This window comes from Mycobacterium sp. MAA66 (genome assembly GCF_041261665.1).
Taxonomy (GTDB): domain Bacteria; phylum Actinomycetota; class Actinomycetes; order Mycobacteriales; family Mycobacteriaceae; genus Mycobacterium.
Genome location: NZ_JBGCCC010000002.1, coordinates 576,716 through 631,325 on the forward strand (window position 1 = coordinate 576,716; position 54,610 = coordinate 631,325).

General features: G+C 65.8%; 65 protein-coding genes (2 of these 65 cut by a window edge). 23 read left to right on the forward strand and 42 right to left on the reverse strand.

Annotated features, from left to right (window positions below; genetic code table 11):
• From ABIA30_RS09275 to ABIA30_RS09285, 3 genes are all read left to right on the forward strand, one after another.
• Positions 1 to 625: the 3' portion of a CynX/NimT family MFS transporter gene (locus tag ABIA30_RS09275; protein ID WP_370064372.1), read on the forward strand. 632 nt of this gene lie to the left of the window's left edge; only the last 625 of its 1,257 coding nucleotides appear in the window; the start codon falls outside the window, past its left edge; its stop codon occupies positions 623 to 625.
• Between the two features lie 44 nt (positions 626 to 669).
• Positions 670 to 1,122, forward strand: a complete 453-nt coding sequence (locus ABIA30_RS09280) for a nitroreductase family deazaflavin-dependent oxidoreductase (RefSeq protein ID WP_370064374.1) — start codon at positions 670 to 672, stop codon at positions 1,120 to 1,122.
• Positions 1,123 to 1,244: 122 nt separating this feature from the next.
• Positions 1,245 to 2,486 carry a GNAT family N-acetyltransferase gene (locus ABIA30_RS09285; protein ID WP_370064376.1) on the forward strand — a complete coding sequence of 414 codons (1,242 nt, stop codon included), beginning with the start codon at positions 1,245 to 1,247 and terminating at the stop codon, positions 2,484 to 2,486.
• A gap of 60 nt (positions 2,487 to 2,546) precedes the next feature.
• Here ABIA30_RS09285 and ABIA30_RS09290 read toward each other — a convergent pair whose 3' ends face one another.
• A complete protein-coding gene (locus ABIA30_RS09290; RefSeq protein WP_370064378.1) occupies positions 2,547 to 2,816 on the reverse strand; it encodes a hypothetical protein in 270 nt (89 codons plus the stop codon).
• Between ABIA30_RS09290 and ABIA30_RS09295 the strand changes: the two genes are divergently transcribed.
• The 5 genes from ABIA30_RS09295 (at position 2,815) to ABIA30_RS09315 (ending at position 6,406) form a co-directional block, all read left to right on the forward strand.
• Entirely contained in the window at positions 2,815 to 3,750 is a 936-nt protein-coding gene (locus tag ABIA30_RS09295) for a 1,4-dihydroxy-2-naphthoyl-CoA synthase (RefSeq protein WP_370064380.1), read from the forward strand. The two genes, ABIA30_RS09290 and ABIA30_RS09295, sit on opposite strands and share 2 nt — an antisense overlap.
• A 180-nt stretch (positions 3,751 to 3,930) precedes the next feature.
• Positions 3,931 to 4,458 (forward strand): hypothetical protein, encoded by a 528-nt coding sequence (locus ABIA30_RS09300; RefSeq protein WP_370064382.1) that lies wholly within the window; start codon positions 3,931 to 3,933, stop codon positions 4,456 to 4,458.
• A gap of 19 nt (positions 4,459 to 4,477) precedes the next feature.
• A complete protein-coding gene (bluB, locus tag ABIA30_RS09305) occupies positions 4,478 to 5,128 on the forward strand; it encodes a 5,6-dimethylbenzimidazole synthase (RefSeq protein ID WP_370064384.1) in 651 nt (216 codons plus the stop codon).
• Positions 5,129 to 5,139: 11 nt separating this feature from the next.
• The gene (locus ABIA30_RS09310) at positions 5,140 to 6,012 is read left to right on the forward strand and encodes an SDR family oxidoreductase (RefSeq protein WP_370064386.1); all 873 of its coding nucleotides are present in this window, start codon (positions 5,140 to 5,142) and stop codon (positions 6,010 to 6,012) included.
• A 4-nt stretch (positions 6,013 to 6,016) separates the two neighbouring features.
• On the forward strand, positions 6,017 to 6,406 hold the full coding sequence (locus ABIA30_RS09315) for a VOC family protein (RefSeq protein WP_370064388.1): 390 nt from the start codon (positions 6,017 to 6,019) through the stop codon (positions 6,404 to 6,406).
• Between the two features lie 26 nt (positions 6,407 to 6,432).
• Here ABIA30_RS09315 and ABIA30_RS09320 read toward each other — a convergent pair whose 3' ends face one another.
• Genes ABIA30_RS09320 through ABIA30_RS09330 form a run of 3 tightly spaced genes read right to left on the reverse strand, consistent with a single transcriptional unit; the run spans position 6,433 to position 8,323 of the window.
• Positions 6,433 to 6,741, reverse strand: coding sequence for a DUF3349 domain-containing protein (locus ABIA30_RS09320; RefSeq protein WP_370064390.1), 309 nt, complete (start codon positions 6,739 to 6,741; stop codon positions 6,433 to 6,435).
• 1 nt (position 6,742) lies between these two features.
• Positions 6,743 to 7,042, reverse strand: coding sequence for a hypothetical protein (locus tag ABIA30_RS09325; RefSeq protein ID WP_370064392.1), 300 nt, complete (start codon positions 7,040 to 7,042; stop codon positions 6,743 to 6,745).
• A gap of 36 nt (positions 7,043 to 7,078) precedes the next feature.
• Positions 7,079 to 8,323 (reverse strand): anion permease, encoded by a 1,245-nt coding sequence (locus ABIA30_RS09330; protein WP_370064394.1) that lies wholly within the window; start codon positions 8,321 to 8,323, stop codon positions 7,079 to 7,081.
• A gap of 286 nt (positions 8,324 to 8,609) precedes the next feature.
• Here ABIA30_RS09330 and ABIA30_RS09335 point away from each other — a divergent pair, with 286 nt between their 5' ends.
• From ABIA30_RS09335 to ABIA30_RS09345, 3 genes are read left to right on the forward strand one after another with little or no spacing between them, the layout of a single operon-like run.
• On the forward strand, positions 8,610 to 8,942 hold the full coding sequence (locus ABIA30_RS09335; protein WP_370064396.1) for a DUF3349 domain-containing protein: 333 nt from the start codon (positions 8,610 to 8,612) through the stop codon (positions 8,940 to 8,942).
• Positions 8,943 to 8,989: 47 nt separating this feature from the next.
• Positions 8,990 to 10,105, forward strand: coding sequence for an o-succinylbenzoate--CoA ligase (gene menE, locus ABIA30_RS09340; RefSeq protein ID WP_370065477.1), 1,116 nt, complete (start codon positions 8,990 to 8,992; stop codon positions 10,103 to 10,105).
• A 59-nt stretch (positions 10,106 to 10,164) separates the two neighbouring features.
• Positions 10,165 to 11,874, forward strand: coding sequence for a DUF4407 domain-containing protein (locus ABIA30_RS09345; RefSeq protein WP_370064398.1), 1,710 nt, complete (start codon positions 10,165 to 10,167; stop codon positions 11,872 to 11,874).
• 1 nt (position 11,875) lies between these two features.
• Here the strand turns inward: ABIA30_RS09345 and ABIA30_RS09350 are convergent, their stop codons facing one another.
• From ABIA30_RS09350 to ABIA30_RS09360, 3 genes are read right to left on the reverse strand one after another with little or no spacing between them, the layout of a single operon-like run.
• Positions 11,876 to 12,994 carry an NAD(P)H-dependent flavin oxidoreductase gene (locus ABIA30_RS09350; protein ID WP_370064400.1) on the reverse strand — a complete coding sequence of 373 codons (1,119 nt, stop codon included), beginning with the start codon at positions 12,992 to 12,994 and terminating at the stop codon, positions 11,876 to 11,878.
• A 49-nt stretch (positions 12,995 to 13,043) separates the two neighbouring features.
• Positions 13,044 to 13,817, reverse strand: coding sequence for an S-methyl-5'-thioadenosine phosphorylase (locus tag ABIA30_RS09355; RefSeq protein ID WP_370064402.1), 774 nt, complete (start codon positions 13,815 to 13,817; stop codon positions 13,044 to 13,046).
• Positions 13,818 to 13,825: 8 nt separating this feature from the next.
• Complete coding sequence (locus tag ABIA30_RS09360) at positions 13,826 to 14,086, reverse strand: hypothetical protein (RefSeq protein WP_370064404.1); 261 nt, start codon at positions 14,084 to 14,086, stop codon at positions 13,826 to 13,828.
• 102 nt (positions 14,087 to 14,188) lie between these two features.
• On the opposite strand from ABIA30_RS09360, the gene ABIA30_RS09365 reads away from it, so the two are divergent.
• Complete coding sequence (locus ABIA30_RS09365) at positions 14,189 to 15,064, forward strand: 1,4-dihydroxy-2-naphthoate polyprenyltransferase (protein ID WP_370064406.1); 876 nt, start codon at positions 14,189 to 14,191, stop codon at positions 15,062 to 15,064.
• Here ABIA30_RS09365 and ABIA30_RS09370 read toward each other — a convergent pair.
• On the reverse strand, positions 15,061 to 15,363 hold the full coding sequence (locus ABIA30_RS09370) for a DUF4229 domain-containing protein (RefSeq protein WP_370064408.1): 303 nt from the start codon (positions 15,361 to 15,363) through the stop codon (positions 15,061 to 15,063). The two genes, ABIA30_RS09365 and ABIA30_RS09370, sit on opposite strands and share 4 nt — an antisense overlap.
• A gap of 50 nt (positions 15,364 to 15,413) precedes the next feature.
• Between ABIA30_RS09370 and ABIA30_RS09375 the strand changes: the two genes are divergently transcribed.
• On the forward strand, positions 15,414 to 15,572 hold the full coding sequence (locus ABIA30_RS09375) for a hypothetical protein (protein ID WP_370064410.1): 159 nt from the start codon (positions 15,414 to 15,416) through the stop codon (positions 15,570 to 15,572).
• 69 nt (positions 15,573 to 15,641) lie between these two features.
• Here ABIA30_RS09375 and ccsB read toward each other — a convergent pair whose 3' ends face one another.
• The 8 genes from ccsB to ABIA30_RS09415 all read right to left on the reverse strand — a co-directional run bounded on the left by ccsB (position 15,642) and on the right by ABIA30_RS09415 (position 23,478).
• On the reverse strand, positions 15,642 to 16,610 hold the full coding sequence (gene ccsB / locus ABIA30_RS09380; RefSeq protein WP_370064412.1) for a c-type cytochrome biogenesis protein CcsB: 969 nt from the start codon (positions 16,608 to 16,610) through the stop codon (positions 15,642 to 15,644).
• Positions 16,611 to 16,647: 37 nt separating this feature from the next.
• Entirely contained in the window at positions 16,648 to 18,183 is a 1,536-nt protein-coding gene (locus ABIA30_RS09385; protein ID WP_370064414.1) for a cytochrome c biogenesis protein ResB, read from the reverse strand.
• The gene (locus ABIA30_RS09390; RefSeq protein ID WP_370064416.1) at positions 18,180 to 18,959 is read right to left on the reverse strand and encodes a cytochrome c biogenesis CcdA family protein; all 780 of its coding nucleotides are present in this window, start codon (positions 18,957 to 18,959) and stop codon (positions 18,180 to 18,182) included. The genes ABIA30_RS09385 and ABIA30_RS09390 overlap by 4 nt, the downstream gene beginning before the upstream one ends.
• Positions 18,956 to 19,534, reverse strand: coding sequence for a TlpA disulfide reductase family protein (locus ABIA30_RS09395; protein WP_370065479.1), 579 nt, complete (start codon positions 19,532 to 19,534; stop codon positions 18,956 to 18,958). Before ABIA30_RS09395 ends, ABIA30_RS09390 begins: the two co-directional genes overlap by 4 nt.
• Positions 19,535 to 19,560: 26 nt before the next feature.
• On the reverse strand, positions 19,561 to 20,142 hold the full coding sequence (locus ABIA30_RS09400) for a histidine phosphatase family protein (protein ID WP_370065481.1): 582 nt from the start codon (positions 20,140 to 20,142) through the stop codon (positions 19,561 to 19,563).
• Positions 20,143 to 20,165: 23 nt separating this feature from the next.
• A complete protein-coding gene (gene hemL / locus ABIA30_RS09405; RefSeq protein ID WP_370064418.1) occupies positions 20,166 to 21,470 on the reverse strand; it encodes a glutamate-1-semialdehyde 2,1-aminomutase in 1,305 nt (434 codons plus the stop codon).
• A 290-nt stretch (positions 21,471 to 21,760) separates the two neighbouring features.
• Positions 21,761 to 22,147: a nitroreductase family deazaflavin-dependent oxidoreductase gene (locus ABIA30_RS09410; protein ID WP_370064420.1), complete on the reverse strand. Its 387-nt coding sequence runs from the start codon at positions 22,145 to 22,147 to the stop codon at positions 21,761 to 21,763.
• Between the two features lie 2 nt (positions 22,148 to 22,149).
• On the reverse strand, positions 22,150 to 23,478 hold the full coding sequence (locus ABIA30_RS09415; RefSeq protein WP_370064422.1) for an aspartate aminotransferase family protein: 1,329 nt from the start codon (positions 23,476 to 23,478) through the stop codon (positions 22,150 to 22,152).
• A 115-nt stretch (positions 23,479 to 23,593) separates the two neighbouring features.
• Here ABIA30_RS09415 and ABIA30_RS09420 point away from each other — a divergent pair, with 115 nt between their 5' ends.
• Positions 23,594 to 23,974, forward strand: a complete 381-nt coding sequence (locus ABIA30_RS09420) for a nitroreductase family deazaflavin-dependent oxidoreductase (RefSeq protein ID WP_370064424.1) — start codon at positions 23,594 to 23,596, stop codon at positions 23,972 to 23,974.
• Here ABIA30_RS09420 and ABIA30_RS09425 read toward each other — a convergent pair.
• The 4 genes from ABIA30_RS09425 to ABIA30_RS09440 form a co-directional block, all read right to left on the reverse strand.
• Entirely contained in the window at positions 23,904 to 24,542 is a 639-nt protein-coding gene (locus ABIA30_RS09425; RefSeq protein WP_370064426.1) for an NTP transferase domain-containing protein, read from the reverse strand. The genes ABIA30_RS09420 and ABIA30_RS09425 overlap by 71 nt on opposite strands.
• 87 nt (positions 24,543 to 24,629) lie before the next feature.
• Complete coding sequence (locus tag ABIA30_RS09430; RefSeq protein ID WP_370064428.1) at positions 24,630 to 25,256, reverse strand: maleylpyruvate isomerase family mycothiol-dependent enzyme; 627 nt, start codon at positions 25,254 to 25,256, stop codon at positions 24,630 to 24,632.
• Positions 25,253 to 25,873, reverse strand: coding sequence for a TetR/AcrR family transcriptional regulator (locus ABIA30_RS09435; RefSeq protein WP_370064430.1), 621 nt, complete (start codon positions 25,871 to 25,873; stop codon positions 25,253 to 25,255). Before ABIA30_RS09435 ends, ABIA30_RS09430 begins: the two co-directional genes overlap by 4 nt.
• Positions 25,860 to 26,714 carry an oxygenase MpaB family protein gene (locus ABIA30_RS09440; protein WP_370064432.1) on the reverse strand — a complete coding sequence of 285 codons (855 nt, stop codon included), beginning with the start codon at positions 26,712 to 26,714 and terminating at the stop codon, positions 25,860 to 25,862. Before ABIA30_RS09440 ends, ABIA30_RS09435 begins: the two co-directional genes overlap by 14 nt.
• 38 nt (positions 26,715 to 26,752) lie before the next feature.
• Here ABIA30_RS09440 and ABIA30_RS09445 point away from each other — a divergent pair, with 38 nt between their 5' ends.
• Positions 26,753 to 27,166, forward strand: coding sequence for an ester cyclase (locus ABIA30_RS09445; protein ID WP_370064434.1), 414 nt, complete (start codon positions 26,753 to 26,755; stop codon positions 27,164 to 27,166).
• 4 nt (positions 27,167 to 27,170) lie between these two features.
• Here the strand turns inward: ABIA30_RS09445 and ABIA30_RS09450 are convergent, their stop codons facing one another.
• The 10 genes from ABIA30_RS09450 to ABIA30_RS09495 all read right to left on the reverse strand — a co-directional run bounded on the left by ABIA30_RS09450 (position 27,171) and on the right by ABIA30_RS09495 (position 35,393).
• On the reverse strand, positions 27,171 to 28,382 hold the full coding sequence (locus ABIA30_RS09450; protein WP_370064435.1) for an acyl-CoA dehydrogenase family protein: 1,212 nt from the start codon (positions 28,380 to 28,382) through the stop codon (positions 27,171 to 27,173).
• 10 nt (positions 28,383 to 28,392) lie between these two features.
• On the reverse strand, positions 28,393 to 28,623 hold the full coding sequence (locus ABIA30_RS09455; RefSeq protein WP_370064436.1) for a hypothetical protein: 231 nt from the start codon (positions 28,621 to 28,623) through the stop codon (positions 28,393 to 28,395).
• Entirely contained in the window at positions 28,620 to 29,102 is a 483-nt protein-coding gene (locus tag ABIA30_RS09460) for a DUF3093 domain-containing protein (RefSeq protein WP_370064437.1), read from the reverse strand. Before ABIA30_RS09460 ends, ABIA30_RS09455 begins: the two co-directional genes overlap by 4 nt.
• On the reverse strand, positions 29,099 to 29,491 hold the full coding sequence (locus ABIA30_RS09465; protein ID WP_370064438.1) for a hypothetical protein: 393 nt from the start codon (positions 29,489 to 29,491) through the stop codon (positions 29,099 to 29,101). The genes ABIA30_RS09460 and ABIA30_RS09465 overlap by 4 nt, the downstream gene beginning before the upstream one ends.
• Before the next feature lie 71 nt (positions 29,492 to 29,562).
• Positions 29,563 to 29,991, reverse strand: coding sequence for a hypothetical protein (locus tag ABIA30_RS09470; protein ID WP_370064439.1), 429 nt, complete (start codon positions 29,989 to 29,991; stop codon positions 29,563 to 29,565).
• A complete protein-coding gene (gene hemB / locus ABIA30_RS09475; RefSeq protein WP_370064440.1) occupies positions 29,979 to 30,959 on the reverse strand; it encodes a porphobilinogen synthase in 981 nt (326 codons plus the stop codon). The genes ABIA30_RS09470 and hemB overlap by 13 nt, the downstream gene beginning before the upstream one ends.
• 10 nt (positions 30,960 to 30,969) lie before the next feature.
• Positions 30,970 to 32,646 (reverse strand): uroporphyrinogen-III synthase, encoded by a 1,677-nt coding sequence (locus ABIA30_RS09480; RefSeq protein ID WP_370064442.1) that lies wholly within the window; start codon positions 32,644 to 32,646, stop codon positions 30,970 to 30,972.
• 3 nt (positions 32,647 to 32,649) lie between these two features.
• On the reverse strand, positions 32,650 to 33,603 hold the full coding sequence (gene hemC, locus ABIA30_RS09485; RefSeq protein ID WP_370065483.1) for a hydroxymethylbilane synthase: 954 nt from the start codon (positions 33,601 to 33,603) through the stop codon (positions 32,650 to 32,652).
• 9 nt (positions 33,604 to 33,612) lie between these two features.
• Positions 33,613 to 34,956, reverse strand: a complete 1,344-nt coding sequence (locus ABIA30_RS09490) for a glutamyl-tRNA reductase (protein ID WP_370064444.1) — start codon at positions 34,954 to 34,956, stop codon at positions 33,613 to 33,615.
• Positions 34,957 to 35,123: 167 nt separating this feature from the next.
• Positions 35,124 to 35,393, reverse strand: a complete 270-nt coding sequence (locus ABIA30_RS09495) for a glutaredoxin family protein (RefSeq protein WP_370064446.1) — start codon at positions 35,391 to 35,393, stop codon at positions 35,124 to 35,126.
• Positions 35,394 to 35,557: 164 nt separating this feature from the next.
• On the opposite strand from ABIA30_RS09495, the gene ABIA30_RS09500 reads away from it, so the two are divergent.
• Together ABIA30_RS09500 and ABIA30_RS09505 are read left to right on the forward strand one after the other, a co-directional pair.
• Positions 35,558 to 36,397, forward strand: coding sequence for an HAD family hydrolase (locus ABIA30_RS09500; RefSeq protein WP_370065485.1), 840 nt, complete (start codon positions 35,558 to 35,560; stop codon positions 36,395 to 36,397).
• Between the two features lie 42 nt (positions 36,398 to 36,439).
• Complete coding sequence (locus ABIA30_RS09505; RefSeq protein WP_370064448.1) at positions 36,440 to 36,970, forward strand: MaoC family dehydratase N-terminal domain-containing protein; 531 nt, start codon at positions 36,440 to 36,442, stop codon at positions 36,968 to 36,970.
• Between the two features lie 95 nt (positions 36,971 to 37,065).
• Here ABIA30_RS09505 and ABIA30_RS09510 read toward each other — a convergent pair whose 3' ends face one another.
• The 9 genes from ABIA30_RS09510 to ABIA30_RS09550 all read right to left on the reverse strand — a co-directional run bounded on the left by ABIA30_RS09510 (position 37,066) and on the right by ABIA30_RS09550 (position 44,544).
• The gene (locus tag ABIA30_RS09510) at positions 37,066 to 38,139 is read right to left on the reverse strand and encodes a lysophospholipid acyltransferase family protein (protein WP_370064450.1); all 1,074 of its coding nucleotides are present in this window, start codon (positions 38,137 to 38,139) and stop codon (positions 37,066 to 37,068) included.
• A 21-nt stretch (positions 38,140 to 38,160) separates the two neighbouring features.
• Entirely contained in the window at positions 38,161 to 39,270 is a 1,110-nt protein-coding gene (locus ABIA30_RS09515) for an SDR family oxidoreductase (protein WP_370064452.1), read from the reverse strand.
• A 41-nt stretch (positions 39,271 to 39,311) separates the two neighbouring features.
• Complete coding sequence (locus tag ABIA30_RS09520; RefSeq protein ID WP_003402602.1) at positions 39,312 to 39,413, reverse strand: 30S ribosomal protein bS22; 102 nt, start codon at positions 39,411 to 39,413, stop codon at positions 39,312 to 39,314.
• A 233-nt stretch (positions 39,414 to 39,646) separates the two neighbouring features.
• Positions 39,647 to 39,898 (reverse strand): helix-turn-helix domain-containing protein, encoded by a 252-nt coding sequence (locus ABIA30_RS09525; RefSeq protein WP_370064457.1) that lies wholly within the window; start codon positions 39,896 to 39,898, stop codon positions 39,647 to 39,649.
• A gap of 146 nt (positions 39,899 to 40,044) precedes the next feature.
• Positions 40,045 to 40,890, reverse strand: a complete 846-nt coding sequence (gene proC, locus ABIA30_RS09530) for a pyrroline-5-carboxylate reductase (RefSeq protein WP_370064459.1) — start codon at positions 40,888 to 40,890, stop codon at positions 40,045 to 40,047.
• Between the two features lie 36 nt (positions 40,891 to 40,926).
• Complete coding sequence (locus ABIA30_RS09535) at positions 40,927 to 41,757, reverse strand: thioesterase family protein (RefSeq protein WP_370064461.1); 831 nt, start codon at positions 41,755 to 41,757, stop codon at positions 40,927 to 40,929.
• A 16-nt stretch (positions 41,758 to 41,773) separates the two neighbouring features.
• The gene (locus tag ABIA30_RS09540) at positions 41,774 to 42,619 is read right to left on the reverse strand and encodes a sugar phosphate isomerase/epimerase family protein (protein ID WP_370064463.1); all 846 of its coding nucleotides are present in this window, start codon (positions 42,617 to 42,619) and stop codon (positions 41,774 to 41,776) included.
• Between the two features lie 24 nt (positions 42,620 to 42,643).
• Positions 42,644 to 43,561, reverse strand: coding sequence for a hypothetical protein (locus ABIA30_RS09545; protein WP_370064465.1), 918 nt, complete (start codon positions 43,559 to 43,561; stop codon positions 42,644 to 42,646).
• The gene (locus tag ABIA30_RS09550; protein ID WP_370064467.1) at positions 43,558 to 44,544 is read right to left on the reverse strand and encodes a hypothetical protein; all 987 of its coding nucleotides are present in this window, start codon (positions 44,542 to 44,544) and stop codon (positions 43,558 to 43,560) included. The genes ABIA30_RS09545 and ABIA30_RS09550 overlap by 4 nt, the downstream gene beginning before the upstream one ends.
• A gap of 34 nt (positions 44,545 to 44,578) precedes the next feature.
• Between ABIA30_RS09550 and ABIA30_RS09555 the strand changes: the two genes are divergently transcribed.
• Both ABIA30_RS09555 and ABIA30_RS09560 read left to right on the forward strand, forming a co-directional pair.
• Positions 44,579 to 45,391 (forward strand): hypothetical protein, encoded by an 813-nt coding sequence (locus tag ABIA30_RS09555; RefSeq protein ID WP_370064469.1) that lies wholly within the window; start codon positions 44,579 to 44,581, stop codon positions 45,389 to 45,391.
• 510 nt (positions 45,392 to 45,901) lie between these two features.
• Positions 45,902 to 47,455 carry a sugar transferase gene (locus ABIA30_RS09560; protein WP_370064471.1) on the forward strand — a complete coding sequence of 518 codons (1,554 nt, stop codon included), beginning with the start codon at positions 45,902 to 45,904 and terminating at the stop codon, positions 47,453 to 47,455.
• 405 nt (positions 47,456 to 47,860) lie between these two features.
• On the opposite strand, the gene ABIA30_RS09565 is transcribed toward ABIA30_RS09560, so the two are convergent.
• Positions 47,861 to 48,808, reverse strand: coding sequence for an amino acid--[acyl-carrier-protein] ligase (locus ABIA30_RS09565; protein ID WP_370064473.1), 948 nt, complete (start codon positions 48,806 to 48,808; stop codon positions 47,861 to 47,863).
• Positions 48,809 to 48,817: 9 nt separating this feature from the next.
• The gene (locus tag ABIA30_RS09570) at positions 48,818 to 49,984 is read right to left on the reverse strand and encodes an acyl-CoA dehydrogenase family protein (RefSeq protein ID WP_370064475.1); all 1,167 of its coding nucleotides are present in this window, start codon (positions 49,982 to 49,984) and stop codon (positions 48,818 to 48,820) included.
• 107 nt (positions 49,985 to 50,091) lie between these two features.
• Between ABIA30_RS09570 and ABIA30_RS09575 the strand changes: the two genes are divergently transcribed.
• From ABIA30_RS09575 to ABIA30_RS09590, 4 genes are all read left to right on the forward strand, one after another.
• Complete coding sequence (locus tag ABIA30_RS09575) at positions 50,092 to 50,328, forward strand: acyl carrier protein (RefSeq protein ID WP_370064477.1); 237 nt, start codon at positions 50,092 to 50,094, stop codon at positions 50,326 to 50,328.
• Positions 50,329 to 50,333: 5 nt separating this feature from the next.
• Complete coding sequence (locus ABIA30_RS09580) at positions 50,334 to 51,314, forward strand: DUF1839 family protein (RefSeq protein ID WP_370064479.1); 981 nt, start codon at positions 50,334 to 50,336, stop codon at positions 51,312 to 51,314.
• Between the two features lie 112 nt (positions 51,315 to 51,426).
• Positions 51,427 to 53,706 (forward strand): hypothetical protein, encoded by a 2,280-nt coding sequence (locus ABIA30_RS09585; RefSeq protein ID WP_370064481.1) that lies wholly within the window; start codon positions 51,427 to 51,429, stop codon positions 53,704 to 53,706.
• Entirely contained in the window at positions 53,703 to 54,134 is a 432-nt protein-coding gene (locus ABIA30_RS09590) for a 4'-phosphopantetheinyl transferase superfamily protein (protein WP_370064483.1), read from the forward strand. Before ABIA30_RS09585 ends, ABIA30_RS09590 begins: the two co-directional genes overlap by 4 nt.
• Here ABIA30_RS09590 and ABIA30_RS09595 read toward each other — a convergent pair.
• Positions 54,109 to 54,610: the 3' portion of a DUF6875 domain-containing protein gene (locus ABIA30_RS09595; RefSeq protein WP_370064485.1), read on the reverse strand. It continues 368 nt past the right edge of the window; the window shows 502 of its 870 coding nt (coding positions 369-870); its start codon lies off the right edge, out of view — the gene reads right to left on this strand; the stop codon is at positions 54,109 to 54,111. The genes ABIA30_RS09590 and ABIA30_RS09595 overlap by 26 nt on opposite strands.

The following is a 54,610-nucleotide window of genomic DNA, read 5'->3' on the forward strand; positions in this document are numbered from 1 at the left end:
CGCGGCCCGTCGACACCGCGCGGACTGGGCCGCGGCCACTGCCACCACCACCGCGCGCCGCTCACTGTTGCGCAATCGGTTGGCCTGGACGGTGACCCTGTACATGGGCAGCCAGTCACTGATGGCGTACATCATGATGGGTTGGCTACCACAGATTTTCATCGACAACGGCATCGACAAGACCACCGCCGGCATACTGTCCGGGGTGATGTCGCTGATCGGCGTGCCGGTCGCACTGATCATCTCACCGCTGGCCGCACGCAGCTCCAGTCAGAGTTGGTGGAACGCCGGCCTCGGCGTGCTGGGTCTGACCGGCACCATCGGGCTCGTCATCGCCCCAACGGCGGCACCGGTGCTCTGGAGTTCGCTGATCGGCATCGGCATGAGCGCGTTCTCGCTGGCGCTGACGGTCATCGCGCTGCGCGCCCGCAACGCCGAGGACACCGCCCAATTATCCGGTATGGCACAGGGATTCGGCTATCTGCTGGCCAGCACCGGACCGTTCCTGTTCGGTCTGCTGCATGACCTGTCCGGCGGCTGGACCGTGCCGTTCGTGTTGTTCTTCGCGGTATACGCAGTACAGCTGACCGCCGGCACGCTGGCCGGTCGCAACCGGTACGTCTAGAACTGTTGGCGGTGCGGCATCCGGCCGCGGCTACGCTCGGCAACATGAGCCAGGAACGCGACGCCGATCTCAAGCCACCGTGGTGGCTCAAACCGATGAACAAGGTGTTCATGACGGTCATCCGGGTGGTCCCGATCAAGGGTCCGACGGTGCTCACCGTGCCGGGCCGCAAGTCCGGTCAACCGCGGTCGACACCCATCACCCCCTTCGAGGTGGATGGCAAGCGCTATGTCGTCGGTGGCTTTCCCAAGGCCGACTGGGTGCAAAACGCCCGTGCCGCGGGCACCGCGACAGTGGGCAGCGGCCGCCGCGCCGAACAGGTTCGGCTGGTCGAGGTGCCTGCCGACGAAGCTCGGCCACTGCTACGTCAGTTCCCGATCCTGGTGCCCACCGGAGTCGGGTTCATGAAGAATGCCGGACTGGTGACCGGTCCGAATCCCGATGAGTTCGAGGCGCTGGCCGGGCGCTGTGCGGTGTTCCGGTTCGACCCGGCCTGATTCCCGCGCGAGTCGAGATCCCCTGCCGGACAAGGCGGGATGGGACAACCCTGAGCGGCAGTACCGGTCGCCGATCGAAAACTCGGATGACTGACGCACCCTCGATGCGCTAGACATGGGTAATGGCTGAGCTGAAGCTGCGAACTATCTGTGACGACAACGACTACGACGCGTTCATGACCGCGTCCTATGCGGTGTTCCTGGAGGACGCGCAGCCGGACGAATTCGAATTGGTGCGAAAGTTCGTCGAGTTCGACCGGATGGCGGGATTTCACGACGGCCGGCGCTGGGTGTCCACCAGCGGCGCATTCAGCCGCCAAGTGGTGCTGCCCGGCGGTGCGATCGTCCCGGTGGCGGCGGTAACCGCGGTCACCGTGTCACCAAGCCATCGGCGCCAGGGCCTGCTGACCGCGATGATGCGCCACCAGCTCGACGACATCCGGTCCCGGGGAACCGAGGCGATCGCGATGCTGTTCGCGTCGGAGGCCGCGATCTACGGTCGCTTCGGCTACGGGATGGCGAGCGCGAACGCGACGCTCTCCGGCGGGGTGCGCGAACTCGGATATCGCCCCGCCGTGGAGGTCGGCGATGGTTCGGTGACCGAAGTGGACGCCGAGACGCTGTTGACCTCGGCCCCGGAGGTCTACGGCCAGGCCATTGCGCCACTGCCCGGGCAGATGTTGCGACCCCGCTCATGGTGGGACTTCTGGGTGCACGACAATGCCGAGCGAAGCAAGGACTCGGGCAAGATTCGCTTTGCCCTGCATCACGAAACCGATGGGACGGCAAGCGGATTCGCCATCTATCGGCCCAAGATCAAGTGGGCTGACAGCGGACAACCCGACAGCGAACTACACGTCGAGGAGGTACACGCCACCAATCACCGGGCGTACGCCCGCATTTGGCGATACCTGCTCGACATGGACCTGGTGCGCGTCGTCAAATACGGCCGCGCCGCGGTGGACGAGCGACTGCGCTACCTGGTGGCCGACCAGCGGGCACTGCAGTGCGCTGTGAGCGACGGCATCTACGTACGCATCGTGGATGTCCGCCGGGCGCTGACGGCGCGGAGGTACACCACCGACGTCGACGTGGTTCTGGAGCTCACTGACGAGTTCTGCCCATGGAATGCCGGTCGGTACCGTCTTCGCGGCGGTCCGAACGATGCCTCGTGCGAAACCACCACGGAGCCTGCCGATATCGCACTGACCGCGCGTGACCTTGGCACGATCTATCTGGGCGGAGTCAGCCTGCAGTCACTGGCCGGCGCCGGACTGGTCACCGAACTCAGCGCGGGCTCGGTGCACCGGGCCGCCGTCGCCTTCGGCTGGCCGGTCGCCCCCAGCGTGCCCGACAACTTCTGACCAGCGGTCCTCGCTCGGCCGCGGCGGCGCCGGGCACCGCGAGGTCCGGCTGGACCCGGCCTAGAGGTGCGGAGCCTGCTTGATCTTGCTGTCCGGCGTGCCTGCGGTCTGGCAGTAGGCCTGCACCGCAATCCGGGTACCGGTGATCTCCAGATTGGTTGCCTCCTTGCCTCTTTCGTCTTTGAGTAGCTTGGCAACCGCAGCGGTCTGCTGAGACTCCTCGGCGCCCAGAAAGTTCTTGCAGGTGGTGTCGCCGCCGGTCTGGGCCGGCGAACACCCGACCATCGCCAAGCCCGCCCCAAACACCACTGCAGTCACCGATCGCCTCATGGCTAGAGTCAAACACGTGAGCCAAGCGAACCCGTTCGACCCCGCGTTGTGGGAGCCCGTCACCGCCCTCGGTGAGCTGACCGACATCACCTACCACCGGCACGTGCTCGACGGAAAGCCGCAACCTACCGTTCGGATCGCCTTCGATCGGCCCGAGGTGCGCAACGCATTCCGGCCGCACACCGTCGACGAGCTGTACCGCGCGCTCGACCATGCCCGGATGAGCCCCGACGTCGGCGTCATCCTGCTCACCGGTAATGGCCCGTCCGAGAAGGACGGCGGCTGGGCCTTCTGTTCAGGCGGCGACCAACGCATCCGGGGACGGGCCGGCTACCAGTACGCCAGCGGCGAGACCGCCGAGACCGTCGATCCGGCCCGCGCCGGGCGGCTGCACATCCTCGAGGTCCAGCGGCTGATCCGATTCATGCCCAAGCCGGTCATCTGCCTGGTCAACGGCTGGGCCGCCGGCGGTGGGCACAGCCTGCACGTGGTGTGCGACCTGACCCTGGCCAGCCGCGAGCACGCCCGGTTCAAGCAGACCGACGCCGATGTCGGCAGCTTCGACGGCGGCTACGGCAGCGCGTACCTGGCCCGGCAAGCCGGGCAGAAATTCGCCCGCGAGATCTTCTTCCTGGGCCGCGCCTACACCGCCGAGCAGATGCAGGCGATGGGCGCAGTCAACGAAGTCGTCGACCACAAAGACCTGGAAACCGTTGCACTGCAATGGGCTTCGGAGATCAACGGCAAGTCACCACAGGCCATCCGGATGCTCAAGTTCGCCTTCAACCTGCTCGATGACGGACTGGTGGGCCAACAGGTGTTCGCCGGCGAGGCCACCCGCCTCGCGTACATGACCGACGAGGCCGTCGAGGGCCGGGACGCGTTCCTGGAGAAGCGCGACCCGGACTGGAGCCAGTTCCCCCGCTATTTCTAGACCTTTGCTGAAACCACCGCTACCCGCTCGAAACGGGCGATCGTCGATTCAGTCGGTACGCCCCCTGCGAGGTGGCTGAACAACGTCTGGACGGGGCAGTCGGCAGGTTTCCCATGAGTGCGCTGTGTATCAGCTTGGGCCGACGTCCTCCGGCAATCTTTGGCGGCACACTGTGTGGTGATGATTGCTGGATCCCGCTTCCGCATCGGCCGATGGGTGTTGTTGGCCGAGGGTATCGCCATGGGCGTCTTCGGGGGCGCGGGTCTGGCGTGGTCGATGGCCAATCCGCAGTTCGGTGCCGAGGGCGCGCCCATTCTCTGGCTGCGGGTCACCCCGATCCACTGCGGGCTGATGCTCGGCATCGGCGTGCTCACCATATTCGCCTCCTTGGGCCGCACCGCGGTCGTATTCAGCCGGATCGCCTCGATCGGTTGGCTGACGCTGACTATCGTGTGCGCATCGGCCGCCGCCAGCCACACACCGGGGCCACTGGGCTTCGACTCCCGCGACAGCGTGCTGTACGGCATCCTGACGCTGTACAACTGCGCGCTGGTGCTGTGGTTCACCGTGGGGATGAGCAAGTTCGGCAAGAGCAGGCGGCGAGATGTCGCGGCGGCTCCGCCAGCCTCGGATGCACCGACCGCTCCCGTCACCCAGATCCCCAATCGCGTGTCACGCAACCACCCCGATGCGGTGACCACCCGCTGAACCCTGTTAGCCTCCCCGCGTGAGCGAGCCTGGCTACTCCGACACCGAACGCGCGGCCGTATACCGGGTGATGGCAGAGCGTCGGGACATGCGGCACTTTGTACCGAATTCCCATGTGCCTGAACAAGTTCTACGTCGCATCCTGGAGGCCGCCCACATGGCCCCCAGCGTCGGGTTGATGCAGCCGTGGCGGTTCCTGCGGATCACCGACGCGACCACCCGCAACGCCATCAAGGCGCTGGTCGATACCGAGCGGCTGCAGACGGCGGAGGCCTTGGGGCCGCGGGAGGCCGAGTTCCTGGCGCTGAAAGTCGAGGGCATCGGTGATTGCGCCGAGCTGCTGGTGGTGGCTCTCGGCGAGCATCGGGAGAAGCACATCTTCGGCCGGCGCACCATGCCGCACATGGATCTGGCCTCGGTGTCGTGTGCGATTCAGAACATGTGGCTGGCGGCGCGCGCCGAAGGCCTCGGCATGGGTTGGGTTTCGCTGTTCGAGCCGACCGATCTGGCGGAGCTGCTGGGCCTGCCCGACGGTGCCGAGCCGATCGCGGTGTTGTGCCTGGGCCCGGTGCCCGAATTCCCGGACCGGCCCGAGTTGGAGATCGTGGGTTGGACGACGGCGCGGCCGCTCGATGAGCTGGTCTATACCGACAACTGGCCGGTTACCTAAGCTCGGGGGTTGTGAGTAGGAATCCGTTGCGCCGAGTGGCTGACAGCCTGATGCTGGCGAGCATGCGTCCCCCGCTGATCGAACGATTGTCCGGCCGTGACGAGGTGAAGTTGTCCGGCAAACGCATCCTGTTGACCGGCGCCTCCTCAGGTATCGGAGAGTCCGCCGCGGCCAAGTTCGCCGAACTGGGCGCCACCGTGGTGATCGCCGCGCGGCGAGCCGACCTACTGGAAGCCGTCGCCGCACGTATCACCGCTGCCGGCGGCGAGGCGCTGGCGCGACCGTGCGACCTGTCCGACCTGGATGCGGTGGACCAGCTGGTGGCCGATGTGCAGGCCGAGCTCGGCGGTGTCGACATCCTGATCAACAACGCGGGCCGGTCGATCCGTCGCCCGCTGGCAGAGTCACTGGAGCGCTGGCACGACGTCGAACGCACCATGGCGCTGAATTACTACTCACCGCTGAGACTGATCCGGGGACTGGCGCCGGGCATGTTGGAACGCGGCGACGGGCACATCATCAATGTGTCCACCTGGGGTGTGATGAACGAGTCGTCGCCGCTGTTCGCGGTGTACAACGCATCCAAGTCGGCGCTGACGGCGGTCAGCCGGGTCGTCGAAACCGAGTGGGGCGCAAGCGGAGTGCACTCGACCACGCTGTTCTATCCCTTGGTGAAGACGCCGATGATCGCGCCGACGCGCGCCTACGACGGGATGCCGGGGCTGTCCGCCGACGAGGCCGCGGACTGGATGATCACCGCCGCGCGCACCCGGCCGGTGCGGATCGCGCCACGGATGGCGGTGACCGCGCACGCGCTCAACAGCTTCATGCCGAACGCAGTGGACGCGGTGATGAAACGTCAACGCGTACAACCGGCCACGTAGTCCGATGGAGATCCTGGCCAGCCGGATGCTGATCCGTCCCGCCGACTACCCCACGTCGCTGGCGTTCTATCGGGACGCCCTCGGTCTGGCGATCGCCCGCGATTACGGCGCGGGAATGGTGTTCTACGCCGGGCAGTCGTTGATCGAACTCGCCGGCCACGGCCGCGGTGACGGGCAGCACGGGACATTTCCCGGGGCGTTATGGCTACAGGTCCGCGACGTCCGGGCGACGCAGACCGAACTGGAGAGCCGAGGGGTGCTGATTTCCCGTGCAGCCCAACAAGAACCGTGGGGCCTGCACGAGATGCATGTCGTCGACCCGGACGGGGTCAGGCTGATCTTCGTCGAGGTGCCTGAGAGCCACCCGCTACGCAAAGACACCCGGGGTACCTGACCCCGGGTGTCTCGACGGCGGTACCGTCAGCTCGTAGAAGCCGCCAGCGGCCAGCCCACCGAGGCCAGCCGTGCCGAGACCTGCTGGATCTCATCGGCACTGGGCGCCTGGTCGGTGACGCTCTTGATGGCCTGGTGGATCTCGTCCTGGGTGACCGGGATATCTCCGTTGGTCGACAGCAGGATGGACTGTGCGGCCTCGACGACCTGGTCCTCACTCAGCGAACGCTGCAGCAGCGCCAGCAGCGGGTAGTAATCCTTCGGGGGGACTCCCTCGGGGTAGCCCGCCCGCAGCCAGTTCAGGACGTTCTCGAACACCTTCGCGGATTCAGTCATGTCAGTGCCCCCCGCCGGCCTTGCCCATGAACGAGAACAGGTTGACGCCGGTGTGATGCAGGATCACGTCCTTGGTGATCCACAGGATCGCGAGCACCACGATCGCCCCGACGAGAACGAACAACAGCAGTCCGAGGGACTTCAGCGCGGCGTTGGGTGCCTGCGGCGCCCCGCTGGCGGTCACACCGCCGCCGGCGCCCGCCGAATAGGCGGCCAGGCCCCCGGCGAATACCGCCGGCAGACCCGCACCGAAGATCAACCCCACTACAAGAACCCGGAAGATGGCTTCCAAATATGTCATCGAACGATTCCCTATCAGCTCGGTTTACGTCGACCGTCAGACGGCCGCGGAGTCTTTGACTGGCTTGATTTTGGCGGCTTCACGCACGTCGGCCGGAACCGTCGAGTTCGTCGACTCGTCCCAATCGGCGTTGACGTTGTTCTGGTCGACCTTCTGCTGCTGAGCCCTCCAGTACATGAAGCCCGACAGCCCGACCAGGATGGCGAAGATCACGACGTCGCCGGCCAGTGGCGAGCTGAAACTGGCGATGCCATGTGACAGCCAGAACGACAGCGCGCCGACCAGCCCGGCAGCGGGCAGCGTGATCAGCCAGGCTGCGGCCATCCGGCCCGCGACCGACCAACGCACCTCGCCGCCCGGCTTGCCGACGCCGCTGCCCAGGATGGAACCGGTCGCCACGTGGGTGGTGGACAGCGCCATACCCGCGACGCTCGAGGTCAGGATGACCGCGGCCGACGAAGACTCGGCCGAGAAGCCTTGCGGCGAATCGATTTCCACCAGACCCTTACCGAGGGTGCGGATGACCCGCCAACCGCCGATGTAGGTGCCCAAGGCGATGGCCAACGCACAGCTGCCGATGATCCAGAACGGCAGGCCGTCCTTCTTCACGTCACCGGTGAGGTGACCGCTGCTGATCAGCGCCAGGGCGATGACACCCATGGTCTTCTGTGCGTCACCGGTGCCGTGCGCCAGGGACAGCAGCGAGGCAGTGGCAATCTGGCCCCAGCGGAAGCCCTCTTCGCGGCGGGCCTTCACGACGTTCTTGCTGATCCGGTAGACCAGCCAGGTGCCGGTCATAGCGACCAAACCGGCGATGAAAGGCGAGGCGACGGCGGGCAGCAGCACCTTGCTGGTGAGGCCCTGCCAGTTGACGCCGGCAAAGCCGGCCGCTGCGATACCCGAACCGATCAGACCACCGAACAAGGCGTGCGAGGAGCTGGACGGGATGCCGAACAACCAGGTCAGCAGGTTCCAGAGGATGCCGCCGATCAGGCCGGAGAAGATCACCGTCAACGCGACGGTCGCGTCGAGTTTGAGGTGACCGGTTTTGGGGTCCTGAATCTTCAGGACGTTGGTGGCCACCGTGACCGCCACGTTGACCGACAGGAAGGCGCCGACCAGGTTCAGGATGCCCGACAGGGTCACCGCAACCTTCGGCTTGAGGGCCCCAGTCGCGATCGACGTGGCCATGGCGTTTCCGGTGTCGTGGAAACCGTTTGTGAAATCAAATGCCAGGGCCGTTGCGATCAGCAACGCCAGGATCACCGTCTCTGCGCTCATGGCGCTAATTCTGGAGTAACGCTGCCGATTTTGACCAGTTACCCGGATTCCCGTTTTTGAGCCCGACCTGGCTTTTTGCTGTGAAAATTCAGGTGTTCATACAGAGTTCATCTTGCAACGCCAACGATTTTGACCGCGACCACGTCGCGAACACAGCAGACGTCTAGCCTTTCCGTTGGCTCGCTTGGTTCGCTGCGACCACAGCCACAAACTAAAATCCAATGTGATGCAAACGTTGGCAGGTTTGGTGCCGAACGGCCCGTCCCGAAGATCTGGAGGTGACGCCATGACTGCCTTTCTGACCAAGATCATGGCGTGGCTGCAGGCCGGATACCCCGAAGGCGTGCCCGGCGCTGACCGCGTCCCGTTACTCGCCTTGCTGGCCCGTCGGCTGACCAATGACGAAGTGGCAGCTGTCACAAAGTCTTTGATGCGCCGCGGCGAGTTCGACCACGTCGACATCGGGGTACTGATCACCCGGATGACCGATGAGCTGCCCCGCGAAGAGGACGTCGAGCGGGTGCGCGAACGGTTGGCAGCCAAGGGCTGGCCGCTGGACGACCCCCGCGAAACCGGTGACAGTCACGATGCCGAAGACACCGCAGGGGGCTCGGCATAGCCGTCCTGCGCGCGGTCGAGGTTGGCGCGGGTACACCCGCACTTGCCCTGCTGCCCGCGCTGGAACGTGCATTGAGCGGCCACGATGCCCTCTTGCCGATTCCTGCCGACGACGCCCGCCAGTGCGCACTGCTGACCAGCGCCCTACGGGTCGGCCAAGACATCGACGACTCGATCGCGGCGGTGGTCTCCACCTCCGGCACCACCGGCGCACCGAAGGGCGCAATGTTGACCGCGTCGGCATTGACTGCCAGCTCGTCGGCGACGCACGCCCGACTGGGCGGGCCGGGACGGTGGCTGCTGGCGCTGCCCGCCTACCACATCGCAGGCCTGCAGGTGCTGATCCGCAGTATCTGCGCGGGCACGGCGCCGGTGGCCCTGGCCCCCGGCTTCAGCAGTGACGAATTACCCGCTGCGGTAACAGCTTTGGGTTCGGGTCGACGTTACGCCTCGCTGGTTTCGGTTCAGCTGGCCAAGGCGCTGGCCGATCCGGCCGCGACGGCGGCGCTGGCCGAGCTGGATGCCGTGCTGATCGGTGGTGGTCCGATGCCCCCCGGCCTCGGCCAAAAGGCCACGGCTGCAGGCATTTCGGTGGTCCGCACGTATGGCATGAGCGAGACGGCGGGCGGCTGCGTATACGACGGGGTGCCGCTGGACGGGGTGCGGGTGCAGATCGCCGACGACGGCCGGATCGCCTTGAGCGGGCCAACGGTGGCGGCCGGTTATCGCAATCGGGTGCAGCCGTCGCCGTTCGTAGACGGTTGGTTTCACACCGATGACATTGGCGTGGTTGATGATTCGGGAGTGCTCAGGGTACTGGGGCGGGTCGACGACGCCATCGCCACCGGCGGCCTCAAAGTACAGCCCACGCTGGTCGAGTCCGCACTGGCCGGGCATCCGGCTATCGCCGAGTGCGCGGTGTTCGGTCTGCCCGACGAAAGCCTGGGCCAGCGCGTGGCCGTCGCGCTGGTGCTGCAGCCCGGCGCCGACACCCCGACCGTCACCGACCTACGGGCATACGTCGAACAGGCCGCGGCCGCCACCGCGGCGCCGCGGGAAGTGCATGTACTGGCCGAATTACCGCGGCGCGGCATCGGCAAGGTGGACCGAAAAGCCTTGGTGGCCCTGTTCAGTGGTGATGCCGGTCACACGGCGGGCGCCTGATTCGGTGACCAGACCGAGTCTCTGGGACCCTGGATTGGTACCGAAGAGTTGGAGTTCGCATGTCTGCTCGCCATTCCAAGGACGATCCCATCAACCCGGGACCTGCGCTGACCACGCTGACCTGGTTCGGTGGTGGCACCGTAGCCGATCCCGAAGGCCGTTCCGGAACACCTTTCATCGGGGCCCTGGTGCTGCTCGGCGGTGTGGTCGCCTGGCTGATCGCGGCCGGAGTCACTGTCGCGGCCACCGGTTGGCCGGTGGCCGTGGCATTTTCGGCCGCGCTGGTTTTCGCCGCGTTGGTGGTGCTGGCTATTCGAACCACGGTCAGCGGTGCCCGCGGCATGCTCGGCCGCGTCGCCGTCGCCGTCGCGGTGGGCTTGGTGGTCGGTGAGCTGTCGTCGATGCTGTTGTTCGGCGGTGCCATCACGCAACACCTTGAGCGGCAAGCCCTGGAACGGAGCGCCTCGACGCCGGCCGTCGCATCGTCCGCCGCTGATCTGGACGCGCAGCGCGCGGCACGCAAGGCCCTGGACGAGGCCGTCGACTCGGCCCGCGGGCGCCGAGACGAAGCGCAGGTGGTGGCCCGGTGCGAGTTCCAACCGGAGCCGTCGTGCCCGCAACAATCCATCACCGGAGTGGCCGGCGACGGACAGATCACCCAGAACACCCAGGAAGTGCTCGATCAGGATCAGCACGAACTCGATGCGGCGCTGGCCGCCCGGGACCGGCAGGCTCCCGCGCTCGACGCCCGCATCACCGATGCCGAGCACTCCACCGCGCTGGCCCGGCAGTCCGCGCTTGCCGGGGCCGACCAGGGCTTCGGCGCCCGGTGGGTGGCGATGAACGCGTACACGCTGAGTGCCGTGGTCGCGTTGAGTCTGCGCGTGCTGACCGCGGCGGCCTGTGTCCTGCTGTATCTGCTGCCGCTGCTGCTGCACACCCGGCAGGACCGCACGCTGCGTGAGCGGCACAATCAGTCACGACTGCGGGCGGAACTGCAGGCCGAAACCGCGATCGCGGTCAAACGCGCCGAGGTCCGGGCTGCCGCCGAAATCCTGCAGGCCGAGCACCAGCTGACCACGATGAAGACGGCGCTGGAGGCCGAAGCCGAGATCAGCCGCGAATACCACCGCCAGCGGGTGGCCGACGCGCGAACCGCGCAGCCGGCGGCGCTGGCCGCCCAGGTACTCGCCGCGCCTGTAGGGCTGATGCCGATCGAGGCTGCTGCCGCTGCTGCCGCCGGCGAACCGGCGGCCCTGCCCGTCGCGGCGGCCGAGGCGCCAACCGCCGACTCTCGTCTGCCCGTGCCGGCCGATCCCGCCCTGCCGGTCCCGGCGGCGTCCGTCGTGCCGGCCAAGTCCGGCGGGCTGCCGTCGATCCCGGTGTTGCCCGACATCGCCGGCGCCGCGGTGCGTTTCCTGCGTCCTTTGGTGCCGCCGGTGATCACCCAGGTCGTGGAGAACTCGACGCAGCAATTGCGTTCGGCGCAAAGGGTTCTCGAGGAGTTCGAAGAGCTCACCTTCTCGTTCCGCCGCACCACCCGGGTGATCGTCCAGGAAACCGAAGAGCAGCGCGGCACCGGCGGCGATCCGGCGCCGAGCGCGGATCCCGGCCCGACCTTGGGGCACGTCGACTCCGCGCGCGACTACCCGACCATCGACACGCGGGTCATCGATGCCGAAGCCCTCGGCTCCCCGGATATCACCCCGGCCGTCGAACACACCGACCGCCGGCAGTTGCGGTCCGGTCCACGGGCGATCGACCGCTGAGTCAGTCCGGCAATGAATTACTCAGCCGCTCAGCGGAAGCCAGGTAGTCCTCGATGAACTCGCGAACCACTTCCCGGGCCGGCTTGATCCTGTTCATCAGCCCGACGCCCTGACCAACGAAGTAGGTGGCCAGCTGCTGGGCCCCTGGATGTCCTTGGGCGGCAAGCCGATCCACCCGGCGCAGCACCGGTTCGCTCAGCATGTTCTGTAGCGGCAACGGCAGTGGCTTGCGACCGCCGTCCTTGGGCGCCCAAGCATCGGTCCAGTCCGAAACCAGTTGTCGCGAGGGCTTTCCCGTTCGCCCCGCCGAGCGCACGGTGTCCCGTGAGGTCGCATCGATCATCTTCTGTTTGGTCGCCGGCGCCGTCTCGGCCTCCTCAGTGGTCAACCACACCGACCCGGTCCACGCACCTGCAGCACCCATCGCCACCACGGCCGCCATCTGTCGTCCGGTGACGATGCCTCCGGCAGCCAGCACCGGGACGGCGTCCTCAATGGCGTCGATCACCTCGGGCACCACCACCAGCGTCGACACCTCACCGCAGTGCCCGCCCGCCTCGGTGCCCTGCGCCACGATCAGATCGACCCCGGCGGCCACCTGCTTGATCGCGTGCTCCTTGGCGCCGACCAGCGCGGCCACCGGAATCCCCCGCTCCCGCCCCGCCTCGATCATGTAATCCGGCGGCACGCCAAGGGCATTGGCGATCAGCCTGATCGGGTGGCTGAGCGCGACGTCCAACAGCTCATGCCCGGTGTTGCCGGACAACACCGAACCACCGGTGCGCGGAGTGGCTTCCGGCTCGATGCCATGGTCGACCAGCAGCTGTGCAACGAAGTCTCGGTACTCGGCAGGGATCCGGTCGGCGAACTGGTCGTTGGAAAGGTTCTCGCCCTTGCCCTCGAACTTGGCCGGCACGATGATATCCAGCCCATAGGGCCGGCCGTCGACATGATCGTCGATCCAGGCCAGTTCCCGGTCCAGCTGTTCCGGGGTGTAGGCCGTCGCCCCCAGGACCCCGAAGCCGCCGGCGTTGGTCACCGCAGCGACGACGTCGCGGCAGTGGCTGAATGCGAAGAGCGGAAAGTCGATACCGAACTGCTCACAGATACGGGAAGTCACCCCGTCAGTATTGACACCCCCGCTTGACGGGTGTCAAGTACCTATCCGATCAAGGCAGGGCGAACGGGAGTTTCACGCCGGCGTGGGCCAGGCAGTGCGTACAGGTCCGGTCAGTCGGGACCCGGGCGACGGTCTGCTGCACCAGCGCCTTGAACATGGGCATGTTGCGCTCGAACTCGGCGAACACGTCGACGGCGGTCACGCCTTCACCGGAGGTGATGCCGGCATCCAGGTCGGTGACCAAAGCTATTGCCGCATAACATATTTCCAGCTCACGGGCCAGCACTGCCTCGGGGTAGCCGGTCATGTTGATCAGGGTGAACCCCTGGGCGGCGAACCATCGACTCTCGGCCCGGGTGGAGAACCGCGGCCCCTGGATCACCACCATGGTGCCGCCGTCGACGACGCCCGGCTGGATTGCCGCCGCTCGCAGCGACGGGCAGTAGGGGTCGGCGAACCCGACGTGGATACCGCCGGAATCGAAGTACGTGTCGTCCCGGCTACGGGTTCGGTCGACCAGCTGATCGGGCACCACCACGGTGCCCGGACCATGGTCGACGGTCAGGCTGCCAACCGCGCAGGGCGCGAAGATGCGCCGAACCCCGAGCGTCCGCAACGCCCACATATTGGCCCGGTACGGCACGGTGTGCGGCGAGAATTCGTGGTTGCGCCCATGCCGCGGCAGGAACGCCACCTCGTGCCCGCCGACGGTGCCGACGGTGATCGCAGCGCTGGGCGCTCCGTACGGCGTTTCCACGCTCACCGAGCGCGCATCATCTCCGAAGAACGTATAGAAACCACTACCGCCGATGACTCCGAGCATGCCCGAGATTATTCGGGGTCGGGACCCGGCTCCGGCGAGCGGTGTACCGCCAGCTCGTCGGCCTCCTCCTGCTCCAGCTGGGCGCGGGCCCGCCGGGCACCGTCCCTGATGGCGAACGCATCGGTGGCCAGGCCGCCGATGGACTTTGAGACGTCCCTGACCGCATTGACGATCACATTGGTGACCTCACCGACCGTCGATGCCACCGCTTCGATCGATTCCTGGACCATGTCCTTACGGATCTCGTTCTTGCTGAGCCGATCCTTCATGACGACAAGTGTAGGGCCGTGGGACGATGACCATAGGGTGAGCCGAGCCACGGGTGAACAACCCAATGGCGGCCCAACGACGGGAAAGGTGGAAGAACGCGCGTGGCCAGTCTTTCTCAATGGGTTGAAGGCGCCCGTCCCCGGACCTTTCCCAACGCTGTGGCGCCGGTGCTGGCCGGTACGGCCGGCGCCGCCTGGCTGGGCTCGGCGGTGTGGTGGAAAGCGCTGCTGGCGCTGGTGGTTTCGCTCGCCCTGATCATCGGGGTCAACTACGCCAACGACTACTCCGACGGCATCCGCGGCACCGACGACGACCGCTCCGGGCCACTGCGGCTGGTCGGCTCCCGGGTGGCTTCGCCGCGCGCGGTGCTGGCTGCCGCTGTGATCAACCTGAGTCTGGGTGCAGCGGCCGGTTTGGCGTTGGCCCTGGCCAGCCAACCGTGGTTGATCGCCGTCGGAATCGCCTGTATCGCCGGCGCCTGGTTGTACACCGGCGGCGCCAATCCCTATGGCTACCGCGGCCTCGGCGAGATCGCGGTGTTCGTGTTCTTCGGCCTGGTGGCGGTACTGGGCACCCAGTACACGCAGGCACTGAGCGTGGACTGGGTCGGGGTGGCACTGGCGGTGGCCGTCGGTGCGTTGTCTTCTGCGGTGCTGGTGGCCAACAACCTTCGGGACATCCCGACCGATCAGGTGGCCGGAAAGATCACCTTGGCGGTGCGACTCGGCGACCCGCGTACGCGCGTGCTGTATCAGGTGCTGGTCGCCGTGCCGTTCGTGTTGACCGTGGCACTGATGTTCGCAACCCCTTGGACGGCAGCCGGATTCGCCGCCGTTCCGCTCGCGATGCGCGCTGCCCGGCCGGTGCGGTCCGGCGCCACCGGCCGTGAACTGATTCCGGTGCTACAGGCGACGGGGCTGACCATGTTGGCGTGGACAGTCCTGGTGAGCACGGCTCTGGTCGCCGTCCACAGCTAGGGCTTCTTGTCGCCGCGCAACCGGGCCTGCAGTTCGGCGCGGTCAGTGCGGCGCTGTTCGTCGAACGCGGCGATGCCCGCCGTCGCCCGGCGCCGCAATGGCGCAAACACCCAGATGCCCAGTGGCAAGCCGAGCACGATGGCGAACAACAGCGCGACCATCACCGGAAATTCACGCACGCCAAGCAGCAGTCCGCCGCCGTAGATCACGCCGGTGAGCACCGCAATCAGCAGCAAGCGGGCAACTGCGTACAGCAGCACATCGGCCAACAGTCGCGATTTCGACGGCGATTCAGTCACCGCTCGAGCCTACGACGGACGCGTATATTCAGAACAAGGAGGTATTCGGCGTGCAGTTCGTTTTGCTCAGCACCATTCTGGCGTTACTTGTGTATTTCGGCTGGCGCACGACTCGCGGTGCCGCCAATCGACCGACCACACGTGTCATCGGCCCCGACGACGATCCCGAATTCCTTCGGCACCTCGGCCACGACGACAACAGCCGCTGAGCCCGACAAGACCAGTCGAGCCCAGCCCACCCAGTCATCGGTGGGCTGGCGCGTCTGCCGTTGGTGGGCTCAGCCCACGCCCGCGTACGAGTGCAGGCCGACGGTGACCAGGTTGATGAAAAACAGGTTGAACACCATCGCCACAAAGCCGACGACGTTGATCCACGCGGCCTTCTTGTCCCGCCATCCGGCGGTCGAACGGGCGTGCAGGTAGGCGGCGTACACCACCCACGCGACGAACGAGACCGTCTCTTTGGGGTCCCAACCCCAGTACCGGCCCCAGGCCTCCTCGGCCCAGATGGCGCCGAAGATCACTCCGAAGCCGAAGACCGGGAACGCGAAAATGGTTGTCCGGTAAGCAATACGGTCCAGCGTCTGGGCATCTGGCAGTCGGCTGACGACGCGCGCCATGGTGCCTTCTCGGCCCGGCTCGGCCAGCGGTGACATCTTCAGCAGGAACAGGATGCTGGCCACCCCGGCGACCAGGAACACGCCCGAACCCAGGCTGACCACTGACACGTGGATGGGCAGCCAGTACGACTGCAGGGCAGGCATCACCGGGGCGGCGTTGGTGTACAGGTACTTGCCCGACACCGCCAACAGGATCAGCACCGGAATCAGTACGAAAACCCACAGTGCCCGGAACTGCGGGCGCCGCAACATGATTGCGCCGGCGACCAATCCGCAGAAACTGGTCAGGTTGATGAACTCGTACATGTTGCCCCACGGCGGCCGCATGGTGGCCCAGCCGCGCAGGACGATGCACACGAACAACATGGCGATGCCGACGTACACCAGGGACAGCCCGACCCGGCCGATGCGTTCGTCGGTGGTCCGCGTCGGGGAGTCGATCACCACCCCCGGTATCGCACTATCGGCGCCCACACCGACCAGTTCGCGACGCTCGACCGTGCGGCTGCGGCTGTATGCCAGCTCGACGGCCAGCAGCAGCATGGCGCCCACCAGCACCACCACCGAGGTGGTGTACGCCCAGTCCGAGTACCGGGCCAGGTCGATATCGATGTGTTCTGTGTTCATGCGCGATCCGCTTCCGCTCTTCGCTGGATGTTCATCGTCAGTCCTCAACTAACCGCGCGGTGAGCCGCTCGAACTCATCGCCCCAGCCCGAGTTGTCGGTCCGCGCCAGTCCACCCAGCTCGACGTTCACGCTACCGGGCTCAGCCGGGGTGATCCGAATCCAGATCCGGCGGCGGCGGATCACCAGGGAGACCAGCAGCCCGCCCATCATGGTCAGCGCGAAGACCAGGACCCACAGCTGGGCAGGATCGTGCGATACCTGCAGGTTGATGAAGGGCACCGCGCCGTCGAACCGCACCACGGTGCCGTCGTCAAGCTTGGTCTGCTCGCCCACCTTCAGGTTCACCCGGGCCTGCTTGGTCAGTCGGTGCTGCTCGATCAGCTTCGGGTCCAGCGCGAACAGCGACTGCGGACGGCCGGTGTCCAGTCCGGTATCGCCGCGGTAGACGTCGATGGCCACTGCCGGATCGCGCAACTCCGGAAAGCTTGAGGACAGCAGCTTGCCGTCCAGCTCGGCGGTAGGCGCGAACAGCCCCTGGATGGCGATCTGGTGCTTGCGACGCTCGCGCTCGTCCGGGTAGGTGCCACCCGGTGGGTCGACCCGCATCACACCCGAGGACAGCAGGGTAACCGGGCTCTCCGGCTTCCACTGCAGCGTCGTGGTGCGGCTCTGCCCACCGGGGAATGTCACGGTGAAGGTCGGGGCGTAACCGTGGCCCTGCAGGTAGATCCGGTCGCCGCCGATCCGCAGCGGGTGGTTGACCTCAAGCCGGTAGGGACGCCAGGTGCCGGCGAGAAGGTCGGCGCCGTCCTGGTAATCGATGTTGGCGGCGAACATGGTGGCTTGTCCGCTGGGCAAGTACCGGGCATCAAAGCTGTTGACCCGCAGACAGGTTGGGTGCAGCGAGGTTCCGTCGACGACATTGCCGGCCCGGAAAGAGTCGAAAGCGGCCGGCGATGCCGAACAGAATCCCGGGCCACCGTCGGCGATCACGATGACGTTGCCCTCGTAGCCGAACATCTTGCCCGCGGCGACTGCCACCAGCAGCCCCAGCAGCGAGAAGTGGAAGACGATGTTGCCGAACTCGCGCAGGTAGCCCCTTTCCGCCGAGATCTCGGTGACGTCGCCCTCGGTGCGGGTGACTTGACGCCAGCCCTTGAGCCGCACCGATATTCGCTTCGCCACGGCCTCGGGTGCACCGGCCACGACGGCTTCGGTGTGTTTGGGCAGCCGGGCCAGATTGCGTGGAGCGGCTACGGGTTTGGCCCGCAAGCTGCGGACATGCTCGATCAGCCGCGGGGTCAGGCAGCCGACCAACGAGATGAACAGCAGCACGTAGATCGCGGTGAACCAGGAACTGGAGAACACCGAGAAGGCCTGCACCTTGTCCAGCCACGGACCGATCACCGGGTGCTGGGCCAGGTATTCGTCGACCTTGCTCGCGTTCAGCGAGCGCTGCGGCAGCAGGGCTCCGGGAATGGCGCCCAGCGCCAGCAGGAACAGCAGCACCAGCGCGGTGCCCATGGAGGTCAGGGTGCGCCAGGTGTTGCGCACCAGGGCAAGCAATTTCATACCGGGAGCCTCACGTCGCTGACCAGAGCGTCACGCACCCAAGAGGTGAAGTCGTTCCACACCCCGGTGACCAGGGCGGCGCCGACCGCGATCAGCAGTAGTCCACCGAATATCTGGATGGCGCGGGTGTGCCGGCGCAGCCAGCCCAGTCCCTGCACGGCGCGGGCCGAACCGAAGGCCAACAGCACGAAGGGAATTCCCAGGCCCAGGCAGTACGCGATCACCAGAGCAATGCCGCGCGCCACGCTGGCCCCATCGCTGGCCGAGGCCACTGCGATGACGCCGGTGAGCGTCGGGCCCAGGCACGGCGTCCAGCCGAGACCGAACACGGCACCCAACAGGGGCGCGCCCACCACGGTGGACACCTGACGCGGGGTGAACCGCACCTGCCGCTGCAGGGCCGGCACCAGCCCGACGAACACCAGTCCCATCACGATGGTGATGACGCCGCCGATGCGTTGCAGCAGAAGCTGATTGGTGATCAGCGAGGTGGTCAGCCCGAGCACGGCGACCGCGCCCATCAGGAACACCGCAGTGAACCCGGCGACGAACAACGCGGCCGCGCCGGCCACCCGCCAGCGCGCAGCGCGGACCGTCGTGGTGGTCGCTGCGTTGGGCGACTCCTCTACTCCGACCACGGCAGCCAGGTAGGAAAGGTAACCGGGCACCAGCGGCACCACACACGGCGAGGCGAACGACACCAGCCCGGCCAGCACACTCACCCCGATGGCCACCAACAGCGGTCCGGCTGCGGCGGTTTCGGCGAAACCGGTCATGCGCCGCCCTCTTTGGCCAGCCGCTGCACGACCGGCGTCAGGTCGTCGGCCAGCAGCTCACGCAAGAACACCGCCGCCACCCGGTGCTGACGGTCCAGCACCAGAGTCGACGGGATGACCGTGGTCGGATACTTGCCGCCGAACGCGATCATGGTGCGCATCGCCGGGTCGTAGATCGAGGGGAAGGTCACCTTGTGGTCGACGATGAAGTCGACCGCAGCCTGCCGGTTGTTGTCGCGCACATCGATGCCGAGGAAAGCCACGCCCTGGGCCTTGGTGGCGTCGTAGACCTTCTGCAATTCGGAGATCTCCGACCGGCACGGTCCGCACCATTGGCCCCAGATGTTGATCACCACGACCTGACCGGAAAAGTCGTCCAGGGAAAGAGTTTTCGAAGGGTCGGTCAGCGACGGTCCCTGGATCGGACCCGGCTTGCCGCGGCTGGACGGTGGGTCGTAGGTGATGTCGGTCTTGCCGCCGGGCGCCACGAATTCGAAGGTGCCGCCCTGGGCGACCGCATCGTCGCCGGTGGAACAGCCGGCCAACAGCGCGCACGCCGCTGCGGCCGCTGCCATCGCCCTGGCCAGTGTCACCAACGATTTCACTGTCCCGCGAGCTCCGAGTATCCCCAGCCGACCATGCGGTCGTCGTGGAAGTAGAACGAAGTCACCGAGGCGAGGTTGCACATCCGGCGAGTCGGGAAGTGGTGCAACTTCTTGTCGAGCATCGACCGCCGCAGCGTCTCCACCGGCAGCTGGTGGCTGACACATACCGCCTCGTGGCCGGCGCCCTTGATCCGGGCGCGGTCCAGTGCCGCGGTCATCCGCGCCGCAATCTGCCGGTACGGCTCGCCCCACGATGGCGTCTTCGGGTCCCGCAGGTGCCACCAGTTCCGCGGGTCGCGCAGCGCTCCGTCACCCGGCGAAACACGCTGCCCTTCAAAGACATTGGTGGATTCGATGAGTTCTGGATCAGCGTCGACGGGTAGGCCGTGCCGGGCTGCGATCGGAGCGGCGGTCTCCTGGGCCCGCTCCAGCGGCGAGGCCACCACGTAGACGACGTCACGTTCGGCCAGCCAGCCCGCGACTGCTTCGGCCTGCGCGCGGCCCCGGTCCGAGAGGTGGAAGTCGGGGCGGCGGCCGTAGAGAATGCCCTCGGGGTTGTACACCTCGCCGTGCCTCATGACATGGACGATGGTCTTGTCGGTCACGCGGGCTCCTCGGCTTCCCCGGCCGCACGTGCGGCGCCCGGCAGAGCGGCGGCGATCCGGTCGAACGCCTCATCGTCGAGGGCGGTCGAAACGAACCAGGTCTCAAAGGCACTGCACGGTGGGTAGATCCCTGCGTCCAGCAGGGCATGGAAGAACGCCGGATAGCGCCAGGTCTGGGTGGCCTTCGCGGAGTTGAAGTCGACGACTTCGCCGTCCCCGAAGAAGACTGTCAGGAAGTTTCCTGCGCGCGAAATCCGGTGCGCCACAGAGGCTTCGGTCAATGCCGTGGAGATCAGCGCGGACAGCCGATCGGCATTCCCGTCGAGGGTGGCGTAGACCGCGTCGTCGGCGGCACGCAAGGTGGCCAGACCCGCGGCCATGGCCACCGGGTTACCCGAGAGTGTGCCGGCCTGGTAAACCGGGCCCAGCGGGGCCAGGCGCTCCATCACCTCGGCGCGACCCCCGAATGCCGCGGCGGGCAGGCCGCCGCTCATCACCTTGCCGAAGGTGAACAGGTCGGCTTCGACCGGATCGATGCCGTACCAACCGCTGCGGCTGACCCGGAAACCGGTCATCACCTCGTCCATGATCAGCAACGCGCCGTGCTCGGCGGTGATGCGGCGCAGCGCGGCGTTGTAGCCGGGAGCCGGCGGCACGGTGCCCATGTTGCCGGGGCTGGCTTCGGTGATGACGCAGGCGATCTGGTCGCCCTGCACGGCGAAGGCCTGCTCCACCGCGGCGATGTCGTTGTACGGCAGCACGATGGTGTCGGCGGCTGCCGCGCCGGTGACGCCGGGCGAAGACGGCAGTCCCAGCGTCGCGACACCGGAGCCGGCGTCGGCGAGCAGGGCATCACTGTGGCCGTGATAGCACCCGGAGAACTTGATGATCTTGGGCCGGCCGGTGAAGCCGCGGGCCAACCGGATGGCGCTCATCGTGGCCTCGGTGCCGGAGTTGACGAACCGCACCCGCTGCACCGGGTCCACCCGGCTGATGATCTCGCGAGCCAGTTCGGTCTCGGCCGGTGTCGGTGCACCGAAGGACAGGCCGTTGACGGCGGCCTCCTGCACCGCTCGCACTACGTCTGGATGCGCGTGCCCCAGGATCATCGGGCCCCAGGAGCACACCAGGTCGACGTAGCGGTTGCCGTCGGCGTCGGTCAGCCAGTAGCCACCCGCCGAGGTGATGAAGCGCGGGGTGCCGCCGACCGCGGAAAAGGCCCGGACCGGCGAATTGACCCCGCCGGGGATGACGGTGGACGCGTCGGCGAACAGTTTCGCGGAGACGTCGGTAGAAACCATGACCACCAGTGTCCCAGCCGCTCGCAATTGGACCAACTACAGGGTGTAGTGGCCGGTCGTCGCCCGTCGCGCCGAAGGGCACGTTGTTACTGCGACTACATCGGTGCGGAAAACGACGACAGGGTCGCGAGACCAACTGGAGGACGGAAATTCCGACCCAATACCGCCGTGCAGTTGGTGTCGGAGGGCAGCGCGACACCGATTTGTCGCACGCGCGCGGGCAAGAAGACGTGGCGCCCAGGCCACGGCGACAAAGGCGATCTCGGCGGGCGAACTCAGCCCGCAGAGCTCTACTTCTGCAGCGCGAGTTTGAAGACCGGGTGGTCGGCGTCGTCGGGCAACTCACGCCAATACTGCTCGACCACCTTGCCGGCCAGCGGCCGATACACCGCGATGATCGGCGCCCGGTCCGCGACCGGTACCTCGGTGGCCAAGTAGTTCACCTTCCCGAGCGCAATCACCGGATTGGCCCGGACGTTTTTCACCCACGCGGACTCGCCGCGGGTGGACACCAGGTACTTGACCCCGTCAACTTCGGGAACGACGACCGGGATGCGCTGCAATCCCCGATCAGATTGTCGGGTGACGATCAGCGTCACGCTGCCGCCCACCCCGGTGAGCCGCGCGATGCGGTTGAAGACGTTGACCACGAACCACGGTGGCTTCAGGTAGGCCATGACTACACCGCCGACAGGGCGTCGTCGAGGATGTCCAGCCCGCGCTTGGCGTCATCGATGCTGATGTTGCACGGCGGCACCAGATGGAAGCGGTTGTAGTTCATGAACAGCAGCAAGCCGTTCTTCTTGGCGCGCGCATTGATGGCACCCATCTCCGGCGAGCTGCCGCCGTAGGGCGCCAGCGGCTCTTTGGTGGCGCGGTCCTTGACCAGTTCCACCGCCCAGAACACACCCAGGCCTCGAACGTCGCCGACGATGTCGTGCTTTTCGGCCAGTGCCGCCAGACCCGGACCGAACACGTCGGTGCCGATCAGCTCGGCGTTCTCGACGATCTTCTCGTCGTGCATCGCGGTCAGGGTGGCCACCGACGCCGCACAGGCCAGTGGGTGTCCGGAGTAGGTCAGCCCGCCCGGATACGGCTTGTCCAGGAAGCGCTCCAGGATCTTGTCGCTGACGATGACGCCGCCGAGCGGCACGTAGCCCGAGTTGACGCCCTTGGCGAAGGTGATCAGGTCCGGGGTGACGTCGTAGTTGTCCAGCGCGAACCACTTACCGGTGCGGCCGAAGCCGGCCATCACCTCGTCCAGGATCAGCACGATGCCGTGCTCGTCGCACAGTTCGCGCACACCCTGCAGGTAGCCGGGCGGCGGCGGCATGATGCCGACGGTGCCGGGCACCGACTCGAGGATGATCGCCGCGAATGCGCCCGGGCCCTCGAACTCGATCACCGACCGCAGATGCGCCAGCGACCGCTGTGTCTCTTCTTGCGGCGTCTCCGAACCGAACTGGCTGCGGTACAGGAACGGGCCGAAGAAGTGCGTGGTGCCCTCGCTGCCGTAGTCGTTGCCCCAGCGCCGGGTATCGCCGGTGAGGTTGATTGTCAGCGCGGTGCCGCCGTGATAGCTGCGGTAGGTGGACAGCGTCTTGTAGCGGCCGGTGTACACCCGGGCCATCCGGATGGCGTGCTCCACGGCGTCGGCTCCGCCATTGGTGAAGAACACCCGGTTGAAGCCCTCCGGGGCGACCTGGCAGATGAGGTCGGCGGCAGTGGCGCGGGCCTCGTTGGCGTGCTGCGGCGCAATGGTGCAGAGCTTGGCTGCCTGCTCGGCGATCGCGGCGACCACCTTGGGGTGCTGGTGGCCGATGTTGGTGAACACCAGCTGGCTGGAGAAGTCCAGCAGACGGTTGCCGTCACCGTCGGTCAGGTAGCTGCCCTCGGCGCCGGTGAAGACGATCGGATCCAGCGCGCCCTGCGCCGACCAGGAATGGAATACCCGGCTGCGTTCCAGGTCGTAGATCCGGCGGGCTTCTGGATTGGTGGGCGCGGGCATGTGGCTCCTCCTCGAGGCTTGAGACCTAGCGGGACAGCGCCGTCGCCGCGACCGGTTGCCGGTGAGGTTACTCGCTGGGCTATCCATGTCGGCCGTGATGGCCGACCATGGTGCTATGCAACTGCCGCAGTGGGTCGCGCGATTCAACCGATACGTCACCAACCCCATTCAGCGCATCTGGGCCGGCTATCTGCCGACCTTCGGCATCCTGGAGCACATCGGACGGAAGTCGGGCAAGGTTTTTCGTACCCCGTTGACGGTGTTCAGTACCGACGACGGGTTCGCGATCCTACTGACTTACGGGCCGAACCGGGACTGGCTCAAGAACATCACCGCCGCCGGAGGTGGACGACTGAAGCGGCACGGCCGGACGGTGGCGGTGACCGAGCCGCGAATCGTCACCAAGCAGCAAGCGGCGCCACATGTCACCGGCCTGGGTCGGTTGGTGTTCGGCCGGCTGCCGTTCGACCAGGCGGTCTTGCTTCACCGCGACTAGGCGCCGCCGGTTCCGTCGGATGGTCATGGTCGTCTCCGGTCGCCAGGTCCGAGCACTCGACCACCACCGCCGAGTTCGTGCGTAGGTAGTCACGCAGGCCGGTGTCCGCGTGCGCGTCGGCTGCCGCGGGACGCCAATGTGGGCGGCCGAGCGCGACCGGATGGCCGGGTCGGCCCCGGTATGCCGCGCGAGCCAGACCGCCACTGTTCTCCCGGGCCGCCGTCAACACCCGTGCGACGGCGGCCGCTGGGATATCGGGGGTGTCCACGGTCAGGATGACGGCATAGTCGGCATCGATGATGTCGGCGGCCGCCGCCAGCCCGGCACGGATGGAAGCCGAAACTCCGGTTGTCCAATCAGAGACCGCGACCGCACGCGCCGGCACCGGGATTTGCGGATGCGCAGCGCCCAGGGTCACCAGCACGTGCCGGCACCCGCCGTCGTGCAGCGCCGCGATCGCCGCGGCCAACCAGCTGCCCTGGTCGGCAAGGACTTTGGGAAATCCCATGCGACGGCCCGCCCCTGCGGCGAGCACTATTCCGACTGCGTGTGCCTGATCAGCATCCACCGCCATGACGTTACGGCGACAGCATAGCGGCGGCCAATTCGTGTTCTCCCACTTGTCTTTTGCACACGCCGCCCTACCGTGCGGGTGCTAACCCACACCCAAGTTTCGACGCAGCCGGTCCACGCCGGGTCCAGTGAGGTCGTTGATTGCGCAGGGCCGTCCGGCCATCACCATCAGCAATGCTTCGCCCGGGCCGCAGGCCTGCGGTCCGCGCCCGAACGACCACTCCAGGTCATCGGCAACCAAGCGCACTCCCCTGGCCCGCCAGATCCCCCGAAGCAGCGGCGCGTAGCGCGCGAAATCCAGTGCGGCTGCCAACCGGTCGTGCGGGATGTCGCGGGGCAAGCCCAACGGTCTGCGAATGTCCTGATGGTGAATCATGCCGTCGGACAACGCAATCAGGCCGCCAAACCCGGTGGTCAGACCTCGCGGGACGACATGTTCGGCCATGGCTTCACACAGTTCACCGGTACTTCGACCTTCGTGCCGCGCCAGCACCGTGGCATTGATTCGGGGCGGCAGCAGTGCGCCCCGCACAAACTCCCGCACCGTTTCCGCACCGGTCAGTTCGTCATACCCGATGATGTGGGCGGCGACGTCACGCACCCGCCAGCCCGTACACAATGACGGTTGATCCCACTGCTCGGCGGTCAGCCCGCCGAGCAAGTCGACCAGGTCCTGACGTTCGGCGCACGCCATCGCCAAGGCGTTCATACCGACGAGTGTGCCCGAAGTCCCGCCGGCAGACTAGGTACGAAATGCCGGGCCGCGAAGGCCCGGATGTCGTCAGGGGTATCCAGGGCCTCCACACTCGGCAGCAGCAGCGCCAGTGCGGCATATCGCAGGATGGTGTCGGCCAAGTCGTTGACGGCCTGCTCACCGATCCGGTCGGCGAATCCTTGAGGGAAGACGATCCGCAGTGCCTCGCCCATCCGGCCGACCGCGGCGCTGTAGTGCTGGTGCATGAGCTCGAGAAGCAGCGCGGGTTCGTCGGCCATCATCTGATTGAGCACCCGGTGCCGCCGGAATCGCAGGATCGACAATGTGAACGCTTCGACGTACAGATTTGATTGCGGCCCAGCGTCTTTCAGCTCAGCGGCGATGTCGGCGAACAGCGCAACGTTCTCGCGTTCGACCACAGCGGTCACCAGCTCGTCCCGGTTGGCGAATCGCCGGTAGATGGTGGTTCGGCTGACCCCGGCGCGTTTGGCGACGTCGTCGAGCGCCACCTTGCGGATGCCGTGGCGTTCGAACTCCAGCAGCGCGGCGTCCAGGATGGCGACCGTCGCGGGCGAGATATCGGATGCGGCCGGGACGCTAGCCGCGGGCATAGCCGACTTGGGCAAATTTGTTGTAGCGCACCGACATCGGCAACCTGTCCCACACCCAGTTCACCGGTTTGGTACGCCAGCAGGCGGCAAAGAACTGATACCCGCGCTCTTGGCGGTCGGTCCACGGCAGTTCCAGCAGATCACGTGCCCGGGGCGGCAGACCGCCCGTGGTCAGGAACGCCGCGACCGGGTCGAACACCAGCGCGACGACCCGCCACACCGCCGGGTTGACCCCCTTGGGGCTCGGAAAGCCTTTGATGACATAGCCGACGCCGTATCGGGCGGTCTTGTGCGGCACCGCAACTTCGTTGAGCATCCGGTCCCAATACTGCTCGAACTCGGCGTAGCTCGCCGGCATCGGCCGATCGCTCACGCCGTAGCGGCGGTACCAGGTCTTCGACTCGAGATAGATCTGCTCCTTCTCCGCGTCGCTGAGCCGCTTGACGAAGGTGTCCGCGAAGTACAGCACCTGCTCGACGAAGGTGGCGTGGGCCCAGAAATAGGTCTCCGGATCCAGCGCGTGGTAACGGCTGCCGTCGGGCATGTCGCCCTTGATGCCGTGGTGGAAGTCCCGGACCTTGGTACCGGTGTTGTCGCCGTCGGTGCCGTAGACGGTGCGGAAGATCGGCGGCAGCGACCGCTTGATCCGCGCCGAGGTGTCGGCGAAGAACACCGAGTGGTCCAGCACGCCCTGCCCTAGCTCGGCCAGCATGTTCTGCAGCACCGCCGGCCGCGGCCCGATCAGGAACATTCGGTTGTCTCCGAAGTATTTCCACACCAACGAGTCCGGCCCCAGCGGAAGGGCGTCGACCTGCTCCGATTGTTCGGCAACCTCAGTCATACGGAACAGTGTTACAAATTTTGCACTTTGTAGCAACCGTGATCTGGTGCGTTCAGACTAGTTGCGCAGGTGTTCGAGTTCGGCGATCCGGGCGGCAGATCGTCGCAGCCGACTTCGTCAACCATGAAGCCGAGGACGACCCCGACGACGACGAACGCGGTCAGATCGGGCCGGCCGGGTTCCTGGCCACCGCGGCCTGGCTGCGCGCGGCCTTCGAAGACCTGCACTTCGAACCCGCCGAGACCGCAGTCGACGGCGGCACCGTCTTGGCTGCCTGCACCATGACCGGCAGGCACACCGGCGCCTTCCAGGGCATCGAACCGACCGGGCGGCGATTCGCCCAGAGTCAGGTACACATCTTCACCACTCGAGGTGGTCAGATCACCAGCCATCGCGCCGTTCGCGACGACCTGGGTCTGCTGCTCCAATTGGGCTGGCGCCCACGGGGCTGACCGCCTATTTCAGCGGCAGCCCGGTGATCGCCCGCGCCATCACCAGACGCTGAATCTCGCTGGTGCCCTCGAAAATGGTGAAGATCTTCGCGTCTCGGTGCATCCGCTCCACCGGGTAGTCGCGGGTGTAGCCGTTGCCGCCGAGGATCTGGATCGCCTCGTCGGTGACATAGACCGCCGTCTCGCTGGCGAACAGCTTGGCCATCGAGCCCTCGGCACTGTCGAACGGCTTGCCATTGCGCGCCATCCAGCCGGCCCGCCAGACCAGCTGCCGAGCGCAGTCGATCCGGGTCTTCATGTCGGCCAGCTTGAACGCGATGGCCTGGAAGTCACCGATCTTGCGGCCGAACTGCTCGCGCTCCTGCGCGTACTCCAGCGCATACTCGAACGCGGCCCGGGACACTCCCAACGCCATGGCTCCCACGGTCGGACGTGTCCGCTCGAAGGTCTTCATGGCGACCTGTCCAGCAGAACTCTTGCCTTCTCGGGTCCGGGCGATCCGCTCTTCGAACTTCTCCCGCCCGCCGACGATGAGCCGACCCGGCAGACGCACTTCGTCCAGCACCACTTCAGCGGTGTGCGAGGCGCGGATGCCGTGCTTCTTGAACTTCTGTCCTTGACTGAAACCCTTTGTGCCAGGCGGGATGATGAAGCTGGCCTGACCTCGCGAACCCAATTCGGGGTACACCGAGGCGACCACGATATGCACGTTGGCGATACCACCGTTGGTGGCCCACGTCTTGGTACCGCTCAGCACCCATTCATCGGTGGCCTCGTCATAGCGAGCCTTGGTGATGATCGCCGAGACGTCCGACCCCGCACCAGGTTCGGACGAACAGAAAGCAGCCAACTTAGGATCGGCGACACTGCCGAACATCTGCGGCAACCACTCACCCAGCTGCTCGGGGGTTCCGTTGGCCGCCAACGAGGCCGCCGCCAGGCCGGTTCCCATGATGGACAACGAGATTCCCGCATCGCCCCAGAACAGCTCCTCGACTGCGGTGGGCATACCCAGACCGCTCGGTTCGGCGCTCTGGGTGGCAAAGAACTCCATGGAGTACACGCCAACCTTGGCCGCCTCCTGGATGATCGGCCACGGCGTCTCTTCCCGCTCGTCCCATTCAGCAGCGGCGGGCCGAATCACATCCTTGGCAAACGTGTGGACCCAGTCGCGGACCTCGACGACGTCCTCCGGCAGTTCAAGCGAAAATGACATGCGCGACACATTAACGGGTGCGCCGCAAGGCTCCAACGCCGAATACCAGCAACACCCCGGCCACCGCCGCCAAGACCAAAGCCAAGGACAACAACACCGGGTCGTAGTTGACCGACGCCTTGGCCGGCTCGCCGGCGATCACCGGTTCGATCTGGGCCGGCGTGGCCGCCGCCAACCAACTCCACACGCATCCGACGATCGCGATCAGCGCGGCCGACAGCTCGGCGATCGCTTTTTTCATTCGGTGGCCATCACCGATTCGAGGGCGGCTCGCAGGCCGTGGTGTCGGCGTGCCCACGCCTGCGCGGTGCGGTCACCGGTCAGCCTGAGCCCGATGCCGGTACGCCCGCGCGGCACCCCGGTCAACTCGCCCAACGCCCGTGCCGATTCCCACTGCTCTTCACCATTGGCCGGCGGGTAGATCTCGACGATGGCGTGGGTGGGAATGGATTCGGTGCCCTGGCGCAGGAATTCGCGCGTCAACTCAACCGAGGTGTGAATGCGGGCGGCCTTGGTCTGGATCCACATGAAACCGGTGACGATCACCAGGAAGGCGAGCGGCACCAGCGGATCGACGTGGTGCGACGACCACAGCTCCATCCCGGCGATCGAGACCGCGGAGAACGGGCCGAGCGCCAACCACCACAAGCTCGCCCCCGGCTCGCTGAACAGAATCTGTTCGTCGACGTCCGGGGCCCCATCCGGTTGCGCCGCCGTCACTGTTCAGCCTCCCCGTCGAACCAGGCCTGCGCCCCAGAGGATCGGACGGACACCATCCCCGCGATCAACGGCAGCAGCGCCAACAGCGTCAGCACGTGCGTCACGCCGAACACCACGATCAGCGCGACGGCGACCACGATCGCCAAGGACAGCGCCACCGCCGCACGCTCGAACCGGCGATCGCCGGTGCGGATGCGGCCCGCCAGAAAGGCCAAGCCGACACCGGCCAGCACCACGATGAGGCCGCCGCCGCGGAAGACCGCCGGCAATGCCGGATCCACCGTTGCAGTCAGCAACCCACCGACAATCAACAGCACCGCGGCCACCATCCAGCACCAGTAGGCGACAGTGACGGGACGCGGCCGCGGAGCAGAAGGCAATTCAGTCATGTTCGGGCCAGCCTAGCGCGACGATCCGCGCTTTCCGGACCAGTACTGCCAGTACGCTCGCTCGCGGGAAATCAGCGGGTGAAGTAGGTGTGCGAGTCCGGCCGATGCAACAGGTACGCGCCGCCGGCGATCAACACCGAGCCCACGATGGCGCACACCGCATAGCCAACGGCGGCAGTCGACTCCCGGCCCGCAACGAACAAGCTGGTGGTCAGATAGATGACCGACGCCACGCCCCCACCGGTCAGCAGGCTCCGGGCCCAGCGATAGCCCTGCCGCATCAGCACCAGGAAGGTCACGGCGATTGCGGTGAGCGCGACCATCATCAACACGGAGACGGCGTTCACGTAGCCCGACGTCGTCCGCAACGGGGCGGTCAGGGTGTTGAGTAGAAAGCCGATGACCACCAAAGGCACCGCCGCCGTCCACAGCCAGAAACCGGTGTCGACGTCGTGCGGCCGGTCCGACGACTCGGGGGTGGCCTGGTTCACCGCAGCCATCCTGCGACTTCGGCCGCCCAGTAGGTCAGGACGATGTCGGCGCCCGCCCTACGGATGCTGACCAGCGACTCCAGCGCCGAGGCCTGCAAGTCGATCCAGCCGTTGGCAGCGGCCGCGCAGATCATCGCGTACTCACCTGAAATCTGATATGCCGCAACGGGAACCGGTGAGATCTCAGCAGCGGTACGGACCACGTCCAGATAGCTCATGGCCGGTTTGACCATCACCATGTCAGCGCCCTCGGCAATGTCGAGCTCGATCTCGTGGCGCGCCTCCCGGGCGTTACCCGAATCCTGTTGGTAGGTACGACGATCACCTTCCAAGCTGGAACCCACCGCGTCACGGAACGGGCCGTAGAACGCCGAGGCGAACTTCGCGGCATAGGCCAGGATCAGCACGTCGTGATGCCCGGCGGCATCCAGCCCATCGCGGATCGCAGCCACCTGACCGTCCATCATGCCACTGGGCCCCACCACCTGAGCACCCGAATCAGCTTGCGCTACAGCGAGTTTGATGTACTGATCGTTGGTAGCGTCATTGTCGACCCGACCCGACCGATCCAGCACGCCACAGTGACCGTGGTCGGTGAACTCGTCCAGACAGGTGTCGGCCATCAGCACGGTGGCATCGCCGAGATCCGAGTTCAGTTCCCGCAGCGCGACATTCAGAATGCCATCGGGATTGATGCCCTCCGACCCGGTGGCATCCTTGTCCGAATCACACGGCACCCCGAAGATCATCAAGCCGCCGACACCGGCCTCCACCGCTTCGGCGGCCGCGCGACGCAGCGATTCCCGAGTGTGCTGCACCACGCCGGGCATCGAGGCGATGGGCCGCGGCTCGGACAACCCGTCCGCGACAAACATCGGCAACACCAAATGCCGTGGCTCCAACGACGTCTCCGACACCAAACGCCGCAATGCCGGGGTGGCCCGCAGTCGCCTGGGCCGATGCCTGGGAAAAGCCATGGGGCCGAGTTTAGCGGCGACGACTCTTCTTGCGCGGGGGTGGCAGTGCTCCTTCGGCACGCAGCCGGGCAGCATGCTCGGCCAGCGCCTCCACCAGCGGGCCCACGGCCGCGGTCTCCGGCTGCACATCCACGCGCAGGCCGAATTCAGCCGCGGTTTCAGCAGTTTTCGGACCGATGCAGGCAACGATGGTGCGGGCGTGCGGCTTTCCGGCGATGCCGACCAGGTTGCGCACCGTGGAGCTGGAGGTGAAGCAGACCGCGTCGAAGCCGCCAGTCTTGATCATCTCGCGGGTGTTCGCCGGCGGCGGAGCCGCACGCACGGTGCGGTAGGCCGTCACATCCTCGATCTCCCAACCACGTTCGCGCAGGCCCTCGGCCAGCGTCTCGGTGGCGATGTCGGCACGAGGCAGCAGCACCCGGTTGACCGGGTCGAAAATCTCGTCGTAGTCCGGGAATTCGTCCAACAGCCCCAGCGACGACTGCTCACCGGAGGGCACCAGCTCGGGGTTGATGCCGAAGGCGCGCACCTTGTCCGCGGTGGCCTGTCCGACGCACGCGATCTTCACGCCGGAGAACGCCCGGGCGTCCAGACCGAACTCGTTGAACTTCTCCCACACCGCGCGAACGGCGTTGGTCGAGGTGAACACCACCCACTGGAAGCGGCCGTCGACCAAGCCCTTGACCGCACGCTCCATCTGGGCGGGGCTGCGCGGCGGCTCGACGGCAATGGTCGGTACTTCGATGGGCAGAGCGCCATGGCCCACCAGTCGGTCGCTCATCTCGCCGGCCTGGTCCTTGGTACGCGGCACCAACACGGTCCAGCCGTACAGGGCGCGGCTCTCCCACCAGTTCAGCTTCGCCCGGTTGGAGACTGTCTTGCCGATGGTGACCACCAGCGGACCGGCCAGCGGACCGACCGGCTCAGCCGGGGCCAGGGTGGTCTTGTCCAGCAGTCCGGCCAGCGTGGTCTCGATCGAGCGCTGCTGACAGGTGGTGCCGTTCGCGGTGACCACGCACGCCGTGCTGTCGGTCAGGCCGTATTCGATCAGGGTGCGGGCAGCGTCCGGCAGGTGCGAGACGGTCGCGTGCAGGATCAGCGGGCCCGGCGCGGCGGCCAGCGCGGCCCAGTCCACACTCGGGTCCCGGACGTCGGCCACCGTGTGGGCCGAGCCCAACGGCAGGCCGGCGTAGGTCGGCACCGCGGTCGACGCCGGCAGGCCGGGCACGATCTCGAAATGGGCCTGGGCCTTGGCCAACGCATTGACCTCGGTGATGACCGAGTCGACCGACAGCGGATCACCGGCGACCAGGCGCACCACGTCGACGCCGGTCTTGGCCTCGGCGGACAACAGCTTGGCCACCTCGGTCGGATCACCCAGGGCCGGACGCACGTCCACACCGTGCGGGAAGGTCATCGCCGGTGCCGCAGGGGCGCCGGCGGTGGCATCGTCTTTCCCGTCGGCGGCCGGTTCGGCCTCCGGTGCCGCCGGCTGCGGGCCGGAAGCCGGCGGCAGCTCGGTACCGATCAGCGCCAGCACCGCCTCGGGCACATCAGGATCGGTGAAGACCAGTGCCGCGTGCGCCAGCACATTGCGTGCGCGCGTCGTCAACAGGCCCGGATCCCCTGGGCCGGAACCGACAAAGGTGATGCGGCCGGGCTTGTGCTTACGCACTCGGGTCGTCATCTCTTACTCCCGCTCTACAGTCCGCTGATCCAACACGTCGCGCGCCCCCAGATCGAACAACTCCGCGGCCACCGAAAGCCCCAGCTCCCGTGCCCGATCGGGGGTCCCGATTCCGGACGCACGGATCACATCGGATCCGTCCAGCGCCGCCACGCAACCGCGTAGCGACAGCTCTTCGAAGACTCGGCCGTCCTCGTCGATGGATTCGACCACCTCGGCGATCGCACCCACCGGCGCGGAACAGCCCGCCTCCAGTTCGGCCAACAGGACTCGCTCTGCGGTGATCGCGGCACGCGTGTCGGGATCGTCCAGCTTTCCCAACAGCGTCGCCAGCTCGGTGTCACCCACTCGGCACTCGACCGCGAGGGCGCCCTGGGCCGGCGCTGGCAACATCTGCACCGGCTCGAGGCTCTCGGTGACGACATCGAGCCGTCCGATACGGGCCAGACCCGCTCGAGCGACGACGACAGCGTCGAGATCACCACTACTTACCCTGTTCAACCTGGTATCTAGGTTGCCTCGTAGGGGGCGGATTTCCAAACCGAGACCCAGTGCTCTAAGCTGTGCCGCCCGTCGCGGGCTCGAGGTGCCGATCACCGAACCCGTGGGCAACTCTCCCAGCACCATTGAATCGCGTGCCACCAACGCATCTCGCGGATCCTCGCGCGGCGGGATGGCGGCGATCACGAAACGCTCGTCGGGAGCCGTCGGCAAATCCTTGTAGGAATGCACAGCGACGTCGATGCGGCCGTCTGCCATGGCATGCCGCAGCTCGGCGGTGAACACGCCGACACCGATCTCGGCCACCGGGGCCTGCGAACGGTCGCCGTCGGTGCTGATGATGACCAGCTCGGCCGGCTGGCCGAGCCCGATCAAGGCGTCGCGAATGGTGCCGGCCTGGGTGGTAGCCAGCAGGCTACCGCGGGTGCCGATCCGGACAACGGAGTCTTCAGTAATGGCCAATCGTCACTCTGGCTTGTCGAGTTCGGTTGAAATCAAAGGTAATTCGCCGACAGAGACGGCATCGACGGCCTGCGGATCGAGCTCGAACAGCTCGCGCAGGGCCTCGGCATAGCTGTCTCCGCCGGGCGCGCTGGCCAATTGCTTGACCCGCACTGTGGGTGCATGCAGCAACTTGTCGACCACTCGCCGCACGGTATTGGCGACCTCGTCGCGGTGCGCCACATCCAGCCCCGGAATCCGGTTGTCGAGGCGCAGCAACTCGGCCTCGACCACGTCGGCGGCCCGTTGGCGCAGCGCGGTGACGGTCGGGGTGACTTCGGCCATCCGCTGTCCGGCCAGGTAGTTGGCAACCTCGTTGGCGACGATCGAACGGGCCGCCTCGGCGTCGGACGCGGCCGCCCGGGCCGACGGTTCGCGCTGGATACGGTCCATATCGATCATGCAGACGCCGGGCAATCCAGCGATCGCGGCGTCCACGTCGCGCGGCATGCCGAGGTCGCAGATGGCCAGCGGGCGATTCTCCGGCCGGTTGGACAACCCACGGTGCGCATCGGCCAGAGAGACCACGGGGCGCACCGCGCCGGTACACGCCACCACTACGTCGGCGTCGGCCAACGCCAGCGCGATGTCATCAAGGGTGTGTGCGGCGGCGTCCACGCCCTGGGACTTGAGGTTCTCGACCATGCGCTCGGCGCGCGGCAGCGAGCGGTTGACCACCTCGACGCGGGCGATACCGGCACGGGTCAGGTGAGCGGCGGCCAGGGCACCCATGGAGCCGGCGCCGATCACAGCGGCCGTGCGGCCGGCCAGCGAGCCCAGTTTCGTCTCGGCCATGTGCAGTGCCACCGAGACAACCGAGGCGCCCGCGGCGTCGATCCCGGTCTCCGAGTGCACCCGCTTGCCGACGGACAGAGCCCGCTGAGCCAGTTCGTGCAGGGTGCGGCCGACGGTCTGATTGGACTCGGCGCTGGCGTAGGCGCGCCGTACCTGACCCAGCACCTGGGCCTCGCCGATGACCGCCGAATCCAGCCCACTGGCGACCGCGAACAGGTGCTCGACGGCAGCTTCGGCGTAGCGCACATAGGCGTACTTGGTCAGATCGTGCAGCGACATCCCAGACCGCTCGGAAAGCACCGAACCGATCACCGACAGACCACCGTGGAAGGCATCGACGACGGCGTAGACCTCGACCCGGTTGCAGGTCGACAGCACCATCGCTTCGGTGACCAGCGAGGACTGCAGCACTTGCTGGATGATTTTGCCTTGCTCGGCCTCGTCGGTGCTGAGTTGCTCCAGCACCGAAACCGGCGCACTGCGATGCGAAACCCCGAAAAGCAGGACGCTCACGGCTCCGTCACCACACCCTTCCCCGTCGCTTCGCTCGCCCCAGGACGGCATTCCCAGTAGCTATAGGAACGCCTTCCCCGGCCCTTTTGCCGACCCAGGGAATGGTTTCAAAGGTAGCCGCTGACCAGCCCGCGAACCAAATCTGCTATGTATCGGCCGAGGTTGGACTACCTGGCCAGGTCGGCACGCAATTGCTGCTCGTCGACCTCCCAGTAGCTGTGTTCAACATCATCGAGCAGCACCACCGGCAGCCGATCGCCGTATTCCGCGCGGGGCGCGGTATTGCCGGTCGCGGCTTCGACGTCCACATCGGTGCTCGTCAGGACGAATCCGAGTTCGTCGGCGAGCTCTTCCAGCTGCGCCGCGGCGCGCGCACACATGCTGCACCCGGCCCTCGTCAGCAGCGTCACGGTGTGCCGTCCGGCCGTTCGTTCCACGCCTATCAGTATCCGGCGACCCGCTCGGGCGAGCGAAGCGACCGGGAATGACCCGCTCGGGCGAGCGAAGCCACAGGGAATGACCCGCTCGGGCGAGCGAAGCGACGGGGAATGACTACTGTTGAGACGTGTCCGAGTCCAGCTCCCCGACCGCCGACGAGCCCGTGCCCGCCGACGCCGTCGAGTCCGGGCCCGACGACGTGGCGGCCGACGAGGCTCCCGCGTCTCCGCCGCCACCCGACCTGACGGCGGCCGCGTTTTTCGACGTCGACAACACCTTGGTGCAGGGTTCGTCGCTGGTGCATTTCGCCCGGGGGCTGGCCGCCCGCGACTACTTCACCTATGCCGATCTGGCCCGGTTCGCGTACGCGCAGGCCAAGTTTCAGCTGACCGGCAAGGAGAACAGCGACGACGTGGCCGCCGGCCGGCAGAAGGCGCTGGCGTTCATCGAGGGCCGACAGACATCGGAGCTCGAAGAGCTGGGCGACGACATCTACGACGAGATCATCGCCGACAAGATCTGGCAGGGCACCCGCGCACTGGCACAGATGCACCTCGACGCCGGTCAACAGGTCTGGCTGGTCACCGCGACGCCGTACGAGCTGGCCGCGACGATCGCCCGCAAGTTGGGGCTGACCGGGGCGCTGGGCACCGTCGCCGAGTCGGTGGACGGGGTGTTCACCGGACGGCTGGTCGGTGACATCCTGCACGGCCTCGGCAAGGCGCACGCGGTGCGGTCACTGGCCATCCGCGAGGGGCTGAACCTGCGTCGCTGCACCGCGTATTCGGACAGCTTCAACGATGTCCCGATGTTGTCGCTGGTGGGGACCGCCGTCGCGATCAATCCCGATGCGGCGTTGCGTGATGTCGCGCGGGAGCGCGGTTGGGAGATCCGGGATTTCCGCACAGCGCGCAAGGCCGCCCGGATCGGGGTGCCCTCGGCGCTGGCGCTGGGCGCGGTCGGTGGGGCGCTGGCGGCCGTCGCGTCCCGCAAGAGCAGCTAACACGTCCGGGCCGGCTGCAGTGCGCTGATAGGCTCACCCGCCATGGGCGTTGCGGACGACATCATCGGAACCCACTACCGGTATCCAGATTACTTTGAGGTCGGCACAGAAAAAGTCAAGGAATTCGCCAAGGCGGTCCAGGACCATCACCCCGCGCACTTCTCCGAGGCCGCCGCGGCTGAGCACGGGTCCGACGCGATCGTCGCGTCGCTGACTTTCGTCGCCGTCGCGGGCCGGCGGGTACAGCTGGAGCTGTTCAATCAGTTCGACGTGCCGATCAACCTGGAGCGGGTGCTGCACCGCGACCAGAAGCTGATCTTCCATCGGCCGATCAAGGTCGGCGACAAGCTGTGGTTCGACTCGTACCTGGACTCGGTCATCGAGTCACACGGCACGGTGATCGCCGAGATCCGCGCCGAGGTCAGCGATGACGCCGGCGAGCCGGTGATGACCAGCATCGTCACCATGCTCGGCGAGGCCCTGCACGACGACGAGGCCGGTGAGATCAGCGCGCAGATCGCCGCGGCCCGCGACGCCGCCATCGCGAAAATGGTTGCGGCACAGAATAGTTGACGTACAAAAAGGGGCCGCTCACGACTCGTGAGCGGCCCCTTTTTGTACGCGATTCACGGGTATACCGCGGCACGGACACGCACTCTCGCGGGAAATCAGAAGAAGGTGCCGCGGCGGTTGGCCAGCAGCTGATACAGCGTTTGCTGAATGGTGGCGCGGACCTGGTCGGTCAACTCGAAGGTGACCATCGGATCGTCAGCCGAGCCATCTTCGTAGTCGGCGGTCGAGATGGGCTCGCCGAACTGGATGTACCACTTGGACGGCAGGGGGATCAGACCCAACGGGCCGGCCGCCGGGAACAGCGGCGTCACCGGGAAATACGGCAGCCCGAACAGCCGGGCCAGCAACTTGATGTCGGCGATCTTTGGGTAGATCTCCTCCGACCCGACGATCGAGCACGGGACGATCGGCGCTCCGGCGCGCAGTGCGGCCGAGACGAAACCGCCGCGGCCGAACCGCTGCAGCTTGTAGCGGTCCCGGAAGGGCTTGCCCAGCCCCTTGTACCCCTCGGGGAACACCGCGGTCAGCTCGCCGGCGGCGAGCAGTCGGTGCGCGTCGGACGTGCAGGCCATGGTGTGGCCGGCCTTGCGGGCCACCTGACCGAGCATCGGCATGTCGAACACCATGTCGGCGGCGAGCAGTCGCAGGTCCCGATGGGTCGGATGCTTGTCGTGTACCGCCACCGAGGTCATCAACCCGTCGAAGGGCAACACGCCGGCGTGGTTGGCGACGACCAGCGCCGCGCCCTCGGTCGGCAGATTCTCGATACCGGACACCTCAACCCGGAACCACGCGTTGAAAAGCGTTCGCAGCAAAGGCAGTATGACTGCGTTGTTCAGGTGCGGGTCGAAACCGAACTCATCGACCACGTAGTCTCCGGTGATCCGCTTACGCACGAAATCCGCTGCGGCACCGATACGTTGGGCTAATTCGTTGGGACCATCGACGGGAGCGCCGGCCGGACCGAACCGATGCTGGTCGATCTCGCGGACGACGGCGGCAATCTGTTCGGCGGACGCGCGGGTACCCGGATCGGTCAACGACGACGGATGCCGGGTGGCATTGGCGGCCCGCTGCGCCGCCCGCCGCTGCGCCGACGCGCGCGTCGAATTCGAGTGCAGCGGAATCACTTTCGCTCTTGATTCGCCCGCCACGTTAGTTTCTCCCACCGATCAAAAGATTTTGCGTTCTCAGCGTCCCCACCGCTGCGCTGCGGCTACCGCGCGTCGTTCGAACGAGCCTACCCACCCTGGATCAATAATGGGTGTCAGACGCCGCCCCGACACATAATCGTCAAAAGCCTCCATGGTGGTCCATTTCGGGGTATAGCCCAGATCGCGGACCATTCGCGTGGTGTCCATGACGCGGCCGTAGCTCAGATAGTTGAGTTGCTCGCGGTCCAACTCGATGTGGCTGGTCGCGCGGCGCACGGTGTCGAAGGTCGCCAACGCTTCGCGCGGCACCGGGACGCGGACGCGGCCGGACCGCCGAATCGCCTGACTCATCATGATCACGCCGGTGGCGCCGATGTTGAAGGTGCCCGCCCGGCCGACGACCGTCGCCCGTTCCAACGCACCCAACGCGTCCTGCTCATGGAGCAGCTGCAGCCGCGCGTCATGTCCGAGAACCGACGGCACCAACGGACCCGCCAGGTAACGCGACAGTGCGGTGTCCATCGCCGGGCCGATCATGTTGGCCAGCCGCAGGATGGTCACCGCGATGTCCGGACGACGACGACCCAGCCCGCGGACGTAGCCCTCGATGTCGATGCTGTCGCGGGCGAAGCCCTCCGCCGGTGGCCGCCGCGCGCTGGAATCCTCGGTGAACATCACCGGGTCCCGCGAGCTCGCGCCGTACACCTCGGAGGTGGACTTGAGCACCACGCGGCGCACCGACGGAGCCTTCTGACAAGCCGCGAACAACTGCATCGCGCCCATCACGTTGAACTCTTTGAGCGCGGCCCGACCACCGGACCGCGGCGCATAGGACGCCGCCGCGGCGTGCACCACGGTGTCCACGTTCCCGTTGCGGATCACCTTGGCGATGAACGGGTTGCGGATGTCGGCACGGACGAACTCAGCCCGTCCCATCCGACGCAGCAGATCCTTGCTCGGCGCGATCGCATCCACTGCGATCACGTGGTCGATCAGCGGATTCTGCGCCAGCCTGGCCGTGAGATAACCACCGAGAAACCGGCACGCACCAGTAACGAGCACCACCTTGGGGTGGTGCAGCGTGTCCTGCGAATCGGAACCGCCCGATGCGGTGGGCCGGCTTCCCGAGTGGTCGTCGGCGTCCATCCGGTCAGCCTACTGGGCCAGACCGAAGAAAGCTGGGTGGCTTACTTGCCAAGTTTTCTGCGCTGGACCCGGGTGCGACGAAGCAGCTTGCGGTGCTTCTTCTTCGACATGCGCTTACGCCGCTTCTTGATGACTGAACCCATGGACCCTGAAGTCTCCGCTATCTAGAAATCGACCGTCGATCAGTGACGATCGTTGAAAACCAACCCTGCCACTTTACCCGGCGAGGTTCGGCGCCACGAAAACGCCTGCTGAAACAACCAGTCTGGCCGGCCGGAGTGCAGTCCCTGCCGGTCCGACCGACGGCGCCGGGCGACCGGACGCAGCCAAAGACCGAGCAGGAGTCACCACGGACCCGAACTGGTTCGACCGAAAATCAGCCGGCGTCGAAGTACGACGACTCCAGCAGGTCATGGACCGCCTTCGCGTGTACCCGAAATGATCGGCCGACACGCACCGCGGGGAGCTCCCCGTTGTGCACCAGTCGATATACCGTCATCTTGCTCACCCGCATGAGGCTCGCAACTTCGGCAACGGTCAAAAATTGAGCTCGTGGCTGGTCGCCGGTGTCGCGCGCAGATTTGCCGTTCGCAGCATCTCGCGCCGATGGCCCGTTCATAGACGTCATCGCAACCCAATCAATCAGGCACGGCCAGATCCAGCGGCTTCCCCACCGTTGGCACCAACTCGTGCACTACGAGAAGGAGAATAGCGTGGCCAATGGGGTTATTGCGACGGGTGTGGGGTAATCAATCTGAAATCTTAGAACTACCATTATGTAATTCTTAGCTGCTCAGAGCGCATTTTTGCGGCGGCGACCGCAGCGTCCACAGCCGCCCGCAGACCGCCCCGCTCGAGTTCCCGCAGCCCAGCGGCGGTCGTGCCGCCCGGCGAGGTGACCGAGGCCCGCAATTGCGCGGCACTGGTGTCCATTCCGCCGGCCCCTGAACTCTCGATTCGGTCGAGCAGCATTGCCGCCGATCCGGCCATAGTCTTAGAAACCAGATCGGTCGCAACGGCCCGCGGCAGGCCCGCGCCGACCCCTGCATCGACCAAAGCCTCGGCCATCAAGAAGAAATACGCCGGACCCGAACCCGAGACCGCGGTGACCGCGTCCATCTGCGACTCGGGCACCGTCAACACCCCACCGACCGCGCCGAAGATCGCTGACACCTCGGTGAGCTGCTCATCGGTCACGAACCGGCCGCGCGACAACGCGCTGATCCCCGCGCCGACCAGCATCGGCGTATTGGGCATCACCCGAACCACCGGCGAACCGGCGGGCAACTTGGCCTCGAAGTACTCCGTCGTCACCCCGGCGGCGACCGAGACCACGACCTGCTCGACGCTGTCCCGGTCCGCTCCGGCCGCCAAGTCGGCCAAGGTGGCCACCACGCTGTCCACATCGGTCGGCTTGACCGCGACGATCACGTAGTCGGCATTCTCCGCGGCATCGGCGACACCGGTGACCCGCACGCCGTACTTCTGGGACAGCTGCTCGGCCCGACTCCGATACGACTCGGCGACCACCAGGTCTTTGGCTTCCCTACCGGACCCCAACAGGCCCGACAGCAGGGCCTCGCCGATATTTCCACCACCGATGATCGCAATTCTCGCCACCAGGCAAGCATTACATGGGTGGCCGACAGTCGATGGTCAGGACGGTGCTTGCGCCGCAGGCACCATGGCCAACTGCCTCGACTGCGCCACCAACCGGCCGGCGCTGTCGACCACCAGATGGTCCTCGTCGAACCAGTCCTGGCCAATCTGCGTCGTGGTGCTGATGATCCGCAGCCATCCGTCGGCCGGGAGGGCCCGCAGATAGGCCGTCAGCTGGATCGTCGGCGCCCAGCCCATCCGATTGACCGCGAACGTCACCGGCGCCGACACATCGGTACACAGCAGCGCGAACAGCGCATCAGGCGCGGCGTCTCGCGGCCGGACCCAGTATTCGAAGACCGGTACCCCGCCATCTCCGCGGGGCGCCATGGTCACCAACGACGGCCGGATGTCGCAGCCGTGCGCCAGATGCACGATGTGCTCCATCGGATGCCCCGGACCGATCGGCTCGAGTCCCTCGGGCGGCTCGGGCGCCATCAACGGCACCACCGGGTTGGCAGACAGCAGCGGCGTGCCGCCCTCAGGAGTTCCGAGGGTCACCGCCACCCGCACGGCCGTGCGATCGCCCTGCGTCAGTTCGACCTCCGCCAGGCTGACCCGGCGACCACGCTTGTGCACGGTCACCGTGACGTCCATCGCGCCGGGGTCTGGTGCCCACAGGAAGCTGCCGGACACCGCGACGGGCTGCATTACGTCACCCAGTGCGGTACGGGCGCCCTTGGCGCACAGGGCCAGCATTGCGCCACCGTGCACCTTGGGGCCGATGGTCCAATGCTCGTTGAGCGCACCGCGATAGGCGAACCGTTCGCCGTCGTTCTCGGTGGGCGTCAGAGCCATCGCATCGGCGAACGATGTCGAGGAGGTCAAGGCGGGGCCTTTCGGGTCAGCGCATCAAGTGGGTGCGAGCGAAGTCCAGCGACTCGACCAACAACGCTTCACGTTCGGCGTTGTTCCGCGCCGCCGAGGTGGTCACCTCGAGAATCACGTGACCGGAGAACTCGCTCGCCGCCAGCATCTGGCAGATCTCGACGGTCGGCTGGGTACCGCGGCCGGGCACCAGGTGCTCGTCGGTGGATGCCCCGTTGCCGTCGCAGAGATGCAGGTGCACCAGGCCCTCACCCATCCGCCGAGCCATGTCGACGGCATCGGTTCCGGCGGTCGCACTGTGTGACAGATCCAGCGTGTAGTGCGCGTGGTTGCCATCGAGCGGGTCATAGGACGGGGCGAACGCCGAGATGCCGGGCCCCGGCGTGCCGCCCCGCTTGCGCATCCGCTCGATCGAGGGCGCACCGGTGCCGAAAAATCGGTCGGCGCGGAACGGGAACATGTTCTCCACCGCGACCAGAACGTCGCTGGATGCCTCGAGTTCGACGACCTGTTCGGAAAATCCTTCGGCATAGCGCCGTTGCCAGCGGAACGGCGGATGCACCACCACCGTCTGAGCGCCGAGCTGTTCGGCCGCCCGCACGCTGCGTTCCAGTTTCGGGATCGGGTTGGCACCCCAAACCCGTTGGGAGATAAGCAAACACGGCGCGTGCACACTGAGCACCGGAACGCCGTAATGCCGGGACATCCGCTCGATGGCGTCGACGTCCTGGCTGACGGTCTCGGCCCACACCATCAGCTCGACGCCGTCATAGCCCAGACGCGCGGCGTATTCGAAGGCCGCCTCGGTCCGCAATGGGTACACCGATGCGGTCGACAGTCCGACCTTGATGGCGGGGCGCACGGTTATGTGTCTATCGAGTCCGGATCACTGCGAGGTCAACAGCGCCAGCGGCCCGAAGGTGACCAGGGCGCCGACCACTACCGCGGTCAGGGTGCTGGCCAGGTCATCGGTCTTGCGGACCACGCGCACCCCGACCACCAAACCGAGGATCACCAGGACCGACAACACCAACGCGACGATCATGTTCCAGCGCCACAACTGGTCGAAGGCGAAGAACATGCCGGCACCGAAGGCCACCGCCAACACACTCTGGCCGACGACCCAGGCGCCCCGCATGAACGGCGAGCCGCCGTGCTCGTCACGGTGTTCGACGGTGGCGGCGTCCTCGTCGGCGGCAGTATCGGCGGCAGTGCCCTGGCCGCCGAACAACTCGGCATAGCCGGGCGCCGCACCGTTGCCGTGCTCGAGCGGGGGCTCGTCGAGTGTGATCGCCGGTTGGACGCCGGTGACTGCCCGCAGATCGTCGTCATCCTCGGCGACGACGTCCTCGTCGTCGATCGGGTCCGGGCTCATCTCCTCGGCGCCCGACGACGGCTTGTGCAGAGCTACCGGGTGCGCGGCCTCGGAGTCGAGGTCTGTGGGCTCGGCATCGACGTCGACATCGGCTGCTTCGGCCCCGTCGACACCGTGCGACGCAAGGACCTCTGCATCACCGGCGTGGGGTTCTACGGTGTCGGCCGTCGCCGCATCGGTCTCGGTGGCCGCGTCCGTCACGGCCGGCTCGGAGGGCTCTGCCTCGGCGCTCTCGGCCTCGTCGACCGCATCCGGACCGTAGGTGTGGACCTTGATGACAGGGATCTCACCGGTCAGCTCGGCCACCGTGACCGCATCACTGTTGCCGCGGCGCCGACGGCGTCGGCCACTCACCGGCGCGCCGATGGTGCCGTTCTTCGCCAGCAATTCGGCGACCGAGATCGGCCGGGTGTCGTTCGAATCTGTCATCGTGTGTCGCCTCTGGCGGTAGCTAAGCCCGCAAACGTTTCCACCAAGGCACTTCCATCGGCCTCACTGTCGAGTTTCCGCAGAATGAGTCCCTCTCGCAATGCCCACGGGCAAATATCCACGGAGTCCAGCGACAGTGCCCGCATGCTCGCCTCAGCTACCAACGCTCCGGCCACAATCTGTGGCGCGCGCTCGGCACTCACCCCCTCCAACTCGGCTCTATCGGCCGTGGTCATCCTAGAGATGAAAGCTATGAGCTGTCTGAGGCCAGTGGCGGTCAGGGTGCGCTTGACGCGCGGGCCCGCCCCGGACGGCGCTGCACCGGTCAGGCGCGCCAACGACCGAAATGTCTTCGAGGTGGCCACCGCCAGGTCGGGGGTTCCGGCGCCCAGCACCTTCGGACCGGCTTCGGACAGCTCGGTGGCCAACCAATCGCGCAACATCGCGACCCGGCGCCGTCCGGGCGGATCGTCGGCCAGCCATTCGCGCGTCAATCGCCCGGCACCGAGCGGCAGCGACAGCGCCACGTCGGGCTCCTCATCGACCCCGCCGGACAGTTCCAACGAACCGCCGCCGATGTCGATGTTGACGATGCGGCCGGCGCTCCAGCCGTACCAGCGCCGCACGGCCAGGAAGGTCAGCCGGGATTCGTCGACCCCGGACAGCACTCGCAGCGGCACCCCGGTCTCGGACAGCACCCGAGCCAGTACCTCTTCGGAATTGGTGGCATCCCGGACCGCGGAGGTCGCAAACGCCATCAACTCGGCGCAACCCGAACTGGTGGCGATCTTGGAGAACTCGTCGACGGTCTCGACCAGCTTGTCGGCACCCTTGCGGGTCAACTTGCCGGAGCCGTCGATGGCCTCGGCCAACCGCAGCGAAGCCTTCGTCGAACTCATCGGAGTCGGGTGGCCGCCGCGGCGTGCGTCGACCACCAAAAGATGAACCGTGTTGCTGCCCACGTCGAGGACGCCCAATCGCACGCAAACAACGGTAACGGGTCTACGGTTGCACGCTGTGACCGCATCTGAGGTGAGCCCCGGCAACCAGGCGTCCGGCACCGGCGAGGTCGGGCTGGACTTCCCCCGGGAGTGGGTGGAGTTCTATGACCCGGAGAACTCCGAGCATCTCATTGCGGCCGATCTGACCTGGTTGTTATCGCGCTGGACCTGCGTGTTTGGCACGCCGGCCTGCAAAGGCACGGTCGACGACCGGCCCGACGACGGCTGCTGCAGCCACGGCGCGTTCATGGCGGACGACGACGACATCGCGCACTTGGAAGAGTCTGTGAAGTTGCTGACCGACGAGGACTGGCAATTCCGCGACAAGGGCCTGGGCCGCAAGGGCTACCTGGAACTGGACGAGTACGACGACAAGCCCAATATGCGGACCCGCAAGTACAAGGGTGCGTGCATCTTCCTGAACCGTCCCGGATTCCCCGGCGGTATCGGCTGCGCATTGCACAGCAAGGCGGTAAAGCTCGGGGTGGAGCCGTGGACGCTCAAGCCCGAGGTGTGTTGGCAGCTGCCGATCCGCCGCACCCAGGAGTGGGTGACCCGGCCGGACGAGACCGAGATCCTCAAGACCACGATCACCGAGTACGACAGGCGCGGGTGGGGCGAGGGCGGTCACGACCTGAGCTGGTACTGCACCGGGGATCCGGCCGCGCATGTCGGCGCCAAGCCGGTGTGGCAGTCCTATGCGCCCGAGCTCACCGAGCTGTTGGGCGAGAAGGTGTATGCCGAACTGGCGTCGCTGTGCCGCCGACGGGACGGCCTGGGGCTGATCTCGGTGCATCCGGCCACCGAGGCCGCTCAGGCCGCTCAGTAATACATCTGCCGCGCCACCGAGGCGAGGCGTCCGCAACACGCGACCGGGTCAGCTAGCATCCGCGATCCATCCAACACTCGATTAATTGACGTTGGCGAATTCGCCTAGATCCTCGTTCGCCGGGCTGATTTAGATCCGCAAATCTGTGCTAGATCTGCAACTTCGCGCAGATTTTAGCCACCGTCGACGTGGTGTCGATCACATCAGGCGATGGCCGCCAAGAATCGTGTTGACCACATATCAGCAGGTAGATCACTGCTTCTGCGCAACAATTGACGTCGTTGCGATCAGTCGAAACCACCCCGAAACATGCTGTCCAGATGCCCCGCTTGCCCAAAACATTCTCTAGGTATAAATTTGCTGAAAATCGCTTCCGGCGACAAAACCCGAGCGGCGTAGATCACATCCAGCAAGTTTGTCGGACCCCTTAGGTGGAGACCCGCCAGCTAGCGGTACGGAGTTCCAGCGTCGGACGACACGTCCGCCCCAAAAGAGGACAGAGCAACAGCCATGTCGATACCGATGATCGAGAACGCCGAGGCCGTCGCGATTGGCGCTAACCCCGTTCCCGCTGCGACTCCGCTAGGAGCACTGCCTGCTGCCAGCGTCAAGGGACATTCTGCCCGCGAGCAGCGGCATGCAAAGTTTGCCCGCAAACTGATTTGCACCGACGTCGCCGTCATCGCCTGCTCGGTCCTGATCGGTCAGCTGATCCGCTTCGGTGGCACCGCGTCGCACCCCAAGGTCAGCTGGAATGATTCTTCAGGGCACATTGGCTACACCACGGTATCGGCGGTGCTGGTGGTGTTGTGGATGGGTTTCCTGGCCCTGGGCAGTCGCTCCCCGAAGATCACCGGCCGCGGGTTCGAGGAATACGTGACGCTGGCAGCGGCGACGTTGCAGCTGTTCGGGCTCGTCGCCATCGGCTCGATGCTGCTGCACGTCGAAATCTCCCGCGGCTACCTCGCAATCGCGCTGCCGCTCGGCTTGACCGGGCTGTTCGCCACGCGCTGGATGTGGCGCCGGCTCAACGCCCGCAAGCGCCACAACGGCGAAGACCAAAGCAAGTTGCTCGTCGTCGGAGGCACTCGAGCCGCCCATGACATCGCCACCGAATTCGCCAAGGATCCTTGGGCCGGCTACCAGGTCGTCGGCTTCTGCACCCCGATGGGGCCGAGCCACGCCAAAGAGGTCATCACCGTTGCCGGACAGGACATTCCGATCGTCGGCACCGACGAGGCGATCCTGGACGCGGTGCAGCGCACCGGCGTCGACACCGTGGCGCTGGCCGCCACGCACCACCTGAGCCCTGTCGAGATCCGCAGGCTGATGTGGGAATTGGAAAACCTGGGCGTCGACCTGATGGTGGCTCCGGGCCTGATCGACATCGCCGACCAACGGCTGACCAGCCGTCCGGTCGCCGGCATGGCGGTCTTCGAGATCGCCAAACCGCAGTACAGCCGGGCGAATTCGTTCCTCAAGCGCAGCTTCGACGTGCTGTTCGCGGTGGCCGCACTGACGGCCATCTCACCGATCATGGTGATCACCGCCCTCGCGGTGAAGCTGAACAGCCGGGGTCCGATCTTCTACCGGTCCGAGCGCATCGGTATTGACGGGCAGCCATTCCGGATGACCAAGTTCCGCAGCATGTACACCGATGCGGACTCGCGGCAGGCCGAGCTGATCGCCGCCAACGGTGGCAACGCGATGTTCTTCAAGATGAAGGACGACCCGCGAGTTACCAAGGTGGGCAAGATCATCCGCAAGTTCAGCATCGATGAGCTGCCGCAGTTCTTCGACGTGTTGAGCGGTGCGATGAGCGTCGTCGGTCCGCGTCCCCAGGTCCGCCGTGAGGTCGACACGTATGACGACCTGGTCAGCCACCGACTGGCAGTCAAGCCCGGCCTCACGGGCCTATGGCAGGTCAGCGGTCGGTCCGACCTCGAGGTCGAGGACGCCGTCCGCCTGGATCTGTCCTACGTGGAAAACTGGTCGCTGCTACAGGACATGTTGATCATCGCCAAAACTGTCCGGACAGTGCTCGCGGGCGACGGTGCGTACTAGGGAGCCGATTCCAAGGGTGGGGCGCTTGAGCAGACTTGCTCAAGCGCCCCAGCTTTTTGGGTTCGATTCTCTTCGCCGATCTCCTGCCGCTTTGCCCGGTGACGCAGCGACGACAAGACAAGACTGCAGTACCGGATGTCATTCATCTACGGCGAAGCGTTTCGAATCAATTGATTCACAACCAAACCCAGGTATCCACAGGCAACGGTGGATGAAACTGCGCCCGTGAGCCAGTGCAGGGGCCTGTCTGCCAACACCGTTGAGTCAGAACGACAAAATATCGCCATTCGCATCCTCGTGCGCGGCACAGAATAGGGCGCGGCGCGAAGACCACACAGCACCCAGCCGCGCGGCCAACTTCGAATGGACAGCGTTGGCCGCCTGAATCTTTCAGACGAGCAACTGCTACCAGCCCATCGCGGAGCGCACCGAGGTCGGCCACGAAACTGGATCTAAGCCGTGAGTCCGCAACAAGCCCAGTGCAATTCGCTCCATGCCGAATCCGACGCAAGCACTGTGCGCAACACCGCCGTCGACGGTACGCAGGGTAAACGTTTCGCCGAAGTGATCACGGTGGCAATTGGCCGACACCACCGCAGTCCCCTCGTGCAGGTCACCGTAAAGCCGCACCAACAGTTCGGTTTTCAAATTCTCATCGCGCTGATTGGCGGCCAACATCTTGCCGACCCTGCCGAAGAACGGATCGTTGGCGGCCGCGGGTCGGGCATCGAGACCGAGTTCGGCCAGTACCTCCAAACCGTGGTCCACCCAACTGTCGCGGTGTATTTGCGCGTGCTCCGGCGTCCCTACGAACACATACTCGTGCATCCGGAAGGCTTGCATCCTCGCCGGGTCGATCGCCGGCTCGTGCCGGAAGCAATACCCATAGATGTCCATCAGCACACCGCCGTCAGGAAGATTCGGCGGAAGCGTTCCATAGCTCGGATGGCAGGCCGCCGAAACCAACATGGTCCCAGCAGAATTCAGATGCCCATCCCACGGCAGGCCGGCATCTCGATCCGCCAAGAGCGCCCGATGCTCGGCATTTCCGCCAGTGAACGTCGAGATGGCACCGGTCAAATCCGGGAAAGATGCGATGTAATCGGTCTTCTCGAATTCCGCGCGCGGGTACACCGGCGGGAATCGCAGTACTTTCGGCCGATCTCCATGAACCTCGACACCCTTGCGCCGGACGACGTGGTCGATACCGTCGACGATGCTCTCGAAAACTGCTCCGCGGCCATACAATCCGTCGATGCCCATCGGTACCAGCAGTTCGGCGTCGACCAATTCATCGCGAAACTGCTGGCGAGCCACTGCCAATCGCGTATCCACGTCCTGAGTTGCGGTCATCTGCAAACCCTATCCTCGGTAGGCCAACACCAAATTGGCGTTGTTAAGGCGAATACGTTCGTTTGACACCATGAGTTGTGGACCAAACGAATCCCGCAGCAGTCGTCCCATCGACAACGCGTGGTCCTCGCGGTACCCGTTGAGGCCAACGATCCTCAGCGCGTCAGTCACCACCTCGATGACGGCAGTGGACGCCGCGATCTTCAGATTGTTCATTGCGACGGTGAAACTGATCGTCGCCTCTTCGGCGCCTGATTCGGCGAGGGCTTGGTAGCGCAAGACCTCGTGCAGGACCATCGACTCAAAGCTTTGATGTACCACGGTCAGGTCGGCCAACAACGCGGCCTGCGGCACCGTCTTGCCGGGCGCCTTGCGCGCCGCCTGACGAACGGTGGATCGCGCCTTCGCATATGCCGCATCTGCGATACCCAGCCACACCGACGCCCACAGGGTGTGCGAAGCCGGGAGCATGGTCGTGGCCAGAATGCTGGCGTAGTCGGCCGGCACCACATTATCTGCTGAGGTCGTGGTCGACAGCAGATAACCCGGGCTGCAGGTCCCGCGGAATCCCATCGTGTCCCATGTGCTGGTGCGCTCCAGTTCGGACTCGGCCGTCGGGCACAACAACAGCACCTGGTCGTTCGCGGCGGCGCCTGCATTTCGCCGAGCGGTGGCGCCGATGTAGTCGGCGTATTCCGCGTAGGAAATCACCGGCGCGTTCTTCTCCAGCCGCACCTTGTCGCCATCGGCCACCACCGCACAGGTCGAGCTTCCGATATCACCACCCGTGGTGATCTCGGTGGTCGCTGACGCAAGCAATGCTTCATTTGCTGCGATGTGGCGCGCCAGGTCTGCAATGACGCCGGACCGGGCGTACTTCGCTAGCACAAGGGCCTGGGTCTGATGCATGGCAAACACCATTCCCGCGGCACTGCAGGCGGCGCCGAGTGCGCGGGCGATCATCGCCAAGTCGGCAATCCGATAGCCTCGACCACCGATGACTTCCGGGAGTCCACAGGACAGCAATCTCACCTGTTTGAGCGCATCAACCGCCTCGCGCGGGAAGCGCGCATTGCGATCCACGTCGTCGGCATTGACAGCCGCGGCGATCACCGCATCGGCGAGCCCCGGAACGGACGATGCGGTCAGCGCGACGGCGGGGGTGTCGATGGTCATACATGGCTCCAAAAAACATTTCATGCGACTGGGATGCACATCTTGTGAATTTGCTAGCAGAACTACAGCTAACCAACTGACACTAACGTTACTGTATGCTAGGCGGCATGCGGGATACAATTCAGAAGGTATTGGCCGATCACGGAAAGATGGCCGTGGATCCGAACGGCGTCGATGCCAACGCCGACCTCTACGAACTCGGACTCACCTCCCACGCCTCGGTCAACGTCATGCTCGCACTTGAGGACGAGTTCGACATCGAGTTCCCCGACGAGGCACTCAAGAAGTCGACTTTCGCTTCGATCAACAACATCGAAGCGGTCGTTACAAGCCTCACCAAGTAGCACGCATGGACGGTGCTGCGGCGAAACCGACCACGCCCCGGTTGTCGATCACCGCCGACCCGGCCAACTACCAGCCACACTTCACCCACGGCACCGAACGGATCTGGCAGGAGACCAACTGCTACCTAGACCTGTGGATCGAGGTATTGCACGCATTAGGCCTCGATCCAGTACCGGCGTTCGCCTGCCTACTCGCGGCCGATCACGACGGCTTCAACTGGAGCTTTGCCAAGCAGCAACCGGAAGATCTGCGTCGGCTCTACGGACTGGAGGTAGGCGAAGAGAACGCGTGGCTGCCTATGCTCGAATTGGTCGAATCCGGCCCAGCACGCGGGGTCCTACATACCGTCGAAGTCGACAGCTGGTGGCTGCCGGATACCGCCGGCACCGCCTATCGCAATGATCACGTCAAGACCACGATCACTCCGACCAAGATCGACAGCCGACACCGGGTGCTGTGGTACGTACACAACGCGGGACTGTACGAGTTGACCGGTGACGATTTCGACGGAGTTTTCGGGCTTCGACCAGATACCGAACTGACGTTGCCCCCGTACATCGAAGTCATCCGGCACCGTCCAGATTGGACCATGCCCAATGCCATGGAAACCATTGTTCAAGAACAGTTTTCCCGCCGCGCATCCGGAAATCCGGTAGAACGCCTGGCAGCCGCCGTGACCGATGCCGTCGCGTGGCTACCGGGGGCCGGGATGGACAAGTTCCACCTGTGGGCTTTCGCCTCACTACGCCAGTGCGGAGCCACCGCCGAACTGCTGGCCGACTTCGCCGAATACATCGATAGCCACTTCACTGGCGCAGGCGCCGCGGCCGTCCCGTTGCGGGAAGCTGCGTCGAATGCGAAGTCAGCACAGTTCAAAATGGCCCGCGTGGCAATTGGCCGCAAAGGCGATGTGGCACCGGCACTCTCGGCTATGGTCACGGGATGGCAAGAAGGGTTCGCAGCCATAGCCGATGCGGTCGGCTGAACCAATGCTGAACTGCTGGCGGGTAGTGCGGACTGAACCCGATAGTGTCACGCACCCCGACGAGCTGGCCGGAATGTGGGACACCGCGGCGGCCATTGAGGTTCCAGCGACCGTGGCGACAATCGATCAACTCGCCAACACCGATGACTTCGACTGGTGGCAGCACTGCATATTCAGCGTCGTGGAGCCCGCCACCATCGAGTTCAGCGGGCTCACCTTCCCGGCAACGGTCTTTCTGGACGGCCAACCGGTCGCCGAGTGCGAGTCGATGTTCCTGCCGCTGAGCATCGAGTGCGGCGCTGGCCAACACGAGTTGGTGATTCACTTCGGATCACTGAACCACTGGCTGAAAGCGCGCCGTCCCCGTGGACGCTGGCGCTCCACACTGGTCAGCTCCCCCGGTCTGCGTTGGGCCCGCACCACTTTGATCGGCCGGGCACCGATCTACGGGGATCTCCCAGCGCCTGTGGGAGTTTGGCGCCCGATCAGAGTTGGTCCCGCCCGGCTTCGTACCGAGATGATCATCGCCGCCGACGCCGCGTCCGGAAGGGTAATCGTTAGCGGATGCACCGCTGGCGATGTCGTTCGGCTGGTGCTGTACGGTCCCGATGACGATATTCTGATCGACCGCACGGCGACATCAGACATCGGAGAATTCCGATTCGACGCCACCATTGAGGATCCAAAGCTGTGGTGGCCCAACGGTTATGGGCCACAACACCAATACCTGGCCATCATCGAGGTGGACGGCGTCCAGGTAACCGAGCGCCGATTCGGATTCCGCGCCCTGGCAGTAACGGACGACACTTCCGGCTTCCGGCTCGCCATCAACGGCACCGACATCTTCTGCCGTGGCGCGACATGGTCGCCGCCTGACCCGGTGCGGATGCATGTCAGCACTGACGAAATTCACGCACAGGCGAGGGCCTTTGCCGCCGCTGGCGCCAACATGATTCGGGTGATCGGCGGGCTGACGTACGAGCAAGACGAATTCTGGCAGGCCTGTGCGGATGCCGGTTTGATGGTTTGGCAAGACGCCATGCTGGCCACCTTCGACCCACCCGCCGAACAGGGTGAGCTGATCACTCGCGAGTTGACCGCGGTACTTCGATCAGTGTCGGGCAATCCGGCGTTGACGGTGATCAGCGGCGGTAGCGAGACTCTTCAACAGCCCGAAATGCTCGGGCTGAGCGCACAGGAAGCGGCAATGGAGGTCATCGACTCACTGTTGCCGGCCACGGTATCCGAGCATTCCGATGCACACTACGTAAGGGCCTCGCCTGCCCCGCCGCCTGGTAGCGCCCATCTGGCGATCCGGCCCGACACCGGGGTTGCGCACTGGTTCGGGGTCGGCGGATACTTGCGACCAATCGCCGACGTACGTTCCGCCGGAGTCAAATTCGCGGCCGAATGCCTGGCCTTCGCCAACCCACCCAGCTCGGCATTCATCGACCGGCACTTCGGTTCGCCTGCGATAGCCGGCCACCACCCAGATTGGAAAACTGGGGTCCCGCGCGACCGCGGGTCGTCGTGGGACTTCGAGGATATTCGGGACTTCTACGCCCGCAATGTATTCGGCGAGGAGCTGCTGGCGGTGCGCCGCACCGATCCGGCAAGATACCTGCAGTTGGGTCGGTTGGCGATCGCCGAGGCGATGCGCGAATGCTTCGCTTTTTGGCGACGCAGTGACTCTGGATGTGGCGGTGCAATGGTGTTGTCTGCCAGGGACATGTGGCCGGGTGCGGGCTGGGGATTGCTCGACTCGGATGGCAACGCGAAGGCTGCGCTCGCCGTCCTGGCCCGCACCTGGTCGCCGGTATCGGTCATCCTGTCCGATGACGGGCTGTCTGGGATCCGGATTGACGTACACAACGATTCACCGTACGTGCGACAAGGCGAATTATCCCTGGTTGCCACGAGTTCCCTTGGCACAGCGGTCGATACGACCTGCCGTGTCACGGTCCCACCGGGCTCGTCGGTGACCGTCTATGACGCGGAGGTGTCCGGTCATTTCCGCGATTTGTCGCACGCCTTCCGATTCGGGCCGCCAACCGCCGATGCCGTGCAGGCGACCGTACGATTCGACGACGGCTTGGTCACACGGGATGTGTTGGTAGTCAATCCTTCCGGTGATCAAGTCGCGTCATTGGTCCGCACCGAGCTCACGCGGCAATCTGATGACTGTTGGCAGCTACAGCTGATCGCCGAGGTCGCGCTGCGCTACGTCGAACTGGACATCCCGGGCTGGAGCCCGGCGGACAACTACTTTCACGTCGCGCCACGCACGCCTTACACCGTGGCGCTGTTACGGTTCGGTGAACGCCAGACACCTCTCGGCACAGTCGCTTCCATCGATCTGGTCGGCACGGTCACGGTGCAGGGAAGCCGATGAACCCACCCGAGATCCAGCTGCCAGGCCATCGCATTCGGGTAGGGTGCGACGTGGTGGCCATCGATGAAATCAAGAATTCGTTGTCCACGTTCGGAGATCGGTTCCTTGCGAAGATCTATACCGCCGAAGAGATTGCCACCTGTGACGGTCCGAATCGGTTGGCCCGGTTGGCCGCCCGGTTCGCCGCCAAGGAGGCTGCTATGAAGGCATTCGCACGGCCGGACGCCGCATTCGTCCCGCTCGAAATCGAGGTTGTAACCGTGGATCACCTGCCGACGTTGCGGCTGGTCGAATCAGCCGCGCGGCTAGCTGCCGAGCAGCAGTGGGAGCAGATCTCAGTGTCGATGACCCACGCCGAATGTCACGCGGCGGCAGTCGTGGTTGCGGTGTGCGGAAAATCCGTTACGAAGCCGGGGCCGAGCCTATAGTGTCGGCGGAACCAGTCGAGGAGTTGCCGACGCCGTCACGGCGAGCACTGAGGTTTCCGAACCCACCCGCCAATGCTGCACGCACCGGCGACGGAACTGTGGGAGCGAATCTCCTCAGATATGCCTCAATCCAGGTGGGAGTCGCATTCAGGAAGGGAAAATCGTTGCTAACCATGTGCCGAACGGCAATCAGCGGCATGGGTGATTGCAGCGGGCGGAACCGAGGGTTCCAAAGCCCGGGCTCAGCGCAACCCTCGTAGAACTGCCCGATCATCAGACCCGCGTCGACGAAATCCGATTTGAGCGCTGCCTGAATCTCATCGATCACTGCGTAATCAACTACCTCCGGAAACGCAATGAACGCCGCCTTCAGCAGGCTGTCTGGTCCGCTGGCCGGCTGCAATGCGAGAAATCTCTCGGCAAACTCCCGCAATTCAGCAACCACATCGATAACCGACGGCGATGCACCCTCGACA

Bases quoted from the DNA above. Each gene is read 5' to 3' on its own strand.
- hemB (WP_370064440.1), bottom strand. From the start codon at position 30,959: ATGGCTTTTCCCAGGCATCGGCCCAGGCGACTGCGGGCCACCCCGGCA.
- ABIA30_RS09290 (WP_370064378.1), bottom strand. From the start codon at position 2,816: ATGAGGCGATCGGTGACTGCAGTGGTGTTTGGGGCGGGCTTGGCGATG.
- ABIA30_RS09345 (WP_370064398.1), top strand. From the start codon at position 10,165: ATGTCTGCTCGCCATTCCAAGGACGATCCCATCAACCCGGGACCTGCG.
- ABIA30_RS09360 (WP_370064404.1), bottom strand. From the start codon at position 14,086: ATGAAGGATCGGCTCAGCAAGAACGAGATCCGTAAGGACATGGTCCAG.
- ABIA30_RS09415 (WP_370064422.1), bottom strand. From the start codon at position 23,478: ATGCCCGCGCCCACCAATCCAGAAGCCCGCCGGATCTACGACCTGGAA.
- ABIA30_RS09300 (WP_370064382.1), top strand. From the start codon at position 3,931: ATGATTGCTGGATCCCGCTTCCGCATCGGCCGATGGGTGTTGTTGGCC.
- ABIA30_RS09515 (WP_370064452.1), bottom strand. From the start codon at position 39,270: ATGGACGCCGACGACCACTCGGGAAGCCGGCCCACCGCATCGGGCGGT.
- ABIA30_RS09395 (WP_370065479.1), bottom strand. From the start codon at position 19,534: ATGGCAGCGGCCGCAGCGGCGTGCGCGCTGTTGGCCGGCTGTTCCACC.
- ABIA30_RS09385 (WP_370064414.1), bottom strand. From the start codon at position 18,183: ATGAAATTGCTTGCCCTGGTGCGCAACACCTGGCGCACCCTGACCTCC.
- ccsB (WP_370064412.1), bottom strand. From the start codon at position 16,610: ATGAACACAGAACACATCGATATCGACCTGGCCCGGTACTCGGACTGG.
- ABIA30_RS09525 (WP_370064457.1), bottom strand. From the start codon at position 39,898: ATGACGTCTATGAACGGGCCATCGGCGCGAGATGCTGCGAACGGCAAA.
- ABIA30_RS09570 (WP_370064475.1), bottom strand. From the start codon at position 49,984: ATGACCATCGACACCCCCGCCGTCGCGCTGACCGCATCGTCCGTTCCG.
- ABIA30_RS09420 (WP_370064424.1), top strand. From the start codon at position 23,594: ATGCAACTGCCGCAGTGGGTCGCGCGATTCAACCGATACGTCACCAAC.
- ABIA30_RS09505 (WP_370064448.1), top strand. From the start codon at position 36,440: ATGGGCGTTGCGGACGACATCATCGGAACCCACTACCGGTATCCAGAT.
- ABIA30_RS09580 (WP_370064479.1), top strand. From the start codon at position 50,334: ATGGACGGTGCTGCGGCGAAACCGACCACGCCCCGGTTGTCGATCACC.
- ABIA30_RS09410 (WP_370064420.1), bottom strand. From the start codon at position 22,147: ATGGCCTACCTGAAGCCACCGTGGTTCGTGGTCAACGTCTTCAACCGC.
- ABIA30_RS09470 (WP_370064439.1), bottom strand. From the start codon at position 29,991: ATGGCTGCGGTGAACCAGGCCACCCCCGAGTCGTCGGACCGGCCGCAC.
- ABIA30_RS09320 (WP_370064390.1), bottom strand. From the start codon at position 6,741: ATGACTGAATCCGCGAAGGTGTTCGAGAACGTCCTGAACTGGCTGCGG.
- ABIA30_RS09465 (WP_370064438.1), bottom strand. From the start codon at position 29,491: ATGACTGAATTGCCTTCTGCTCCGCGGCCGCGTCCCGTCACTGTCGCC.
- ABIA30_RS09440 (WP_370064432.1), bottom strand. From the start codon at position 26,714: ATGACTGAGGTTGCCGAACAATCGGAGCAGGTCGACGCCCTTCCGCTG.
- ABIA30_RS09575 (WP_370064477.1), top strand. From the start codon at position 50,092: ATGCGGGATACAATTCAGAAGGTATTGGCCGATCACGGAAAGATGGCC.
- ABIA30_RS09565 (WP_370064473.1), bottom strand. From the start codon at position 48,808: ATGACCGCAACTCAGGACGTGGATACGCGATTGGCAGTGGCTCGCCAG.
- ABIA30_RS09335 (WP_370064396.1), top strand. From the start codon at position 8,610: ATGACTGCCTTTCTGACCAAGATCATGGCGTGGCTGCAGGCCGGATAC.
- ABIA30_RS09390 (WP_370064416.1), bottom strand. From the start codon at position 18,959: ATGACCGGTTTCGCCGAAACCGCCGCAGCCGGACCGCTGTTGGTGGCC.
- ABIA30_RS09325 (WP_370064392.1), bottom strand. From the start codon at position 7,042: ATGACATATTTGGAAGCCATCTTCCGGGTTCTTGTAGTGGGGTTGATC.
- ABIA30_RS09430 (WP_370064428.1), bottom strand. From the start codon at position 25,256: ATGAACGCCTTGGCGATGGCGTGCGCCGAACGTCAGGACCTGGTCGAC.
- ABIA30_RS09545 (WP_370064465.1), bottom strand. From the start codon at position 43,561: ATGACAGATTCGAACGACACCCGGCCGATCTCGGTCGCCGAATTGCTG.
- ABIA30_RS09285 (WP_370064376.1), top strand. From the start codon at position 1,245: ATGGCTGAGCTGAAGCTGCGAACTATCTGTGACGACAACGACTACGAC.
- ABIA30_RS09435 (WP_370064430.1), bottom strand. From the start codon at position 25,873: ATGCCCGCGGCTAGCGTCCCGGCCGCATCCGATATCTCGCCCGCGACG.
- ABIA30_RS09295 (WP_370064380.1), top strand. From the start codon at position 2,815: ATGGCTAGAGTCAAACACGTGAGCCAAGCGAACCCGTTCGACCCCGCG.
- ABIA30_RS09520 (WP_003402602.1), bottom strand. From the start codon at position 39,413: ATGGGTTCAGTCATCAAGAAGCGGCGTAAGCGCATGTCGAAGAAGAAG.
- ABIA30_RS09315 (WP_370064388.1), top strand. From the start codon at position 6,017: ATGGAGATCCTGGCCAGCCGGATGCTGATCCGTCCCGCCGACTACCCC.
- ABIA30_RS09590 (WP_370064483.1), top strand. From the start codon at position 53,703: ATGAACCCACCCGAGATCCAGCTGCCAGGCCATCGCATTCGGGTAGGG.
- ABIA30_RS09560 (WP_370064471.1), top strand. From the start codon at position 45,902: ATGTCGATACCGATGATCGAGAACGCCGAGGCCGTCGCGATTGGCGCT.
- ABIA30_RS09400 (WP_370065481.1), bottom strand. From the start codon at position 20,142: ATGAGGCACGGCGAGGTGTACAACCCCGAGGGCATTCTCTACGGCCGC.
- ABIA30_RS09355 (WP_370064402.1), bottom strand. From the start codon at position 13,817: ATGCTCGGAGTCATCGGCGGTAGTGGTTTCTATACGTTCTTCGGAGAT.
- ABIA30_RS09280 (WP_370064374.1), top strand. From the start codon at position 670: ATGAGCCAGGAACGCGACGCCGATCTCAAGCCACCGTGGTGGCTCAAA.
- hemL (WP_370064418.1), bottom strand. From the start codon at position 21,470: ATGGTTTCTACCGACGTCTCCGCGAAACTGTTCGCCGACGCGTCCACC.
- ABIA30_RS09330 (WP_370064394.1), bottom strand. From the start codon at position 8,323: ATGAGCGCAGAGACGGTGATCCTGGCGTTGCTGATCGCAACGGCCCTG.
- ABIA30_RS09480 (WP_370064442.1), bottom strand. From the start codon at position 32,646: ATGACGACCCGAGTGCGTAAGCACAAGCCCGGCCGCATCACCTTTGTC.
- ABIA30_RS09455 (WP_370064436.1), bottom strand. From the start codon at position 28,623: ATGAAAAAAGCGATCGCCGAGCTGTCGGCCGCGCTGATCGCGATCGTC.
- ABIA30_RS09450 (WP_370064435.1), bottom strand. From the start codon at position 28,382: ATGTCATTTTCGCTTGAACTGCCGGAGGACGTCGTCGAGGTCCGCGAC.